Raw genomic sequence first — 41,986 nt, 5'->3', positions numbered from 1 at the left:
AATAATAAGAATTATCAAAAAGCAGCTGGAAAATATCAAAAAAAGCTTCCCAGGTCCGGCACCTAAGGGAAGCTTTTTCATTTTAAATTAGTTGTTAACAGCTTGCTTGCCGTTGTAGAAACCACAACTTGGGCAAACCATGTGTGACTTACGTAATTCGCCACAGTTAGGACATGCAGTTAAACCAGGAACAGTTAACTTGATGTGTCCACGACGGTTGCGCTTACGCGTCTTTGACGTTTTCCGTGCTGGAACAGCCATAATCTGGCACCTCCTTCAATCATAAATTATCCACTAGTGGTGATTAGCCGTTCGCTATTTACCTTCATCCTGATCAGGAAATAATGCTTTTAACTTAGCGAAGCGTGGATCAACTTGGTCAGCCTGCTGCTGAGCAACCCGCTCTTGCGTGGTCACCGACCAGTCGTTTCCTTGAGGAAATTCATCACCGGCCGCTTCAGCAGGGGTTAAAACTTTCAGTGGAATTTGTTCGATAATGTTTTCAGCTAACATTTCATGAAAGTCAATAATTTCATCTGGCTCAATGACGAAAACCATTTCATCGTCTTCGTAACGTCCCAGATGACTAGCATCATCCGTATAGTTTTCCGTAAATTCAAACTGTACTGGTAATTCCACTGGCGTGAGCGAGCGACTTGAGGCGTGGTTACCGTAGTGGTCACCGTTATCCCGAAGGTCACATCGCCATTATCTGATGACACATACGCATCAACTACCACCGGTGCTACTTGTAACACCTTGCCAGCAAAACGTTCGGTCATCATTGCATTCAGATCAAAAGTATCGTTAATATGAAGTGGTTCTTCATGGTAACGAACTAACTCGTTTAACAACCATTTCATTGTACTTACCTCCTATTGCAACATTAACAATTATACGCACTTCTTCCATGCTTGTCAATGTTATTTCCTTGACAGTCTCCGAATTGGGGCATGTTTTAAATCTTGCTCCACTGGGGTGAACATTTGATACAATTTACCAGCGCGATAATCGAGCTTTAACATCCCGGCTTTCAAATCTTGATCAACCTTCACAATTAATGGTAGCGTAACGGTTTTCTTGATTTGACTTAAATAAGCTTGCCCTTGGTCACTAAACCCAAGCACATGTAAGTATGGATTGGCGACGGCATTAGCAACTTCAGACTTGGTAATCCCTAACGTGACATATAAACACAAACGGGTTAAGTAGGCGTAAGTATAACGCTTCGTCTTAACTTGCTTAATAAAGTCCGCAAACGTTAAGGACCGCTCAGCAGCGGCTTGCATCCGATACTCAATTCCTTCCCCCATTTGATAATATTGGCTAATTGTTGCACCGGCGTTTGAATTAACTGATTGCGTAAGATTGGATATAACGTGTCCCAATCCGGCACGTTAATTAATTGGGCTAAGGCAGCTGCCGTTGCTTCCGGGACGGTATCATCGATAGCTTGCTTAGTTTGAACGGCTTGGCGAATCGCACTCGCACTCGCAATGGTTCCCGTAATCGTTTGTTGATGATAGTAATTGGCAATCCGTTGCATTGGTTGTAAATCAAACTGGTAGCCGGCTTCGTGACGTGCTTTATAATAGCTAAACGCTAAAATATCATTCGGATCAGTTAAGGAATATCCAGTTTGCGCTGCGAGTTGGGCATTAAACTGACTCGCATAGGTCGCATGATAATCATGAAACTCTTGGGGATCAAACTGAGCTTCGGCGGCCACCAACTGGTCAAAATCCCATTCCGGATGCTCAGCGCCAAAAACGATTTGTTCGACTTGTAACGCATCCAATAACTGCAACGCCCCGGCGGCGAAACGATGGGCCGGTTGGACGGCATGGAACACTGGTAATTCCACCACTAAATCCACCCCATTAGCTAAGGCAGCTTGCGCGCGGGTCCATTTATCAAGAATGGTCGGTTCTCCGCGTTGCGTGAAATTACCACTCATCACCGCCACCACCACGTCAGCCCCCGTTTGCCGTTTGGCCGTCGTTAAATGGTACAAATGCCCATTGTGAAACGGATTATATTCCGTCACTAACCCCACTGCATGCAACTTAGTCATGACGCAACCCCGGTTTTTGCGCCACCACAAACATCCGCGTTGTCGCATCCGTTAGTGGTTGGCGCCCAAAGTCACTACTATATTGTAAATTAACAAAGCCGATTTCTTTGAGCGCTGCTTGGACCATTGGGACTGGATACGACCGTTGGAAATGCATTTCACTAATTCGATCATACTTACCAGCCGCATCTTGAATAAAGAACGTTAAATCATGAATTACCCCATGTTCAACATCATCATCGGCAAAACTTTGCCAAATGAACGCTCGTTGGTAATCTTCATCTTGATAATTAAACATATAGCCCGGATAAACATCATCCATTTGGTGGGGCGTCATCATATCAAAAATTAACGTTCCCCCAGGAGTTAAATGCGTATACATTTGTTGCAAGGCTTGCTTAAATTCCGCAAAGTTATTTAAATAACATAACGAATCAGCAAAACAAGTTATTAGTGGATATTGCCCTAATAAACTAAGATCTAGCATATTGCCTTGCATTAACATTAAGTCTACTTGGGCTTGTTCGCGATGTTCAGCCGCCAATTCTAACATGTCTGCTGATAAATCAAGATCCGTCACTTCATAACCAGCTTGGGCCATTAAGATGCCAAACCGCCCCGCTCCACCAGCCACATCTAACATCGTAGTTGGCGTGGGGACTTGTTGTTGGACAAACTTCGCCCAATCTTGGTACAGATCATCATCAAATAACTCGTCATACAAACGCGCGAAGGTTTGATAAATCATTAGTCCTTAACCCATTCACTCACATCAACAAGTGGTGCATCGACCCAGAACTTTTCGAGGTTGTAGAATTCCCGTGTTTCTTCCCGGAAAATGTGAACGACCACATCGCCAAGGTCCACTAAAATCCATTGGCCTTCACGCTTACCTTCCACACTTCCAATTTCTAAGTTTAATTCGTGGGCCTTTTTAACAATTGCATCACAAATGGCTTGCGTTTGCCGGTTTGATCCCCCGGTTACTAACACAAAGTAATCAGCCATCGGACTGATTTGGCTCACTTCTAAAGCCACGATATCTTCACCGCGCCGGCCATCAGCTTCACTGACGACCATTGCTAAAATTTCTTTACTATTCATTAATTTCAAATTCCTTTCGCTTGCTTGGGACCCAGGCATTATAGGTAGCCAGAGTAGCTGGATAAACCGCCACCCCTTGGGTCACTAAGTAACTTAACGTGTGCCACGTTTGATAGGCGACGCGAGGGCTAATGATTGGGCCGTTAATTGGCGTGCGGTCGCTACTCCCGGAAAATCGCGTCCCGGTTCAATGTAATCCGCTTGATACAACACTTGTGATAATGGCGTCATCGTCACCCCACCGACCGTATGTTGCCGAATAGCGGTTAAAATTTCTTCGTCCGTTACCCCAAGCTCTTGTTGAATCAAAGTAGCGCCTAAGACCCCATGCCAAATTTCATTACCCGCCGTCGCTAACGCTGGGTCATAATCCCCCGTTGCTAATAAGGCTTGGAAATCTTGGTCGGGACGTTCCTTAGCGTAATCATGTGTTAACCCGGCAATGCTAGCTTGCTCTAAGTTAACCCCATTTGCTTGAGCTAACTCAACGGCAGTTTCTTCAACCCGTAGCACATGCGCAAACCGGGCTGGACTAAGCGCTGCTTGCACCTTCGCCACTAACGCGGGCCGGTTTTGCGGACCAAATTGGCCAGTATATTGAATGTCAGCTGGTTTAATCAAGATATAATTGATGCTCCTTGATATATTTTTCGACCACCGGTGGGACCAGATAATGGATTGAATCACCGCGTTGTAGCCGTGCCCGAATGTCTGATGAACTAATATCTAAGAGCGGTACATCAACCCAAATGACAGGATAATCAGTCGTATTTTGGGCCCCCGGCCGCCGAACAGCGACAAAGTTAACTAACTTCATTAATTCATCAATTTTGTACCATTTAGGCAAGTAATCAACCATGTCCCCACCAATGATAAAGTAATAGTCATTTTCGGGGTGTTGTTCTTTCAGATACTTAATCGTGTCATACGTATAACTTACCCCGCCACGCTCAATTTCCGTCAGTTCCAAACCTAGATATGGATTATCGGCCAACGCTAACTTGAGCATCGCAACCCGGTATTCCGCCGCCACTGCCGCTTTGTGATCGACATGCGGTGGTTTGGCATCGGGCATTAAATCCACCCGGTCGAGCCCCAGGGTATGACCAACTTGATCAGCCATGATCAAATGGGCCGTGTGAACTGGATTAAAGGTTCCCCCATATAAACCAATCCGTTGCCGTTTCGTCGCCACGATCGTTTGCGCTTGTGGTTGCGCCGTATATGTCATTGTTGGTTCTTCCAACATCGATCTAACCCCTAAATCTTTTCAACTTGGGTTGATAAATCCCGGTTTTCTGGTAAGTCCGAAACTTTAAATAAGACTAACACCCGACCAATCGTTTGCACGACTTGAATGGTTGATTGACTTTCGATAAATTCCTTAACTTCGCTCGTCGTTTCGTCAGCATTTTGTAAAATGCTAACCTTAATCAATTCCCGCTTATCTAAGGCTCCATCTAATTGCGCTAACCAAGCTGGCGTCAAGCGTTTTTCCCCACACTAAATAATGGTTGCAAATGATTTGCTTCTGCTCGTAAGAATCGTTTTTGTTTTCCTCGTAATTGCATCTGTTTCTCCTTAAATCATCGCTGGTCGCATTAAAACGGCCACCCCAGTTGGCGCCCATCCAGCCACAACACTGCCGGCTGGCACCGTCATCCAACCTAAGCCTTCAAAGACTAAGTCTGATTTTTCCTTAGCCGCAAATTCGAAGCGGTGTAATGGTGGGAAGTTTTTCGCATCTTCTCCACTTGGTGGCGTTAATAACGTTCCAAAGTGCTTCGCATAGAAATGATCAGCATTCGCTAACTTGGTCCGGTGCATTGGTAAATTGTTGTCAAAGTACCCCACCATCCCAACTTTCGGTCCTTTTAAGTAATCAAACCGGGCCACGCCACCTAAAAAGATGGTTTGTTGGTCTTGCAGTTGATACGTCCGTGGTTTAATTTCCTTTTGTGGCGCCACAATCTTTAAGTCCTTATCTGGTAAGACGTGCGCCATTTGTTCTGGATGAATAATCCCGGGGGTATCAACTAATTGATGCCCATCAGCTAATGGAATTTCAATTTGATCTAAAGTTGTTCCAGGGAACCGTGACGTTGTAATCAAGTCTTGGACCCCCGTCCGGAGTTTCAGAATTTGATTAATCAATGTTGACTTCCCAACGTTCGTCACCCCGACGACATAAACATCCCGATCACCACGCCGTTGATCAATTTCATCCAACAGTGCTTCCACTTGGTGATTCTTTTTAGCTGAAACCAACATGGTTGACACCGGCCGAATCCCAGCTTGGTTAACTTGTTGACGAAGCCAGTCTTGTAACTTGTTCCGGCGCAAAGAACTTGGCAAGACGTCTTCTTTATTTCCGACTAACATAATTGGATTATCCCCGACAAAGCGGTGTAATCCCGGAATAATGCTCCCGTTCACGTCAAAAATATCGACGACATAGACAATCAAAGCCTTGGTATCCCGGATATGACTTAATAACCGCCGGAAATCATCATCTGTTAATGAAACCGGGGCAATTTCATTGTAATGCCGTAAGCGGAAACAACGTTGACAATATAATTCGTTAGTTTCCAGCCCCTTTTTCACCGCTGAAGCTGGCGTATATCCCAGCCCTTGTTTGTCCTCGGATTGAATGATTGATCCACATCCAATACAACGTAATTCTTCGTTCATTTATTTTAGCTCCTTTTGCCACTTCATCGTTGGATCAGCACTAACCAAGCGCTTCATCACTTGGTTACCCATCCACCGGTTTGGCATCGTTACCCATTTATCACTTGGCAATAAGGGTTTAACCAAGATACTACGCACCCCCGCGCCATTGGCGGCCAAGACGTCCGTCATGAGTTGATCCCCGACCATCACGACTTGGTCAGGTTGATATTTAAATCGTTTTAACGTGCGCTTGAGGCCAATTGGCAATGGCTTTAACGCCCGCGATTCAAATGGTAAATCAAGTGGCGCTACTGCCTTGCTAACCCGCGCGGCATGGTTATTCGAAACGACAATTAATTCGATTCCAGCCTGCTTTAACTGCGCCATCCAATCCCGTAATTCCGGGGTACCATCTGGATTATCCCACGCAATTAGCGTATTATCGAGGTCACTAAAGACGGCCTTGATGCAGTGAGCTTTAAGTTGGCCTGGATCAATATCACTAAAGCGTTCAATCATCCAAGTTGGTTTAAATCGTTCTAACATTGAATACTCCTTCTTGTCTTAATCCTTACTATTATAACGATTGTGGTAATTTGGTTCAATTGATAATGAAAATAAAAAAAACGAAGCGACGAATCACTCGTCACTTCGTTTTTATTAGCCTACTTTAAAGCAGCCTTAGCTTGGTCAACAAGGGCCTTGAAGGCGTCCATGTCGTTAACAGCTAAGTCAGCAAGCATCTTCCGGTTAAGGTCGATGTTAGCTAACTTCAAGCCGTGCATTAATTGGCTGTAGCTCATGCCGTGCATCCGTGCACCGGCGTTGATCCGCGTGATCCATAATTGACGGAAGTTGCGCTTGTTAGCCTTCCGGTCACGGAATGCGTACAAGCCACCCTTCATCACTTGGTCCTTAGCCGTCTTAAATAAACGGTGCTTTGAACCAGTGTAACCCTTAGCTAACTTCATGATGCGCTTCCGACGAGCGCGCGTAACAGTACCACCTTTAACTCGCATTGTGGTGTCCTCCTATGTAATTTAATTTATTTTGTCTACAAACCTACTAAATTACTTAGCAGGAAGCATCTTCTTGAAACGACTAACGTTGCTCTTGTCCATCATGGAAAGGCCACGTAATTGACGACGTTGCTTCTTCGTCTTACCGTGGAAACGGTGGCTCGTGAATGAGTTACCACTCTTGAAACCGCCATTTGCAGTCCGCTTGAAACGCTTAGCAGCAGATTTCTTTGTCTTCATCTTTGGCATAACTATAATCCTACCTTCTTTATTTATTTTTTTGCTTTTTTTCAGCAAGTGGGGCGAGTGTTAAGAACATGCTCCGCCCTTCCATCTTTGGTCGTTGTTCGACCGTGGCGATGTCCTTGGTTTCTTCAGCCATCCGTTCGATCATGTCTCGACCAAGCTCTTTGTGCGTAATAGCCCGACCACGGAACCGTAATGAAATCCGAACCTTATCACCCTTTTCGATAAACTTACGAACGCGCCCTAACTTCACGTTAAAGTCATTCGTATCAATCGTTGGGCTTAACCGAATTTCCTTTACGGCCGTTGTCTTTTGGTTCTTACGAGCTTCCCGTTCCTTCTTTTGCAATTCGTAACGGTACTTCCCATAATCCATGATCCGTGCAACAGCCGGACGAGCCTTCGGTGCAACCAAGACTAAGTCAAGGTCAGCTGCTTGCGCTAATTGTAAAGCTTCCGCCTTCGTCTTAACTCCAAGCTGTTCCCCGTTTTGATCAATCAACCGAACTTCACGGGCCCGAATGCCGTCATTAACAATCATTTGTTGTTGTGCGATAACCATCCACCTCCATTCTTCAACGACGTTTTGGTATCAAAAAAGCGACGTATCTAACAAAAGACACCCCGCGATCATTCATTCACTCATTAGCGTTAATTAACTTAACGAAGTAAATGCTGATTTGCCAGGCCACTCTGATGACCGAGGCGAGAAGCGGGTGCTTCTGCTTTTTATCAACATGTAATACTATACTGGACTTTCCAGTCTTCGTCAAGGTAATTTATTAAATTAAATTTATTTCAGTAAATCAATTAACGAACCAACTAACGTATCAGTTGAAGCTGCCGAAATGTTGTTTAAGAACACCACATTTTGAATATGCTTTTCTCGAACTAAATCCGCTAACTTACCGTCATAATACCGGTAATCAACGACGTAAACGTGTTCAAAATTGTTCACTAAGAATGGCGTAAACGCATTACCAAAGGACTCCTTCACAACCACGATTGACGATCCATCGTGTAATTTGGGATTGTTAATTTCCTCAAATGGCTGGTCCCCGGCAATAAACGTCATATATTTATTGGCTTCATCGTATTGAGTAGCATCAGCAATAATCTTCGCTGATTGCGTTTGACCATCACGGTCGCGATACGTTAACTCATTCGTTGCCTTCGGTTGATAAGCCACGACCGTATCCGGATGTTTTTTTTCAGCGCTGGTGATTGATTACTATACGCATATGAAGTCCCTAAAAAGCCCGGGAATTTACGCACGCGATAATCACTCAATGGGCTTACTGGTTGCTTCATTTTCGCCATTAAAGCTTGGTAAGCATAGTAAGCTCCCTTCGCCGTCCAGTGGTGATCCGTTCGGAAGTAAAGATCTTCTTTGGAGTGATTGTCAATGGCTTTAAACGCATTCACCGTCGCCACTTGTTTACCCATTTTCCGGTAGGCAAAGTTAATCGCTTGTTGTTGATCACTCCCGCCTAATTCTTTTGTGGTTGCAGCATCTAAGTAAATCCCACTACTTGTCGGTACAATAACGTCATAAACATGCACCTCAGGACCTACTTGCTTAGCAAAATCGGTAATTGCATGGGCATAATCTGTTAAGACCCCCGGGACAAACCCATACATTGAGTAGGCCCGGTCACCAGTAATAAACAAGTTGTTCATCTTTTCATCGACCCCATGCAATTTCGCCGCCCGATTAATCTTGGCTGCATGTTGCGGAGCAGCCGTTTGATTAACTTGCCCCACTACTTGCGTTTGATGTAAGCCATACGCTTGCTTTAACGTCGCGTTTAAACTCATTAATTCTTCACGCCCCGGAAATGTATCGGCATACCAGGTCGTAATCTGATCTAAATTTTTACCATTAATTAAATTCGTCACTGTCAACGTTGGGAACTTAGCTAAGGTCCGTTTTTCAATCGCTGACTTAGTTGGTCGCCAAGGCATAATTAAGGCAATGATGGCCATGGCGATGAAAAGCGTACTAAATAAGATCGTTTTAAGTTTCGCAAAGCCGTGATGATTTGACATTCGATGATCCTCCTTACTTTAGAATTGGAAGTACAAGAACGGATTATAACTGTTCCCGACCAACATCAACGTAGCAATCGCAACTAAAACAATCGGCGCAATCACATCAATTAGATTAGCTACCGTTGCCACCACTGGCACTCGATTCGCCCAATTCATCCATGCCCGATAACCATTTTTCCACCATGGCAAGCAAGCTAAGATAGCAACAAGCATGATATAGAGATTATTCATCAACACCATTTGGGTATGCACATCAGTCCATGCATTACCATTTAAAGTAAATAACCCCTTGGCAGCCACCGCCAGCGTATAAAAATCCGTAAAGCGGAATAATAACCAGCCAAAGTAAACAACCACTAACAAGTAGAGATGTTTAAAAATCCGTGGGAAGTGATTAAAGAACCCTTTCAAGACCCATTTTTCAAGTACGAGAAAGACGAAAAAGTAGAGTCCCCATAAAATGTAGTTCCAATGCGCACCATGCCAAAAACCAGTTGCCGCCCAAACTACAAACATGTTAAAGATTTGGCGTAGTGCCCCTTTCCGATTCCCGCCTAGCGGAATATAAACATAGTCGCGGAAGAAGGAACTTAAGGAAATATGCCACCGGCGCCAAAATTCGGTAATTGATTGGGAAATATATGGATAATTAAAGTTTTCCTTGAAGTGGAACCCAACCATCCAGCCCATTCCAATCGCCATATCTGAATAAGCAGAAAAATCTAAATAGATTTGGACCATATACATTAACAACCCTAACGCTAACGCACTGGCCGGCAAATGTTGTAAAGCACTCGCTTTCATCGGTAATAATTGATCCGCTAACGAAGCCACCGAATTAGCTAAGACAGCTTTTTTTAAACAGCCCGACTGCAAACCGACTAATTCCACGACTGATTTCATTCCAGCGAGTTGGCCGATGCATAATTTCGTTGGCGACATCTTGATAACGAACAATCGGTCCCGCAATACATTGGAAAAACAAGGCCGCATATAACAGCACCATCCAATAGCTATGTTGGGCTGGCGCGTCATGACGATAAACATCCACCGTATACGTAATCAACTGAAAGGTGTAAAACGAAATTCCAATTGGTAAGGCCACTGATAAAATTTGGTGCGGCCAACCAGTTAACTGATGACTGATTGTGGTCAAAAAGCCTGCATATTTAAAGTAACCGAGCAGTCCTAATTGCAACAACGTCGTCACCCACAGTGTCAACGTCCGCAATTTAGGATGCGATTCTACCGCACCGATAATCCGTGCTCCTAACCAGCTAATTAACGTCATTAATAATAATAAAATTAAATAACGTGGTCCACCCCATGCATAAAAAATTAACGATGCGAGTAATAATACAATATTCTTCGCCCGTAGACTTGGCATTAACCAATAACAAATCATCGTCAATGGCAAGAAGGCGTACATAAATAACAAACTTGAAAATACCATGCTAACTCCTTCAAATTATAATCATAACAAATATATATTTTACCGACTTTTCAAGTGGTAAACAATCACTAATTCAAGATTAAACAAAAAACGCCCAGGAAAATCCTGAGCATTTTCGAATTTAAACTAATTTGCTCTAATCTGCCCTCGCAAATTAAAGCACTCTTTAAATAGTTGAATGTTATTTATGCCGTAAATTTTGACCTTCCAACGTCACCAACTTAGATAAAGTTGTAATCCGTTGCATCAGCCGCTTCGCCTTCATCGGTTCAACGACCCCTTTATTATCTTCAGCCAAATGTTGTTCTAAAGCTTCCCAATCTAAATTTGAACTGAAAAACGTTGGTAAATTATTGTGTAATCGATATTCCAAAATGACGCCAAGAATTTCATCCCGGCCCCAAGCAGTGACTGTTTCCGCACCAATATCATCAATCATTAAGACTGGGGCCTCACTAACATGTTGCCGTTTAGCTGCTAACGTCCCATCTTGAATTGATTCCCGCATTTTAACTAAGAAAGATGGATAATGTAGCATTACCGTGGAGATTCCTTGTGCAGCTAATTCATTCGCAATCGCACCGAGCAAATATGTCTTCCCCACCCCAAAATTACCATATAGGTATAAACCGGGCTCATTTTGGGTCGGATTATGTTGGGCCAAGTATTGTAGTGCCGCCAACTGGGCTGCTTGCCGTGATGGCGTTGCAAATTTGCCACTCGTATAAAATTGATCAATCGAAGCTTGTTCAATTACTTTCGGCATTTCAATCCGTTCCACGCGATTGGCAATTTCAGTTGCTTTTTGTTGCGCAATTAATTCTGCACTTGGGGTATACGTAACATCAATTTGGCCCGCATTCAAAACTAACCGTGGTTCATAGCCAGGTGCTAAGGTACTTTGTCCCCGCGCTTGTAAATCTTTTTCATGATAATATTCAAACAATTTGGAATAATCACGTTGAATCCGCTCCGGCGTTAATTCACCTTCATGCGCACTTAAAAATGCTTGCACTCCCGCATCTTGAAAGACTTTTTGGACGGTAGCTTGGAATTGAGGGGATTGATGCCGCGCTTGAACTTGGTTCATCAAGGATTGTTGTATTGGGGTCATGAATCTGCTCCTTCCTGTGAATCAGTTTGGTGTTGAAAATCAGCTTGTTTCTCGCGCAATTGGGCTAGTAAAGCATCCCGTTCACTAGCATCAACTACTGGTTGCGTACTTGGCGTTGGGGCAGCCGGGGCTTGATATTGCTTATCTTTGGCCCAGGCCGGCAATTTTTCTTTAACCCGGCGCGGCGTCCGGCGTGATGGGCGGTGTTGGCGTTGTTGATATTCACGTAAAGCAATTAATGCTTCGCCTGGGGTCTGCACCCCGGCCCGACGCCAACTATTGGCAATGGCATCCGCAAAATTAGCACTTAATGTTGCATTGCCTCGTTCGACCAAGATGTAATTGATTAAAATATTAACCGCGGCCAAACTCAACCCACTCGCTTGGACTAACCGCTCTAAAGTTTGCCGTTCTTGATTGCTAACGTAGCCACTATTCGTTGCTTGCTTAACGGCTCGTAAGTAATCATATGGTTTGACCGTGGCGACTTGTTGTAAGAGGCGCCGTTCATTATCACTCCAGTTGCCTGCTTCGATTTCAGGCGTCGTCGTCAGCGGAGCTTCATCACGATTGGCCGACTTACTTGCCACTTCACGGTTAGCAATATGTTGCCGGACTAACACTTTAAACCGCGTGGGATCAAAGGTTTGTTCGACCACATCGGTCGCTTTAATCATCAATTCCCCCAGTGTCAGTTCATCCAACCCATACACCGCCGCTTCGGTCGCCAGGAGTTCCCGGTACTCACTCACTACTTGGTTCGATAATCCCTGAGTAGCCACTTGTTGCCCTAATAATTGCCAATCTAAAGTTGGTAATTGCTTTTCAACTTGTTGTTGGGGGAGTGGATTAGCTTCACGGGCCGCTTTAACCACTGGGTCCACGCTTGTAAAGGCTGCCTGCCCTAAATGATAAACATCTAAAAACTAGCGGTCACTTCAATGGCCTGACTCGGCACTAAATACCGTTGATGTGCCATTTGACTAAGAACTTTGAAGCGCGCTTCCCCAACCATTTGCAGTAACAAAACGCTTAACAAATCATCCGCTAAAAATTCGGTTGGCGTCATCGTTGGTTGTAATTCATAGATTAACACCGTCCCCATTGCGTCAACCTGCTCAAAAGTCCGCAACAAGCCAACTGCTTCTAATTCGCGCCGGGCCGTTAATAAATCCGGAAGCCCTAAATTTAATTGGGTCATTAACGTCAAGTGCGGTTGTCGATTAGAAATCGTTGGTTGCGCAACGGATTGTTGTTCTAATGCATAAAAGAGCCCCACGGCTGCAGGGCTCATCAATGGTTGATAATAATTAATTAACGTGGCGCGGTCAAACTTGGCAAAGGTCGGATTAACCGACACGACAAAACCAGTTTTCGGTTGTAACGTCATCGTGGTGCTCATTATTTTTTTCTCCATTGAATCAATTGCCTTTTGAAAGGCTTCGACATCCGCAAATTCCCGGTAAACACTTGCAAAGCGGATATAAGCAATTTTATCAACTTGCTTTAATTCATCCATCACAAACTCACCAATTGCCTGGGTCGTAACTTCAGTTTCACCAAGCCGCCGGACCTTACTTTCAACCCGAGTAACAATTTCCGTCAACTCTTGCATCCCAACTGGTCGCTTTTCAACCGAGCGAACCAAGCCATTTAATAATTTTTGGCGGTCAAATGATTCGCGACTACCATTTTTCTTCACTACTAATAACGGGGTTTCTTCATAACGTTCAAACGTCGTGAACCGGAAACCGCAAAATGGACATTCTCGCCGGCGTCGAATACTTAACCGATCATCCGTTGGGCGACTATCAACCACCCGCGAACCCTCTTTTTGACATTGTGGACAGATCAAACTCCGTTCCTCCCTCGCATAAACTTATACATATATTATAACATACTCATGCCATCGCCTCAGTAACCTGCCTCATTAGCTCCGTCACCTGCTTTTGCAACGCTACTTGATCTCCTTGGTTATTAATCACCACCGTGGCTGCTTGGCACTTCTGACTTAATGGTAACTGCGCGTTAATTCGCGCTTGCGCTTCCTCGCGTTGCAAATGATTTCGCGCCATTAACCGCTGTAATTGCGTTGTTTCATCCGTCGCTACGACCCAAACTTGATCACATTTTTTTGTCCCAGCCACTTTCGTACAGCAGGGGCACATCTAAGACGACCACTGGCGTTTGCAGGCGCTGGAATTGAGATAATTGTTGGTCAACAGCTTGTTCAATCAACGGATGTAAGATGGTATTAAGCCGTTGCCGTTGTTCGGCAGCTTGAAAGATAATTTGGCTCAACTTAGCCCGATCTAATGTTCCACCCGCGGTGATAATTTGGGTCCCAAAGGCCTGTTGTAATTTAGCCAACCCCACAGTTCCTGGTTCCACTACTTCACGAGCAACTTGATCGGCATCAATCACTGGCCACCCCGCTTGGTGGAGTAATTTAGCAACCGTTGACTTGCCGGTCGCAATGCCCCCCGTTAGACCAATCACTAAGGTCATCGTTAGTCCTCCAGCGTTTGACAATGAGGACAGAACGTCGTCCCCCGTTGGGCCACTTTAATTTTTACCATTTCGGTCCCACAGCGTGGACATGGTTCACCAGCATGCCCATACGCTTGCAGTTCATTTTGAAATTCTCCAGCGGCCCCAAACGCATTTTTAAACGTATGGACCGTGGTCCCATGATGTTTCGTAGCCCGGGCGATTTCAGCAATAATGTTATCGCGCAATGCCGCCGCTTGGGTGGCCGTTAAGCGATTAGCTGGCGTTTCTGGGTGAATTTTGGTCATCCATAAGACTTCATCACAATAAATGTTTCCCAGTCCCGCCACGTGATTTTGGGCTAATAAAAATGGTTTAATTTTACTCCGACTGCGCTTTAATTCATCCACCCAGTAATCAAGCTTAAAATCCGTTTCCGTTGGTTCGGGACCGATTGTTGCCAAGCCACCCACGCTCATTTCCGTGCCGGTCTTAACTAACGTCATCCGCCCAAACTTCCGGGTATCCCGATAACAAAGTTCCGTTTGATCTGTAAATTTAAAAATTACATGGGTATGCTTATCAACCGCTTGATCAACTGGTTGATTATAATAACTTCCTTCCATCCGCAAATGGGAAATCATCGTTAAGGCATTCGTGAAGCGGAATAATAAATATTTCCCGCGCCGGTCAATCGTGGTAATCGTTTGACCAATCAGCGCTTGTTTAAATTCATCGACGTCATTCGTAATCGTCGTGGCATAGCGTACTTCAATATCATTAATTTGCCGGCCGGCCGCGATTTTCATTAATCCTTGCCGGACCGTTTCAACTTCTGGTAATTCTGGCATATCTAATCCTCAATTGGTTTTAAGTCGTACCACGTTGGTCCAACTTTACTTTCTACTTTTAATGGTACATCTAATTGCATCGCTGAATCCATCACCTCAGCCACCACCCGGCGTAATTCAGGCACTTCACTAGCGGGGGCTTCAAAGACCAATTCGTCATGAATTTGCAAGAGCATCCGCGCCTGTAAGCCATGCGCTTGTAGGGCTTGCCCCATCTTAATCATGGCAATCTTAATAAGGTCGGCGGCGCTCCCTTGAATTGGCGTATTCATCGCCGTCCGTTCCGCAAATGAGCGCAAATTAAAATTCTTGGCATGAATGTCTGGTAAGTACCGGCGCCGATGCGTCAGTGTTTCAACATACCCTTGTTCCCGCGCTATTTTCACAATGTCTTTGGTGTAATGGTAGACACCTGGAAATTCATCAAAGTAATTTTGAATAAATTCCTTGGCCTGCTTTGGCGTGACGTTAATATTTTGCGCCAACCCGTAATCACTAATCCCGTACACAATCCCAAAGTTAACGGCTTTGGCTTGGCGCCGCATATTAGGGGTGACTTCTTCACCGGGCAATAAATGGAAAATCCGGCGAGCGGTACTAGCATGAATATCTTCGCCACTCTTAAAGTCAGATTGCATATTTTGATCGCCACTAACATGGGCTAAGATTCGTAATTCAACTTGCGAATAATCGGATGAAAAAAATCACCCAATCCGGTTCACTTGGCACAAAGGCTTGCCGAATCTTGCGTCCTTCTTCAAACCGGGTCGGAATATTTTGCAAGTTTGGTTCAACAGATGACAGACGACCCGTTTGCGTTAAGGTTTGTAAGTAACGCGTATGAATCTTATGGTCATCACGAATCACTTTTAACAGGCCAGCGACATACGTTGATTGAATCTTAGCCACTTGCCGATATTGCAAAATCTTATCAACAATTGGCGCTTCTGGACGTAATTTTTCTAAAACCCCAACCGCTGTGGAGTAACCGGTCTTTGTTTTCTTAATAACGGGTAATTTTAACTTTTCAAATAAAATTACCCCCAGTTGCTTGGGCGAATTAATATTAAATTCTTCCCCGGCGTCTTCATAAATTGCCGTTTCCAACTCCGCTAAACGCGTCGTTAATTCGGCTTGCATCGTTGTTAACGTAGTTGCTTCAATGCGAATTCCCGTCATTTCCATTTCGGCTAACACCCGCGACAGCGGCCGTTCAATGTCTGTATAAAGGGCTACTTGATCGTTAGCTTGTAATTCATCAAATAATGGTTGCCGTAACGCATGAATAGCGGCCGCTTTATTAGCTAAATGCGTCATCCACGTAGCTGGCGTTTCCGGAATTGCTAACTTAGCCCCTTTACCATAAATGATTTCATCGCTGACTACCCCTTGATAATCATGAGCTTGAGCAACCAACGCCAAGTCATCACTATTTTCATTAGTATCAAGTAAGTAGCTAGCTAATAATAAATCAAAGGCAATTGGGGTAATTGTCACCCCGAGCCGGTTTAAGGCTACGATTTGGGCTTTCGCATTAAAGACATCCTTTTTAACATCCGGATTGGCTAACAAAGTCTTTAAGGCCGGGGTTTGTAATAAACTTACATCCGCGCTGACATACCAGTGATCTGGTTGGCCAATCACAAAGCCGACCAAGTCCGCTTCATGATAATTAGCTTGTAATAATTCTAAATGAAAGACAATGCTGCCTGTCATGTTAGCGACGTCCGCTAAATTAGCGGCCGTTAATTCGGTGTAAGCGGTTGTCGGGGTTTCAGCCGTGATGGTCGTGGGATTCAGTTGTTTTAAAAACGATTGAAAATCTAATTCCCGATAGAGTTCAACTAACGCCCCTTCGTCTGCCCCGGTGTAAGCCAAGTCAGCTAACCCAATCGTTATTGGAGCATCACGTTTAATCGTCGCTAATGTTTGGCATTGACGTGCAATCTTCTCTTCATTTTGGAGGTTTTCCTTCCGCTTGGATGGCTTCATTTGGTCAATTTGTTCATACATGGCATCAAGCGAACCATATTCACGAATCAAATTCACCGCCGTCTTTTCACCAATCTTAGTTACGCCGGGGTAATTATCGGAACTATCACCCATTAAAGCCTTCACATCAATATATTGGGTTGGTGTCACTCCAAGCTTTTCTAGCATGTAAGCCGGCGTATATTCTTCAGTATTGGTTACCCCGCGTTTGGTCACCGCCACCGTTGTTTGCTCCGTCACTAATTGGGTTAAATCCCGGTCCCCCGTGACAATCGTAGTCGTGTAACCGGCAGCATCCGCTTGACTGGCAATCGTCCCAATAATGTCATCGGCTTCGTAGTTCGGTAATTCATACGTTTGAATCCCACTGGCCGCTAATAATTGGCGGACGTATGGAAATTGTTCACTTAATTCACTTGGGGTTTTATCCCGTCCTCCTTTGTAATCATCATACATCGCCGTCCGGAACGTCTTTTTACCAGCATCAAAGGCAACTAATGCCGCATCCGGCTTGTACGTTTTGAGCACGGAATCTAACATTAATTTAAATCCATACACGGCTGCCGTGTGTAAGCCGTCATGATTCACAAACCGATCCATTTGTTGGTGCATGGCAAAAAAAATGCCCGAAACATAATGCTATTTCCATCAATTAATAATAATCGTTTGCTCATTGATTTCTCTCCGTTTTGTTGTAGTTAGTCTGATTATAACAAATTTTAGGTCGTGAGCCGAGTATTAAAAGCGACGTTAGGCTAACTCGGAAATTGACGTTGACGTGGTACACGTCGGCGTCTATTTTCGGTTAGTCCTAGTCGCTTGCTCGGCGAACGAAGTTACGAGGTTGCCATCGAAGATAGTGTCCAGGTCGTGAGACACGCATTCGGGAAGCCATGCAAAAAGGGAGCGCCGATTGCTCGAACACTCCCTTTGATTTCATTAATCGCGATTACTCATTCCAAAAATTTGTAAAAACTGGATGAATAGGTTCACAAAATCTAAGTATAGTTGCAGGGCCCCTTGAATCGCTAATCCCATCATGGATAATTCATGACCGTAATTCAAGTAGATTGCCTTCATCTTTTGGGCATCCCACGCCGTTAAGATGACAAAGATAATCACGGCAATGTAACTAAAGACGTACGTAATTGCAGCACTCTTTAAAAACATATTTACAATCGTTGCAATGATTAACGCAATCAGCGCCGCCATCGCATGACTCCCAAAGCGGGATAAATCTCGTTTCGTCACCGTTCCGTATAGAGCCATCGTAATAAAGACCGCCGACGACGAAATAAACGCTGCGGTAATGTCAGTCGCCGTAAATGCACCAGCTAACAAGGCAAATTCAACCCCATAAATCATCGCTAACAGCATTAACAATAAGAATGAACCAGCCGGATTCCGCGTCGCACTAAAACTAATCCCCATCGAGAGCGCAATTGGTAATAATAAAATTACCCAAATCATGCCACTGTGTGCCGTAGCAAACATCATTAATGACTGATAAAAAGCGTGCATCGACACATATGCGGTTCCCGCTGAAACTAAAACCGCAAGTGCCATCATCGAATACATCCGCGTCAAAAAGGCATTTAAGCCCGCCCCGACATTAACCTCACGACGCGTTGGTTGTTGCATAAAGTTATCCAATCCTTATGCCTCCTTTATGATTTTCTTATATTTTTCTTTATAAAAAAAATGGTAGCAAACGCCACCATTTTTCGCAATTATTTCATCTTATTTTAACGTCGCAACAAATTGATCTTCGTACTTTTCGATATCACCAGCCCCCATAAAAATAATTACGGGCTTGTCAATCGCATTTAATTGAGCTAATGAATCACCATCAATACTCTTTGCCCCAGGAACTAAATCAATCAAGTCTTGACTACTAATGTTACCGGCTTGTTCACGAATCGAACCAAAAATCGGCGTCACAAAAGTCAAATCAGCTTCCGTAAGGCTTCACCAAAACCAGCTAGGTACGCTTGTAGCCGCGAATAAGTGTGGGGTTGGAAAACTACCACGATTTCACGGTCTGGATACTTTTGCCGGGCCGCATCAATCGTCGCATTAATTTCTGATGGATGGTGCGCATAATCATCAATCACCACTACGTCCCCATAGACACTTTCGCTAAACCGCCGCTTAACCCCACTAAAGGTTGCTAATTCACTGGCTACGGCCGTCATATCTTGGTGTTCTAAGTAAGCAATCGCAATTACCGCCAGGCTATTCAAGACACTGTGTTCACCATACAAATGAATTATGAAGTGCCCTAAGAATTCATCATGATAGTACGCATCGAATTCAGAGCCCGTCGTGGTCCGTTGAATATTTTGCGCTTGGAAATCATCATTAGCTTGCGTCCCGTAATAATAAACTGGTACGGCTAATTCCATTGAGCGCAAGGAAGCATCTTCACCCCAAGCAACGACCCCTTTCTTGACTTGTTGCCCATAGGTCGTAAAGGACGCCACTACATCATCAAGATCCTTGAAGAAATCTGGATGATCAAATTCGACATTGGTCATCACCGCATAATCCGGATGATAGGCTAAGAAGTGATCCCGATATTCATCGGCTTCAAAAATAAAGTTCTTTGCATCCGCCGTCCCTTTACCAACTCCATCGCCAATTAAGTAATTCGTTGGTTGAAGGCCAGCAAAGACGTGGGATAACAACCCCGTCGTTGATGTCTTCCCATGCGCACCGGCCACCCCAACACTCGTATAAGCTTGAACTTGTTGTTCGACCGTATCCGGGTAACTTTGGACCGTTAAGCCCATTTCGTGCGCCCGAACAATTTCTGGGCGATCATCACCAAAGGCGTTTCCTTGCACCACAATCATTCCGGATGCTAAATTAGCTGGATCAAATGGTAAAATTTCGATCCCTGCTGCTAATAATGGACCTTGGGTAAAGGTTTCTTTTTCAATATCTGACCCCAACACCGTGTGGCCTTGGTCATGTAATAACCGGGCTAAGGCGGCCATCCCAGTCCCCTTAATCCCAACAAAGTAATACGTACTCATAATTTGCCTCGATTAATCTATTAATTAAAATAAATGGTTCCCTTTTTCAAAGTCAAACGCATCCCCAGTGGCCCCGAAATCATCTGGTAAGATGACACACCCTGGCTTTTGTGGGGCATTAGCTAAGTTTAATTCCCGACCAGCACAAATCATCCCGGCACTTGGTACGCCACTAATTCGCCGGGCCAAATTACTTGTCCGCTCGGCATCATTGCCCCAGGTTTAGCAACAATTACTTTCACGTTATCCGTGATGTTAGGTGAACCACACACAATTTGGAGCGTTTCCCCATCCACTTGAACTTGGGTAATTTGTAAATGATCTGACTTAGGGTGAGCTTCCATTGATTCAACGTAACCAATCACAAACTTAGGGGTTTCATCGGCCACTAATTGGGCGTCAAACCCCGCACTAGCCAAGTGGTCATTTAACGTTGCCACTTGGGCAGCGGTTAAAACCACTTGTCCCGCCGCTTGGTCAGCTAATTCTGGTAATAATGCACTCGCATTAAAGAAGTTGTAACCTAACAATTGACCATTGTCAGCCAACGTCATTTGCGTTACATCATCCTTGGTGGTAACAACTTGTTCACCAGTGGTTGGGGCCACCATCGTCACTAAGACATCCCCCATCCCGGCTTTGTTATAACTTGCAATTAACATTTAAAAACCTCATTTTTATGATTTCAATCAATGATTAGTTTACCATAAATATAGCAAAAATTAGTGGTAACAACGGATTTGTTACCACTAATTGCTAATCTTTATTTTGGTAAGTTATTGATAAAAGTTTCAACTTCTTCCTTAGTCTTACGATCCTTGTTGACAAACCGACCAATTTCTTCACCATCACGGTAGGCCACAAAGCTTGGAATCCCCATGATCCCCATTTCAGCGCTAAATCGATATTTTCATCCCGATCAACTTGGATAAACTTAAAATCAGCATATTCCGCTTCAATTTCTGGCATTGCTGGCTTAATGAACCGGCAATCTGGGCACCAATCAGCCGTCCAAAAGAGAATTGTTTGACCATTAGCAACCGTTGTTTGTAATTCGGCCATCGTTGACTTTGGTAATTGTTCCATGATGAACCTCCATTGAATTTATTTGATAAATTTATTTTACTTGGTCAAGATCAAAATTACCACCAATTGGCTTAATTGCACGAATGTAGTATACTGTAAGCACTATCAATCATTTATGGAGGCTTGGCGATGGCAAAAGCATCATTATCTAAATTATCCCTTTATTTAGCCGTTAGCGCCGGTGCTTATTTCGTTGGTGAAGCAATCGCTAAACATGGCTTATCGGCCAACCAAGCCGTCAAATTAGTTTGTGATCAATTTAAACCCCGAGGACCGATTATTGGAACCTGGGTAATGGAACACGCCATGCGCTACCCTGATCACGACCGTCTAACCTATATTTATCACGGTGGTTTTCGCCAACAGGTTGGTTATGACTTATTAGAATATGAATTTATCGTGGACCGCAAAACCGGTGAAATCATCGAAGTGACCCAAATAGAAAACGACGCTGCTGATTAGTAGCGTCGTTTTTTTATCACTGCATTAAAAAATAACGCCGTAAGTCAATTAACTTACGACGCCACTCCTTTAATTAATTGTTTATTCTTTAACTTGATATTGGCGTTGATGATGCTTTAACCCCGCTAAAACAAAGCGCGATGGATCAGCATCCACATTAAACGTCACATCCGTGCTCTTAAGCCCAAGATGTTGCTTAAACATTGTTTCATAGGTGGCTAAATCAACTCGTTGCCGCTGGTCTAGCGCAATCCCACCTAAGCCAGCTTGGTAGGTTGATTCTAAAATTCCGGTCAAGAATTCTCCTTCAGCCCCCGAACCATAACTAAAGAGGCCAATTCGTTCACCCGGTTTTACATCACCATGATGTAATAATGACATTAACCCGAGATATAAGGAACCTGTATATAAATTCCCGACTTCACGGGGAACTAATTGGGCAGCCGTTAAATTAACCCGTAAGCGCGTAGCTAATTCATCATCACGCTCACTAATTTCCGACTCTAAGCCCTTTTTCCCCATTTTCGTAAATGGTAAATGGAACGCCAGCGCTGCAAAATCAGCTAATTCACGCCCGGTTTGTTCCAAGTAGCGATGGAACGTCGTTTGGAAAAAATCGATATAGACATTCGTTGAATACTTACCATCTACCATCGCTTCTGTTGCATAATTAGGCCGCCAGAAATCCATCACATCTTGAGTGTAATTAACGCTGACTGGCTCAATTGATAAGACTTTTGGATTAGCACTAATCACCATCGCTACCGCACCAGCTCCTTGCGTCACTTCACCACCAGTCTTTAAGCCATAGCGGGCAATATCACTAGCAATAACTAAGACTTGTTCAGCTGGATTTAACGCAACTAATCCGCGGGCAAACTGCAAGGAAGCTGTCGCTGAATAACAGGCTTCCTTAACTTCAACGACCCGGATAAAATCTGATAAACCTAATAACTGTTTAACATAAATCCCCGCCGCTTTTGATTGGTCAATTCCTGATTCAGTAGCGACAATTAACGTTGAAATATTGGCCGCCGTCAGGTTTAATTGACTTGCTGCTTGTGCGGCTAAGGTCACAATATCTTGCGTTGGTGGGACAACCGCTTGTTTACTTTGGCCAATCCCAATTAAATACTTATTTGGATCTTCATCCCGTGCTTGCGCCAAATCAACTAAGTCGAGATAATATGGCGTTGTCGCAAAGGCGATTTGATCAATTCCGATCTTCATCCATTCGTCCTCGTTTTCATCAATATCTGAAATATTATTATACCTTATTATAATGCTTAGAGCTAATTTACAAGCGCATTAGTTGACGAAAATATGAATTTAACGTAAGCTTACTTTAATAAGAAAGCGCATTCACAAAGGAGGACGATTAATTATGTCCAGTGTTAAACCAACCAAAATTACCCTTACCCCCGCGGCTAGCAACTGGTTTCAAACCGCGCTGGAATTGACGCCTGGAAATGGCATTCGTTTTTATGGCCGGGTCTATGGGGCCACCAATGCCCATACTGGTTTTTCAGCGGCCATGTCGCGGTGTGATTATCCCACCTTGCCGGTCGTCGATGAAGTAATCGACGGCATTCATTACTATATTCAAGAAAGTGATAATTGGTTCTTTAACGGGCTTGATTTACAAGTTGACTATGACGAGCAGCTCGATGGTCCAGTTTATCACTTTACTCCGAATGATGGATCCACCCTCGATGCCCGCGCGAGTGCCTCACATTAGTAAAAAAAAGTTGCCAATTTAGGCAACTTTTTATTTTCCCCTTTTCTTTTTAAAATAATGGGTATACAATAGCTCATACATTAGAAAATAATTAGAAATTGATTAAGGAGTGATAATTATGGCAAAATTTAACTATTCAAAACGTGTACCTGCCGATGGGACGGATGCAGTTGGTGCTATTCTTAAGGCAGCGGCGGATCCATCAATTATCTCATTTGCGGGTGGTTTGCCCGCTCCTGAATTATTCCCCGTCGAAGCAATGAAAAAGGCCACCGACGCAGCCTATGACGAACATGGCCGTGAAGTCATGCAATACGGGGCTGCCCGCGGGGTCAAGGAAATGCGTGAGCTTGTCTTACAAATTGTTAAGGATCACGAAAATGTGGTCGCCAATGATGAAAACGTCGTAGTAACAAACGGCTCTGAACAAGTACTCGAATTAGCAGCCAAGGCCCTCGTTAACGAAGTAGATACCGTCTTAGTTGAAGATCCAACCTACTTGTGTGCGGTCGACGCCTTTAAGTCATATGGAGCCAACTTAGTCGGGGTACCAACGGATGAAGATGGGTTGATTCCGAGTGAATTAGAAAAGACGCTCCAAGCCCATCCGGAAGCCAAGTTCTTGTACGTCATCCCAACGTTCCAAAATCCAACTGGGCGGACGATGCCCGCTGAACGCCGCCAACAAGTGGCTGAGTTAGCTGCTAAGTACAACTTATTAGTCTTTGAAGACAATCCTTACGGTGATATCCGCTTTGAAGGTGAACACGTTGACGCCATCAAGTCGTATGATAAATCTGGGAATGTTGTTTACATGGGGACCTTCTCCAAGATTCTCTCCCCTGGTTTCCGCTTAGGTTACTTAGTTGCCGACCCCGAATTTGTTCAAAAGTTTACCCTCTTGAAGCAAACCGCTGACCTGGGGACTAACAACTTAGTCCAATGGGCGACGGTCAAGTTCTATGAACAAAATAACGTTGATGAACATGTCAAGAAAATCAGTGATCTTTATGGTCAACGGAAAGCTTTAATGGAAGCCGGGATGAAGAAATACTTCCCAGCTGGTGTTACCTACACCCATCCAGAAGGTGGTATGTTCCTTTGGGTAACGGTCCCTGGAGTTGATGACACAACTGAATTATTCAAACAATGTTTGGAAGAAAAAGTGGCCTTTGTTCCTGGCGAACCTTTCTATGCCGGCCAACCAGAACCTGGTCACTTACGTTTGAACTACTCAAATATGGCGGAAGATCAAATCGATGAAGGTCTTAAGCGCCTCGGTAAAGCCCTCGCCAATGCCATCAAATAAATTTAATCGTTAGCTAAACCAAAATCCCGTCAACTCATAATAATGAGTTGACGGGATTTTTGACTAAATATTAATTAAACTAAGTATTTCTTAACCAATGAACTAATTACGGAGCTAGTAATTCCCAACGTAGCCAACAAGACCGCCATCAAGATAACAGATGCTCGATCATTTTGATGTTGTGACGGGATTTCATCATTGGGATTAGCACTCGGTGTTTGATCATTTGGCGCCATAATCGTATCTGAATAACTACTAATGGCATCCTTAATCATCGCAATCACACTCTTTTTAACTCCAACCGCTTGTGGAACCTCAGTCACCGATGGCTTACTCTTCATTTTATCAGCTAATCTTGATGAAGAATCAGTTTTTACAACTGCATTGGCAACCAAATGTTCCACATGTTGAGCAGGTTGTACTTGCGCAAAGGTTGCTACTTGCGCGCTTGGTACCAATAAGTCACCACCGACTTTGTCATTAGTTGGTTTTGCTACCGGTAAATCAATTACCGTAGGCGTAACTGGGGTTGATTGCGTTAACGGCTTTGGCGCTGCCTTACCAGGATTAATTGGTTCATCAACGACTGGAGCGGGAAGTGTCAATGTTGACTTCTCCGGTTGCGTCAGTGGTTCGCCAACTTCATGTTCTGGAATCGTTAACGTTGGCTTTTCTGGTTGCATCAGCGGTTCGCCAACTTCGTGTTGTGGTTCACTTGGTAGACTGTCTTCGGCACTACGATCAGTTATCGTCCGAGTCACCACTGAATAAATATTAAGGTAGGCTATCTTTCCCGTAGAACTTTCCTTAACCAAACGAACCGTATCTGTCTGCCCCACAAAAGTTAGGAGTGGCGTAAACGTAACAACCCCTTCATCATCAGTTGTATAAGTTCCTTGTTCTGGCAACGTAATTGTTTGTAACCCATTGGCTTCAAAATAAGCATTAACCCAAACATCTGAAAGTTCATTATCTACCGAATCCTCATTTGATAACGATTTATCTGTGGATGGTGATACACCAGCTTGAGGCGTTGTCTGATCATCATCCACTAATGGATCCTCTTTAGCGCCCCCAGCTAATGAATAATCATTATCTTGCGCATGCAAATCAGTTTGTTCTAAGTTATCTGCTTGATCTCGTTTGGTCGTTGACGTAATTGCGGCTGCTTGTGTCGTCCCATTTGACCAACTCATACTAAGTGGCTGGTTATCAATTGTATCAGCCTGCACAGTCCCCGGTGCAATTAGAAGTGACGCTACTACAGTCCCTGATAATAACAGTGATTTAGTAACCACGCTGACTTTTACCTTTCCTAATTTCTCACGCATACCAAAATTCCCCTATTTAATCGATAGTTAAGTATAACCACTATAATATATGGAAACGTTTTTGTCCAGTTATTAACACGATTTTTATTCACAATTTACATATTTTTATTCGTCTTAATTTCACATTTGTTTCATTTTTACCTTAACTTATCCCAAGCTAATCCTAGCAATTAAAAAGTTACCAACGGATTTTATCCATTGATAACTTTTTTCTATTAATTCAATATTTTAAACGCTGCCTTTAACCCCGCAAATAACATATCAGTTCCAATCACCGCTAAAATCAACCCCATCAAGCGGGTAATTACCGCCATCATATTGGATCCTAACTTCTTAACAATAACTTCCCCATACACAAACAGGAAATAGGTCAAAATTGCCAAGATGACAAACGCAATTGTAACCACAAGGGGATTGTACCTATTAGCTAAATTCATCGTCGTCGCAATCGTTCCCGGACCAGCTAAAATTGGCATGGCTAACGGGGTAATGGCAACCGACATTTCTTGGTCAATTGACGGTTTTGTTGGATCAACGTCATGTTGTAAACTCGATGTTTTTCCCTTTAACATGTCATAGCCAATAATCGCAATAATAATACCACCAATACTCCGCAAGGCTGCTAAATCAATGCCAAAGAGCTGAAAAATTATTTTCCCACCAAACGCAAAAACAATTACGATTAGCGTTGCAATTACTAAGGCCTTCTTCGCAATCGCGTGACTAATTTTTTTCATCATCGCTAGCTGTTAATGCAATAAAGACCGGTAAATTTCCAATTGGATTTAAGATTGCAAAAAAAGCCATCAACACAATTGGAATCGCCATTAAATTCTCCATTTCAAGGTGCCCCTTTCAAGTTTTTAATACCTTAATTTTACACCACCAGCCAGTTGCGTAACTAACTATCTCTTACTTTCCATTTGAATTTATCAACCCCAGTTATCATTTAGCAAATTAAAAAACTGCCAACTGTAAGCTCAATTGACAGTTTAATTTGAGTTATTGTAAGGCTGCCTTAACGGTTTCGTTAACGAGCTTACCGTCTGCTTTACCTTTAACTTGTGGCATCACCACGCCCATGACCTTTCCCATGTCTTTCATGCTTTCGGCCCCAGTTTGTTCAATTGCCTTGGTCACAATTGCCTTCACTTCTGCTTCGGATAATTGTTCCGGCAAGTACTTTTCAACCACTGATAATTCATGCTTAGCTTGTTCAATCAAATCTTCCCGACCAGCATTTTCGAATTCCGCCAAGGATTCCTTGCGTTGCTTGTATTCCCGCGATAAAACGGTCGCTTCTTCATCCGCCGTTAAATCATGACCTAAGTTGATTTGTTCATTCGTAACGGCCGCCTTTAACATCCGCACCACGCTTAACGTAGCCTTGTCCTTGGCCTTCATAGCCGTCTTCATATCATTGTTTAATTGATCTAATAAACTCATTTCTAAAATCCTCCAAAATTATATTAAAAAACCTCTTGCCCGGTGGACAAGAGGTAGCAGAATCTTAACGACGACGCTTGTTCTTCCGCTTCCGTGCTGCTTCAGCCTTTAACTTCCGCTTAACACTTGGCTTTTCGTAGAATTCACGCTTACGGTATTCTTGTAAAGTCCCGTTCCGTGACACAGTACGCTTAAACCGACGAAGAGCGTCATCTAATGATTCATTCTTCCGAACGATCGTCTTTGACATAACTAATTTCCCTCCCTCCGGTTTCAGATTCGTACTAAGAATCAATTTCAAAATACCATTTAATTATAGATAATTTTATGGTCAGCGTCAATCATATTTTTAATTTTGTGCCAGGAAATCTAATAACTTCCCCAAAACTATTGCGTTTGCCCTTGGCACTCCATGGTCAATTATTTGGGTTGGCGTTTGGCCTAACACTGACCCGGCAGCATATGATCCATCATTAATGACAATTTCTCGCAAATTATCCATTAACGGTTCCAAATGGAATTGCAAGGCAATCGCCCGCTGTTGATACATAAACCCTTGCTCAACAACATTTTCATTGGAAAACAACAACTCTGCCCCCGCTGATGGTGAATTGTTGCTGATGCCAGTGCAATACTTCAACTTGCTTTGGCATCCCAGGTAATGGCTGTTGTAATGTTACCGGCGCCCAACCAACTTCTTTGACGGGTGCATCTTTAACTTCACCACCAAGAACTTTAGCTAATTGTTGTCCCCCAAAACAAATTCCCAAGTATGGAATGTGTTGCTCTAAACAAGCTTTAATTAAGGCTCGTTCTTGTTTAATCCAGATTTCATCATCATTCGGACTTGCGGGGCTGCCTAATACCACTAACATATCAGTTTCGTCAGCCGTTGGAAATTGACCAAAGTCATTCGGATGATAGATAAAGACCTCATGATGATGTTGCTGAGCCCAGGTTAAAATTGCCCCGGGTCCTTCATCGCTTGCATGCTGCAAAATATTAACTCGCATCACACCGCCCCCTAACCTTGACTCAAGCGGTCCATCATCGTTGCATCAAAGGCTTGGGCCGTCAACATCTTAATTTCTTCGGCGTATGGGGCCACCTTCTTCTTAGGATCAGCCACCGTTGGTACATAGGGCGTTTCCATAATCTTCGGGCGGTCGGCTAATTGTGGGTGATGCGCAATATAGTTTAATGTTTCAAAGCCAATCGTCCCAAAACCAATATTAGCATGTCGGTCTTTGTGGGAGCCTTGGTCGTTTTTTTGAATCATTTAAATGCACCACTTGGAGCTTATCTAAACCGATCACATGATCAAATTCATTCAAGACCCCATCAAAGTCATCCTTAATATTGTAACCCGCATCGTTAGTATGACACGTATCAAAGGTGACGGATAACTTTTCATTCAACGTCACTTGATCCATAATTTGGGCAATTTGTTCAAAGCTAACTCCAACTTCGGTACCTTTGCCGGCCATAGTTTCAATCGCAATTTGTGCCGTTTGATCCGGCGTTAAAATTTCATTTAATCCCTTCGCAATTTGCGCAATGGCAACATCGGCGCCAGCCCCAACGTGCGCGCCGGGATGCAACGTAATTTGTGTCGCCCCGAGCGCTTGGGCCCGTTCAATTTCTTGGGCTAAGAATTCAACCCCAAAGGTAAAGTTGGCTGGCTTAATGGTATTCCCTAAATTCACAATGTAAGGGGCATGAACCACTAAATTAGTTAGTCCATGATCTTGCATATAGGCTTGGCCAGCTGGAATATTTAACTCGCTAATTGGTTTCCGTCGCGTATTTTGAGGGGCGCCAGTATAGACCATCATCGTGTTGGCCCCATAACTAACCGCCTCTTGCGCTGATCCTAACAACATCTTGGGGGCTTTAAACCCCACGTGTGAACCTAGTAACATCAATCCAACCTCCTTAAGCGGTCATTATTCTTCGTCGTTATCCGCCTTAGTAACAGCTAAGTTTAATTCTTCTAATTGTTCCGCATCTACGGCGCCCGGAGCTCCAGTTAATGGTTCCACCGCCTTCGAATTCTTAGGGAATGGAATCACGTCCCGGATACTATCGGCTTGGGCTAATAACATTACCCACCGGTCAAGCCCAAAGGCCATCCCACCTTCTGGAGGCATCCCGTTTTCTAAGGCTTGGAGTAAGAAACCGAACCGTTCTTGGGCCATTTCCTTCGTGTAGCCAAGGGCCTTTAAGACCTTTTCTTGGACCTTTGGATCGTGAATCCGAATTGATCCACCCCCAATTTCATTCCCATTTAAGATAATATCGTAACTTTGGGCATGGGCCTTGTGAGGGTCTTCACCGGGTTCTAAGTACTTCAAGTCGGATTCGTTAAGCATCGTGAATGGATGGTGCGCCGCAATCCACTTATCAAATCCTTCATCGTATTCAAACATTGGCCAATCAACCACCCATAAGTAGTTCCATTGGTTGGACGGAATTAAGTCTAATTCCTTGGCGATTGCTTCCCGTAAGTAACCTAACGCATCACACACAACATTGAACGTGTCCGCCACAAACAGAATTAAGTCACCTTCCTTGGCCCCTAATTGTTCATTCATTGCTGGCGCTAGGTCATCAATAAACTTAGCAATCGGACCATTGTAACCTTCATCCGTCACCTTAACCCAAGCTAAGCCCTTAGCATGGTAACGCTTGATGTAATCTTCTTTCTTACTGATGTCTTTGCGAGAATACTTGTCTGCTCCACCCGGCACAACAATTGCCCGGACATAGTTTCCGGCCGCCACTGTAGTACTAAAGACCTTAAAGCCACTGTCCTTAACTAATTCAGATACATCTTGAATTTCCATGCCAAACCGCGTGTCCGGTTTGTCAGAACCATATTTGTCCATCGCTTCTTGCCACTTCATCCGTGGGAATGGCGTTGGCACATCAACATCTAAGACTTCCTTCATCACCCGCTTGATTAAGCCTTCTGCCACCGTTTGAATTTCTTCAGGCGTAGCAAAGCTCATTTCCGTGTCAATTTGGGTAAATTCTGGTTGCCGGTCACCACGTAAGTCTTCATCTCGGAAACACCGCGCAATTTGATAGTACTTATCAATGCCCGCGCCCATTAATAATTGCTTAAATAATTGTGGTGATTGTGGTAAAGCATAGAAATGTCCTGGGTAAACCCGTGATGGCACGATGTAGTCCCGGGCCCCTTCTGGCGTTGACAACGTCAAGTTCGGCGTTTCCACATCCATAAAGTCATTGTTGTCATAGTAATTGTGAACTACGGCCGTCACTTTACTCCGTAACTTCATGTTCTTCATCATTTCAGGACGACGTAAATCAACATAACGATACTTCATCCGCAATTCTTCGGCTGCATCAACCCCATCAACGACTTCAAATGGTGGCGTTTGGGATTTAGCTAACACGTTAATCGTGTCAACAACTATTTCTAACTTCCCCGTTGGTAAATCGGGATTAATTTGATCCCGTTCGCGAACCGTCCCGGATACTTCAATAATGTATTCATTCCGCACCGTTTCCGCAATTGCAAAGGAATCAGCATTTTCTTGTTCGTTAAAAACTAATTGCACAATCCCTTCGCGGTCCCGTAAATCAATAAATAATAAGCCCCCGAGGTTACGGCGCTTAGCCACCCATCCTTTTAAAACAACCGTTTGGCCAAGTTGGCTTTCGTTGGTTAAACCAGCATAATTTGTCCGTTGCATCAATTTCCTCCTTCTAATAAAAAAAGCGTCCTTGAACTTAATCAAGGGCGCAATCGCACGGTACCACCTTAAAAATTCGCTCCCAATATCGTTGGGTCGAACACGGGACAAACAACTTTGTCCATTGTCTCCAAAGTGGTCACTGCTAACTTCCAAGGTAGGCTTGCACCAATCCCTACTCGCTAATACGTGGCTGTTAACATCAGGCTTTTTCATCAACAAAAGATAATTTAATTTTCATCGATAACCATACCTAATTTGGTAGGTTTTGTCAATGTTAGTATGCGACGCCGTTAAAAACTTCCGTGGGGTAAGCCTTGCCTCCCGTGCGAGGGAAGGAACTTCCATCGGAGGAGGCTGGCTTAGCCATAGGAAGTTTAGGCGGAGCATCACTACAAGTGTGAATAGAACACTTAGCACTAGGAAACTTAGGGCGAGCATAATTGCAGTTGTGAATAGAACATTTAGCCATAGGAAGTTTAGGCGAAGCATGATTACTAGTGCGAATAGAACAATTAGCCATCCCAGCATTGCAATGAACTTTATAACTAGCTACAATAAGGAACAAATGTATCTCTTTTAGAAGGAAGGTGACGCCCTTGAAAGCAACTGATCAACTTAGCCAAACTGTTGCTAATCTTTTGGCCGGAATTTTAGCCATTACAGCTCTAGCGTTAACGGCAATTTTAATCATAATTTCCCAACCACCAACTAGTCACCTCAATCCGAACCAGCTTGTCCTTAAAAATGGGCCTGGCATGCAATATAAGTCGGTCAACCTAACTAAGACCGTCGCCGCTAATGCCGGTGCCAAAAAAACATGGCTGGCAAGCATTCAAACTTAACTCAGGGAAAACTGTTTGGGTCAACGAATGGAACCTTGCCCATCCGCAAACTAAAAAAACACGCCCTAACTGGAACCACGATTGTGTTAGATCCTGGTCATGGTGGTAATGATAGTGGTGCCCTATATCGGAAGAATTTAACGAAAAAAACAATACGAAGAAAAGACGTACACCTTAAAGTTTGCCCAACAATTGGCCACGAAATTGCGTGCTCAAGGGGCCCACGTAATTATGACGCGGAATAATGATGTCTACAAATCATTAGGTGAACGAACTCGATTAAGTAATCGTGTACAAGCAGATGCTTTTGTAAGTTTTCACTTTGACTCCGCCCCACAAGATAACTTAGCTTCAGGTTTTACTACCTATTACTATCACAAAAATCAAGCTACCAAAAAGTTAGCCAAAACTGTGAGCGCTAATTTAACTGGCCTTCCATTAACTAACCGCGGGATTGATTTTGCTGACTATTATGTCTTACATCGCAATCATCGCCCCGCTATCTTATTAGAAATGGGCTATATTAATACCACGAAAGACTTTCGCCAAATTCAAAATCCAACCTACCAACAAAAAGTGGTTGACGATGTTGAACGCGGGTTAATTCAATACTTTAAAGATTAAATAAAAATCCCCTCCTAAGTTAGCATAACGCTAACCTAGGAGGGGATTTTTATCTTAAACTAATTCATATTCAGTAATTTTTCGACCTGAACCTTGTTCAAAAAAATAGCTTAAAATTCCGGCTTCAACTTTAGCATAGCTACTATTTTTAACCTGTAATTTAATATTTCCATTATTATAACTAAGTTTAAACAATTGCTTATTAAATGCCGTAGGTGCCAATAAACAACCTTTAATTCCTTCTAAATACCACGCTGGAAATTTATTTGACTGATAATCACTTACTTGCACAACTCGTTTTAATTTATGTGCTTTACCATCAGTCTTCCCATAGCCAAACACCAATATTCCAACTGTTTCTTCACCTAACTTTTCACGATTAATGCTACCGGCAACAAACCAAGTATTTAATCCCAACTGTTGGATAAACAACATCAATTTGGCTGCTACATACCCAACATGATAGTTATCACCTTTAAAAACTATCACATTTTTCACGTTATCTGACATTAATTTGGCCATCAAGCCATGTAAAGCGTTCTTCCCGTCATCCCTTATCTCAGTATTAATTTGATAATCCATACTCAATTTATTTAATTGAGTACTAATTTTTTCTTTTATATTTGCCGAAATTAACCGATTTTGATACTTTCGGACCGTATGTCGTTGTTGCATTAAATCATCTATTTCCATCTTATTCCTCCACATAAATCTAACAATTACTAATCCCGTTGGTATAAATTTCAATCATTTTTCGAACATAAACTGCTAATTGTTGTTCTTTATTAGCCACCTCTAAATTATCTGAAATTAACGCTAAACCACTAATATATGACCATAAATTAATTACGTGCATTTCAGAATTACCTTTAGCATTAATTTCGACTAAATAGCGTTTTACCGTTTTTTTAAATAACGAAAAACTATTCTTGCTATCCATTACCACAGTCATACTTTGTCCATCACTGATAACTTTATTAACAAACTCACTATTAAATAGAAATTCAAAGTAATGCTTATACTCATATGAAAAATGAATAAATTTTATTCCCATCTCAACTAGATCATCAACTGGGGTTCGATTATCGTCACAGTAAAGATAATCATGAAAAATTGCCGAAACTCTAGTAAGCAATGCCATCATCAACGCATCCTTGTTCTTAAAATGACGATAAATTGATGGAGAACTTACTCCACAAGCAGCCGCAATCTTTTTAATTTCAACTTTTTGATAACCATCCGTCTCGATAATTTTTAAACCAACCTCAAGAGCATCATGTTTTAAATTCCCATGATGAAAACCATCTGCCATCTTCTATCCTCACATTCATTTTAATGTTAATCTGATTAACTTCCGCTGATATTATACACCGTTATTAAAATGTTAATCAACTACTAATCTAAAAAAACTCCTAAGCTAGCGCGATGCTGACCTAGGAGATAATTATTCAGCTTAATGATAACTAAATTCAACTTAGTATAATCAAGCTAGGACAACGTTGTCCGCATGACCTTGATTCAGTCCAAATACCACCCCACAACTAATGAATTTACGCACGCCTAATAAAAAAGTGCAAACCATGATTAACATGGTTTGCACTTTTCATTTGCAGTTATAGAATAGTTGCTTTAATCCAGCAATTTTGATTACCATGACTTATTATTTAGTGGCTGTAATCACGGTGGTGCCCATCCAAGGGCCACCCCACCAACCATTGTAACCAGCATTGGTTAATTTAATATCGTGATACCCCAATGCTTGCAACTGTTTTTGGTATTCTTGACTGAAAATAATATCGATAATCAATATCCGGCCGCCCGGTTTTAATACCCGCGTCGCTTCAGCTAACGCCTGTTTCCGAGCTGACGTTTTTAGATTATGAATCGACAAACTAGCCGTCACTAAATCAAACATATCCGCATCAAACGGCAACTTCGTCATATCAGCCGTTTGCACCTTAGCAACTTCTGATACCCCCGCTTGCAAAATATTGGTTTCTGTTGCTGATTGATGATTATTCGACTGATCCTTTTGACTCCAAATATCAATTCCAATTACTTGCCCCGGAACCTGTAAGTATTTTGCCACATTCAGTAACATCAAGCCATGACCAGTTCCTAAATCTAATACTCGTTGATCACTAGCAAGGTGACTATCAGCCACCGCTTGCTTAACAATTTTATATTTTCCATACCAAGTTGTATGAAAATAAGTCCACGCCGAACCGATTGCAATTATCATAAACAAACCCGCTAATAGGTTATGGGGTTGGGTACTATATTGCCAAATCGCAAATAATGAAATCGCGATTAATCCCAGCAATGTTCCTGGAGAATCAATTCCTTTTTTTCAATCTTGCTTCCTCTATTTCTCATAAATAATCGTCACTGGACCATCATTGACCAATTCAACTTGCATATCGGCCCCAAATTCACCCGTTTCAACATGAATGCCCGTCGCTGCTAACCGACGATTGAATTCATCGTATAATGGCGCCGCAATTTCCGGTTTCGCCGCTCCGGTGAAGCTCGGTCGATTCCCTTTTTTCGTATCAGCATACAACGTAAATTGCGAAATGGAGAGAATTTCACCGTTAATATCTGCTAAACTGGCATTCATTTTACCGGCTGCATCACTGAACACTCGTAAATTCGTAATTTTACGCACCAAATAATCCAGTTGTTCCTCACCATCATCCGGCGCAATCCCAACTAATAACAAGAACCCTTGCCTAATCTTACTAACAACTTGCTCATCAATTGACACTTGGGCCTTAGCCACCCGTTGCACTACTACTCGCATCTAATAACTCCTTACTTAATGGATCACACGACGGACACTATCAACATTCGTCAAACCAGATAAGGCCTTCATAATAATGTTTAATTGACCAATACTCCGAACCCCAACGGTCGCATTAATTGTCGCAATATTATTGCTATTAATCTTCCCATTAATCGATGTCAGGTACCGCGTATGACTATTAATCGACCGCAGAACTTCATTCACTAAGCCCGAGCGATTGTCACCTCGAACTTCAATATCCGTATCGTAAATTTGGGTATCTCCCTGTGGATTTTCCCAGTAAACCGTTACAATCCGTTGGCCCGTTTGTTCAGCATGCTTAATATTCGGACAGTCAATCCGGTGCACAGAAACGCCCCGGCCCATCGTAATGTAGCCCAAAATTTCATCCCCTGGAATTGGTTTACAACAATGACTCAACCGCGTTAGAAGATTATCGACTCCTTCAACAATAATGCCGTCGCCGCTGCTCTTTGGCAATTGTTGATGTTCATTTGCAAGCGTCTCGTGATTTTCCAAAATCGCTTGGGCCTGTGCTTCGGCTTCCCGTTGCTTTTCTTCGCGCCGCACGGTTTCCGTTAAGCGATTGCGGACACTCATCGCTGAAATATCACCAAAGCCAACAGCCGCAAACATTTCTTCCGCATTATTGTAATGCAGCTTAGTTGCTACTTGTTGAGCTAATTCATCGGTTACCAACGCAGCTGGTTCGTATCCGGCTTCGCGAATTTGTTGATCAACTAACCGCCGTCCCGTTTCAATATTTTGTTCCCGGTCATGCATCCGGAAATATTGCCGAATCTTATTTTTGGCTCGCCGGGTAGACACTAAATCTAACCAGTCATGACTCGGATGGGAGTTATTCGATGTAATAATATCAACAATATCCCCATTCTTAATATCGTAATCCAATGGGACAATCCGGCCGTTCACTTTGGCCCCGGTCGTCTTATTTCCAACTTCCGTGTGAATTAAGTACGCCATATCTAATGGCCCCGCCCCAACTGGCATTTCAATGACATCCCCTTTGGGCGTAAAAGCGTACACCTTATCAGCAAAGACATCACTTTGAATTCCAGACATAAAATCATCCGTGTCTTGGGTTTCATTCCGCAATTCCAGAATTTCCTTCACAACATTCAGTTTTTGGCTATCCTTGGTTTGTTGCACCCCGTTTGTCTTGCCTTCTTTATAAGCCCAGTGCGCTGCCACCCCAAATTCAGCCACTTCATGCATTTCGTGCGTCCGAATTTGAATTTCTAACGGTTGTCCGTCAGGGCCAATCACTGTCGTGTGCAAGGATTGGTAGCCGTTCGTTTTTGGCATCGCAATATAATCCTTAAACCGCCCCGGCATTGGTTTCCAATTCGTATGAATCGCTCCTAAGACGGCATAACAATCCGGAATCGTATCAACGACCACCCGAATCGCTAACAAGTCATAAATTTCACTAAATTGCTTATGCTTGTTAACCATCTTACGGTAAATGGAATAAATATGTTTTGGTCGCCCATAAATTTCAACATTCCCCGTTAATTCTAATTCAGCGACCGCCTGTTTAACGTCTTGAATTGCTTTATCAATGTAATCCAGCCGTTGATCACGCCGCGAATTCATTAATTTAACGATGGTAAAGTATTGGTCGGGATCAATGTAACGTAACGACAGATCTTCCAATTCCCATTTCATCGTTGAAATCCCCAGCCGATCCGCAATCGGAGCATAAATTTGCAACGTTTCGCGTGAAATCCGGGCTTGCTTTTCTGGGCGTAAGAAATCAAGCGTCCGCATATTGTGTAACCGGTCCGCTAATTTAACAATCATCACCCGAATGTCTTGACTCATCGCTAATAACAACTTCCGGTGTGTTTCCGCCATTTGTTCGCGATCAGACTTATAGTGAATCTTACTAATTTTGGTATCACCGTCAATGATCATCGCAATCGTAGACCCAAAAATCGTTTCAATATCACTCAGCGTCGCTCCAGTATCTTCGACAATGTCATGCATATAACCAGCACAAACCGTTTCTGGATCCATATGTAAGTTAGCTAAAATCCCAGCAACTTGAATCGGATGAATAATATATAATTCACCCGATTTGCGCCGTTGATCCTTATGACAAATCATCGCGAACCGGTAAGCTTTTTCCACTAGGGCCACGTGTTCTTCATTCATGTAACTTGCACAAATATCACGCACATCTTCATGCGTTAAATTAGGAATTTTCGACATCTTCGTCACCTCAATTCTAAGGCCGCTTACTTGCGGACGGTTTCGTCATCGACCAAACTAAGTAACTTTCAGCTAAGTAAATCACAGGGAGTAAATATGAATAATGCGGACCATAAACTAGTAACGCCACTAACATCCAACTTGGCCAAATCCACAATTGTTTGGCGGTTTGCTGACGTAAATGCCACCCTAACCACATACTTACAATGCTATTAATCATAATTAAAAACAAACCGGACCGCACGGTAACATGAATAAACGGCAATAGGTATAACACCATCGTGCCAAAATAGCCGTATAATGTGGCAATAATCATGGTTAAGCGGTCAAATTGTTGAAATTTTGTCCAAACCTTCATTTCTACTACTCCCTTTTCGCCCAAAGCGCGCTTAATTATTAGTTAAATTTTAACATAATTCTAATTGCATTAACTTGAAAAGTAGCTTAGTTAAACTGCTAATGTTCTAATCACACTAGTAGTGATGCTCGCACTAAGTTTCCTCAGGCTAAGTGTTCTATTCATACTAGTAATCATGCTCCGCCTAAACTTCCTATGGCTAAGCCATCCTCCCTCCGATGGAAGTTCCTTCCCTCGCACGGGAGGCAAGGCTTACCCCACGGAAGTTTTTAACGGCGTCGCATACTAATGCAATCATGCTCGCAGGGTCGCTCTGACGCGATTCTAAGCACTAATCGCTTTGGAGTTTTACTCCCTGCGCGCTTAGCGACTTAGCTCGCGGAGCTCCCACTGCTTACATACTAATTTAATTCCAGCCAAACTGACACCGCACTCATGAAATATAATGGCGCGGTTTCAGTTCGTAAAATCCGCGGTCCTAAGCCCGCAGGCACGACTTCTTGCGCCGTCAACTGATTAATCTCCGTTTCTGATAATCCACCTTCAGGCCCAAAAATCGCTAAAATGGTTTCCCCGGGTTGCGTTGCTTGTAATTCCCGGACCAAGGCACTCGTCTCTCCTTGCTTCGCTGATTCTTCCCACGCTACTAACCGGTGTTGCGCTGGAAATTGAGCTAACACGTCCGTTAGTTTTTTAACATAATGAACACTAGGTTGCACTTGACGATGCGATTGTTCGGCTGCCCCGTTCGCAATCTTTTGTAACCGAGCTAACTTCTTCGTCACTTTTTCGGCGGTCCAGCGACTTACGGATCGTTCGGCCGCAAAGAAAACAATTTGATGGACGCCTAACTCGGTTGCCTTTTGCACAATTAACTCCGGCTTTTCCTTGGTCTTCGGGAGGCCACAAACTAAGATCACATTCACCGGTAGTTCACTATCACTATCCAAGGCCTCGTTTAAGGTTACTTGCGCTGGTTCAACCGTCGTAATCGTTGCCACATAAGCTTGTTGATTGTCTAAGACCACTTCAATCTGACTCCCCACTTGAGCGCGCATGACATCAATCAAGTGATGACTTACATCCGCCGGTAATTCAACCGTGTCCCCAATTTGGGCCGTCGTTGCTAAAAAGTATCGTTGCATAATTTAATCCTCATCATTGGTTGGCTTGTGGGCGATAATGCCATACCAATCTCCCATCCGCATAGTTTGATCAACTTTAAACCCATGATCTAACAAAGTTTGGCTAATTAAGGCGAACTTATCGGCAATAATACCAGATAATAAGAACTTACCACCAGGCTTTAAGTTCATGAAGGCTTGCGGAATTAATGGGACTAAAACTTCCGCTAAGATATTGGCAACTACTAAGTCAACCTGCGTGTCCATCCCATCTAGCAAACTGTTAACCCCTAATTTAACGTCTTTAGCAATTGGGTTTAAGTCAATGTTAGTTTGGGATGAATCAACTGCAACTTGATCAATATCATAAGCTTCAACTACACCGGCGCCTAAATGCTTCGCCGCAATACTTAAAATCCCGGAACCAGTTCCTACGTCAATCATGTGTTCGCCACCCCGTAACGCAATGGCCAACGCTTGGAGCATTAACTTCGTCGTTGGATGTGTTCCCGTCCCAAAGGCCATCCCTGGATCCATGTAAATAACTTTTTCTTGGTCATTGACTGGCGTGTACTCTTCCCACCGGGGCACAATTGTTAATTCATGCGTCACCCGCACTGGATGGTAGTATTTTTGCCATTCCGTCGCCCAATCGGCTTCATCGACTTGGTTAACCGTAATTTCACCACTACCTGGATTAAGCCCAAATTCACTTAATCCTTGAATCCGAGGCGTTAATTCTAATTGAATTTCCGTTACATTCACATTCGGCGGGAAGTATCCCGTCACTTGAGCACCACTCGTCAAGTGTGGCACTGTTGCCAAATCCAAAATTTTTCCTTCCCGGGCTAACGCTTCATCATCGATATCAATAAAATCAGTCGCATCTTCGACTTGAATCCCGCTCGCCCCGGCTTCCATTAATAAATTACTAACTGCTTCAATCGCTTCCGTGGTCGTAGCCACTTGTAACGCACTCCAACTCATAATTTTCTCCTTTATCTATGAAAAAAAACGACCCCCAACAGAAGTCGTTTCTAACCAAACTGGCTAATCCTCATTTACAGATCAGCGTTAATATCGTGATTTTGATCTAAGTGTTGTTGTAAATATGCAATCAACTCATCTTCGTTCACGAAAATCCGGGGATGATGTTGCCGGTGAAGCCGGACGTCAATCTCATTGATCTTTAAGCGTCCTGTCCACGTGTGGTTATACCGCACAATGGCCCGATTGTTCAATTCCCGCTTCCCAAACCGGAAGATGTAGACATGTTCCGGGGCAATCATCGGCCGGATATATTCTTTTTTATAATTAATCCCGTTATCACGCATGAATTGTTTCGTACGATTTAACATTACTTGTTCCTCCCCCAGTCAGTCTTTTAATAATGATTAATTTTAGCATAAATCCTGGTAATAACAAAGCATGGTGACAATGAAATTTGATGAAATCTTAAGTTTTACGTCAATTAGCCAATGCTATAATTAAATTACAAATTAATTTTATTTAGGAGGATGACAAATTGATCACCATTTTATTAATTATTGCCATCATTCTAGGTTGGAAGGTTTTTAAATTCTCTCTTCGCCTACTTGGTTGGTGTTTATTATTAATACTCGGATGGTGGTTATTTAAATCCGCTATCATTATCGGTCTTTTCATTGTTGGCGGTTTCATAATCGCTCTTTCATCTTGGTCAAATTAACGGTATAATAATTACTGTAAATTTTTCACAAAGTGAATAGGAAAAGAGGATTTATTATGCCACTCAAACGACAAAAAGTTGTTTTAATCGGGGACGGAGCCGTTGGTTCTGCTTATGCCTTTGCGATGATTCATCAAGGGCTCGCCGAAGAATTTGCCATTATTAACCACACGCACGAAAAAGCAGTTGGGGATGTAATGGACCTTGAAGATGCCACGGCTTACACGCACAACAAGCGGATTTACGCTGCCGACTACGACACTTGTAAAGATGCTGACCTGGTTGTAATCACGGCCGGGGCTGCCCAAAAGCCAGGTGAAACACGGTTACAATTAGTTAGCAAGAACTTGAAGATTACTAAGAATATCGTTGACCAAGTTATGGCTTCTGGTTTCGATGGAATCTTCTTAGTTGCTTCTAACCCAGTTGACGTTTTAACGTACGCCGTACAAAAGTTCTCTGGATTACCACAAAAGCGGGTAATTGGTTCTGGGACTTCTTTAGACTCTGCCCGGTTACAAGTGGCGCTTTCGAAGCTCTTTGATGTTCACCCTAACAACGTCATTGCTTACATGCTTGGTGAACACGGGGACACGGAATTTGCTTCCTTTGATAACGCCACGATTGGTGGGGTGCCATTGTTAGCCTTAGCTGAATTAAAGGACATTTCCATGGACACTTTACTCCAAGTTGAAGATGACGTTCGTCACAAGGCGTACGAAATCATCAACCGGAAAGGGGCTACCTACTACGGGGTTGCTACTTCCCTTGTTCAAATCACGCGGGCTATCTTACGGATGATGATGAAATCTTACCAGTTAGTGCCCCAATGAATGGTGAATACGGATTAAACGATATTTACATCGGGACCACGGCTGTTATCAACCGGACTGGGATTTGCGAAGTCTTCGAATTACCATTGAATGATCGTGAAAAAGACGCCATGGCTCATTCAGCTGCTGTCTTACAAAAGATCGCTTACGATGGCATGGAAGAACTTGAAAACAACTAATCAATTTTAACCAACTAAAAAAAATCGCCGTTGACCTTGGTCAGCGACGATTTTTGATTTAATTCACTTAATTA

At 43.2% G+C, this 41,986-nt stretch carries 41 protein-coding genes and 13 pseudogenes; 7 read left to right on the top strand and 47 right to left on the bottom strand.

Going from position 1 to position 41,986, the window contains the following annotated elements; translation table 11 throughout:
- Positions 1–87: 87 nt before the first annotated feature.
- The 29 genes and pseudogenes from rpmF to JCM14505_RS06475 all read right to left on the bottom strand — a co-directional run bounded on the left by rpmF (position 88) and on the right by JCM14505_RS06475 (position 21,192).
- Positions 88–261: a 50S ribosomal protein L32 gene (gene rpmF / locus JCM14505_RS06600; RefSeq protein ID WP_054653545.1), complete on the bottom strand. Its 174-nt coding sequence runs from the start codon at positions 259–261 to the stop codon at positions 88–90.
- Positions 262–315: 54 nt separating this feature from the next.
- Positions 316–863, bottom strand: a pseudogene (locus JCM14505_RS06595) (DUF177 domain-containing protein).
- 60 nt (positions 864–923) lie between these two features.
- Positions 924–2,074, bottom strand: a pseudogene (locus JCM14505_RS06590) (nucleotidyltransferase).
- The gene (locus tag JCM14505_RS06585) at positions 2,067–2,822 is read right to left on the bottom strand and encodes a class I SAM-dependent methyltransferase (RefSeq protein ID WP_054653544.1); all 756 of its coding nucleotides are present in this window, start codon (positions 2,820–2,822) and stop codon (positions 2,067–2,069) included. Before JCM14505_RS06585 ends, JCM14505_RS06590 begins: the two are co-directional and overlap by 8 nt.
- The gene (gene rsfS / locus JCM14505_RS06580) at positions 2,822–3,178 is read right to left on the bottom strand and encodes a ribosome silencing factor (RefSeq protein WP_054653543.1); all 357 of its coding nucleotides are present in this window, start codon (positions 3,176–3,178) and stop codon (positions 2,822–2,824) included. Before rsfS ends, JCM14505_RS06585 begins: the two co-directional genes overlap by 1 nt.
- Positions 3,171–3,796, bottom strand: a pseudogene (gene yqeK, locus JCM14505_RS06575) (bis(5'-nucleosyl)-tetraphosphatase (symmetrical) YqeK). The gene rsfS and the pseudogene yqeK overlap by 8 nt, the downstream one beginning before the upstream one ends.
- On the bottom strand, positions 3,792–4,427 hold the full coding sequence (locus JCM14505_RS06570; protein WP_054653542.1) for a nicotinate-nucleotide adenylyltransferase: 636 nt from the start codon (positions 4,425–4,427) through the stop codon (positions 3,792–3,794). Before JCM14505_RS06570 ends, yqeK begins: the two are co-directional and overlap by 5 nt.
- Positions 4,428–4,438: 11 nt before the next feature.
- Positions 4,439–4,749: pseudogene (yhbY, locus tag JCM14505_RS06565) on the bottom strand (ribosome assembly RNA-binding protein YhbY).
- A gap of 10 nt (positions 4,750–4,759) precedes the next feature.
- Positions 4,760–5,869 carry a ribosome biogenesis GTPase YqeH gene (gene yqeH / locus JCM14505_RS06560; protein ID WP_054653541.1) on the bottom strand — a complete coding sequence of 370 codons (1,110 nt, stop codon included), beginning with the start codon at positions 5,867–5,869 and terminating at the stop codon, positions 4,760–4,762.
- The gene (locus JCM14505_RS06555) at positions 5,870–6,397 is read right to left on the bottom strand and encodes a YqeG family HAD IIIA-type phosphatase (RefSeq protein WP_054653540.1); all 528 of its coding nucleotides are present in this window, start codon (positions 6,395–6,397) and stop codon (positions 5,870–5,872) included.
- A gap of 119 nt (positions 6,398–6,516) precedes the next feature.
- On the bottom strand, positions 6,517–6,870 hold the full coding sequence (gene rplT / locus JCM14505_RS06550; RefSeq protein WP_054653539.1) for a 50S ribosomal protein L20: 354 nt from the start codon (positions 6,868–6,870) through the stop codon (positions 6,517–6,519).
- 51 nt (positions 6,871–6,921) lie between these two features.
- Positions 6,922–7,119: a 50S ribosomal protein L35 gene (gene rpmI, locus JCM14505_RS06545; protein ID WP_054653547.1), complete on the bottom strand. Its 198-nt coding sequence runs from the start codon at positions 7,117–7,119 to the stop codon at positions 6,922–6,924.
- 19 nt (positions 7,120–7,138) lie between these two features.
- Positions 7,139–7,678 (bottom strand): translation initiation factor IF-3, encoded by a 540-nt coding sequence (gene infC, locus JCM14505_RS06540; RefSeq protein WP_054653538.1) that lies wholly within the window; start codon positions 7,676–7,678, stop codon positions 7,139–7,141.
- 231 nt (positions 7,679–7,909) lie between these two features.
- Positions 7,910–8,305 (bottom strand): DHHW family protein, encoded by a 396-nt coding sequence (locus JCM14505_RS10105; RefSeq protein WP_054653537.1) that lies wholly within the window; start codon positions 8,303–8,305, stop codon positions 7,910–7,912.
- Positions 8,272–9,165, bottom strand: coding sequence for a DHHW family protein (locus JCM14505_RS10100; RefSeq protein ID WP_054653536.1), 894 nt, complete (start codon positions 9,163–9,165; stop codon positions 8,272–8,274). The genes JCM14505_RS10105 and JCM14505_RS10100 overlap by 34 nt, the downstream gene beginning before the upstream one ends.
- An 18-nt stretch (positions 9,166–9,183) precedes the next feature.
- Complete coding sequence (locus JCM14505_RS09705; RefSeq protein ID WP_225352295.1) at positions 9,184–10,059, bottom strand: MBOAT family O-acyltransferase; 876 nt, start codon at positions 10,057–10,059, stop codon at positions 9,184–9,186.
- A complete protein-coding gene (locus JCM14505_RS09700) occupies positions 10,007–10,621 on the bottom strand; it encodes an MBOAT family O-acyltransferase (protein ID WP_225352294.1) in 615 nt (204 codons plus the stop codon). The genes JCM14505_RS09705 and JCM14505_RS09700 overlap by 53 nt, the downstream gene beginning before the upstream one ends.
- A 181-nt stretch (positions 10,622–10,802) precedes the next feature.
- The gene (gene dnaI / locus JCM14505_RS06520; protein ID WP_054653535.1) at positions 10,803–11,735 is read right to left on the bottom strand and encodes a primosomal protein DnaI; all 933 of its coding nucleotides are present in this window, start codon (positions 11,733–11,735) and stop codon (positions 10,803–10,805) included.
- On the bottom strand, positions 11,732–12,619 hold the full coding sequence (locus JCM14505_RS06515) for a DnaD domain protein (RefSeq protein ID WP_054653534.1): 888 nt from the start codon (positions 12,617–12,619) through the stop codon (positions 11,732–11,734). Before JCM14505_RS06515 ends, dnaI begins: the two co-directional genes overlap by 4 nt.
- 35 nt (positions 12,620–12,654) lie before the next feature.
- Positions 12,655–13,125 carry a hypothetical protein gene (locus tag JCM14505_RS10595; RefSeq protein ID WP_500778352.1) on the bottom strand — a complete coding sequence of 157 codons (471 nt, stop codon included), beginning with the start codon at positions 13,123–13,125 and terminating at the stop codon, positions 12,655–12,657.
- A 15-nt stretch (positions 13,126–13,140) separates the two neighbouring features.
- Positions 13,141–13,590: pseudogene (gene nrdR / locus JCM14505_RS09695) on the bottom strand (transcriptional regulator NrdR); the annotation flags it as partial.
- Positions 13,591–13,636: 46 nt separating this feature from the next.
- Entirely contained in the window at positions 13,637–13,882 is a 246-nt protein-coding gene (locus tag JCM14505_RS10095; RefSeq protein WP_263848967.1) for a dephospho-CoA kinase, read from the bottom strand.
- Positions 13,860–14,243, bottom strand: coding sequence for a dephospho-CoA kinase (gene coaE / locus JCM14505_RS10090; RefSeq protein ID WP_263848966.1), 384 nt, complete (start codon positions 14,241–14,243; stop codon positions 13,860–13,862). Before coaE ends, JCM14505_RS10095 begins: the two co-directional genes overlap by 23 nt.
- Before the next feature lie 2 nt (positions 14,244–14,245).
- Positions 14,246–15,076, bottom strand: coding sequence for a bifunctional DNA-formamidopyrimidine glycosylase/DNA-(apurinic or apyrimidinic site) lyase (gene mutM / locus JCM14505_RS06500; protein ID WP_054653533.1), 831 nt, complete (start codon positions 15,074–15,076; stop codon positions 14,246–14,248).
- A 2-nt stretch (positions 15,077–15,078) separates the two neighbouring features.
- Positions 15,079–17,742 (bottom strand): annotated as a pseudogene (polA, locus tag JCM14505_RS06495) (DNA polymerase I).
- 265 nt (positions 17,743–18,007) lie between these two features.
- Complete coding sequence (locus JCM14505_RS06490; protein ID WP_054653532.1) at positions 18,008–18,721, bottom strand: Bax inhibitor-1/YccA family protein; 714 nt, start codon at positions 18,719–18,721, stop codon at positions 18,008–18,010.
- Between the two features lie 87 nt (positions 18,722–18,808).
- Positions 18,809–20,106: pseudogene (gene murC, locus JCM14505_RS06485) on the bottom strand (UDP-N-acetylmuramate--L-alanine ligase).
- Positions 20,107–20,130: 24 nt separating this feature from the next.
- Positions 20,131–20,768, bottom strand: a pseudogene (gene ytpR, locus JCM14505_RS06480) (YtpR family tRNA-binding protein).
- Between the two features lie 101 nt (positions 20,769–20,869).
- Positions 20,870–21,192 (bottom strand): annotated as a pseudogene (locus tag JCM14505_RS06475) (thioredoxin family protein).
- A gap of 129 nt (positions 21,193–21,321) precedes the next feature.
- Between JCM14505_RS06475 and JCM14505_RS06470 the strand changes: the two are divergent.
- On the top strand, positions 21,322–21,654 hold the full coding sequence (locus JCM14505_RS06470; RefSeq protein ID WP_054653531.1) for a hypothetical protein: 333 nt from the start codon (positions 21,322–21,324) through the stop codon (positions 21,652–21,654).
- Positions 21,655–21,735: 81 nt separating this feature from the next.
- Here the strand turns inward: JCM14505_RS06470 and JCM14505_RS06465 are convergent, their stop codons facing one another.
- Positions 21,736–22,884, bottom strand: coding sequence for a hydroxymethylglutaryl-CoA synthase (locus JCM14505_RS06465; protein WP_054653530.1), 1,149 nt, complete (start codon positions 22,882–22,884; stop codon positions 21,736–21,738).
- A gap of 154 nt (positions 22,885–23,038) precedes the next feature.
- Here JCM14505_RS06465 and JCM14505_RS06460 point away from each other — a divergent pair, with 154 nt between their 5' ends.
- The gene (locus JCM14505_RS06460) at positions 23,039–23,392 is read left to right on the top strand and encodes a HesB/YadR/YfhF family protein (RefSeq protein ID WP_054653529.1); all 354 of its coding nucleotides are present in this window, start codon (positions 23,039–23,041) and stop codon (positions 23,390–23,392) included.
- A gap of 118 nt (positions 23,393–23,510) precedes the next feature.
- Complete coding sequence (locus JCM14505_RS06455) at positions 23,511–24,701, top strand: aminotransferase-like domain-containing protein (RefSeq protein ID WP_054653528.1); 1,191 nt, start codon at positions 23,511–23,513, stop codon at positions 24,699–24,701.
- Between the two features lie 74 nt (positions 24,702–24,775).
- On the opposite strand, the gene JCM14505_RS06450 is transcribed toward JCM14505_RS06455, so the two are convergent.
- The 8 genes and pseudogenes from JCM14505_RS06450 to aspS all read right to left on the bottom strand — a co-directional run bounded on the left by JCM14505_RS06450 (position 24,776) and on the right by aspS (position 31,200).
- A complete protein-coding gene (locus JCM14505_RS06450; RefSeq protein WP_054653527.1) occupies positions 24,776–26,032 on the bottom strand; it encodes a hypothetical protein in 1,257 nt (418 codons plus the stop codon).
- Positions 26,033–26,247: 215 nt separating this feature from the next.
- Positions 26,248–26,772, bottom strand: a complete 525-nt coding sequence (locus JCM14505_RS06445; protein WP_263848965.1) for a MarC family protein — start codon at positions 26,770–26,772, stop codon at positions 26,248–26,250.
- Complete coding sequence (locus JCM14505_RS10085; RefSeq protein WP_263848964.1) at positions 26,756–26,872, bottom strand: MarC family protein; 117 nt, start codon at positions 26,870–26,872, stop codon at positions 26,756–26,758. Before JCM14505_RS10085 ends, JCM14505_RS06445 begins: the two co-directional genes overlap by 17 nt.
- A gap of 162 nt (positions 26,873–27,034) precedes the next feature.
- Positions 27,035–27,478 carry a GatB/YqeY domain-containing protein gene (locus JCM14505_RS06440; RefSeq protein ID WP_054653526.1) on the bottom strand — a complete coding sequence of 148 codons (444 nt, stop codon included), beginning with the start codon at positions 27,476–27,478 and terminating at the stop codon, positions 27,035–27,037.
- 64 nt (positions 27,479–27,542) lie between these two features.
- Positions 27,543–27,728 carry a 30S ribosomal protein S21 gene (rpsU, locus tag JCM14505_RS06435; RefSeq protein ID WP_054653525.1) on the bottom strand — a complete coding sequence of 62 codons (186 nt, stop codon included), beginning with the start codon at positions 27,726–27,728 and terminating at the stop codon, positions 27,543–27,545.
- 99 nt (positions 27,729–27,827) lie between these two features.
- Positions 27,828–28,491: pseudogene (locus JCM14505_RS06430) on the bottom strand (type 1 glutamine amidotransferase).
- An 11-nt stretch (positions 28,492–28,502) separates the two neighbouring features.
- Positions 28,503–29,400, bottom strand: a pseudogene (locus tag JCM14505_RS06425) (deoxyribonuclease IV).
- 24 nt (positions 29,401–29,424) lie between these two features.
- Positions 29,425–31,200 (bottom strand): aspartate--tRNA ligase, encoded by a 1,776-nt coding sequence (aspS, locus tag JCM14505_RS06420; protein WP_054653524.1) that lies wholly within the window; start codon positions 31,198–31,200, stop codon positions 29,425–29,427.
- A 599-nt stretch (positions 31,201–31,799) separates the two neighbouring features.
- Between aspS and JCM14505_RS06415 the strand changes: the two genes are divergently transcribed.
- Positions 31,800–32,045, top strand: a complete 246-nt coding sequence (locus tag JCM14505_RS06415; protein WP_054653523.1) for a hypothetical protein — start codon at positions 31,800–31,802, stop codon at positions 32,043–32,045.
- 159 nt (positions 32,046–32,204) lie between these two features.
- A pseudogene (locus JCM14505_RS06410) lies at positions 32,205–32,669 on the top strand (N-acetylmuramoyl-L-alanine amidase family protein); the annotation flags it as partial.
- 54 nt (positions 32,670–32,723) lie between these two features.
- On the opposite strand, the gene JCM14505_RS06405 reads toward JCM14505_RS06410, so the two are convergent.
- The 9 genes from JCM14505_RS06405 to JCM14505_RS06365 form a co-directional block, all read right to left on the bottom strand.
- Positions 32,724–33,362 (bottom strand): nitroreductase family protein, encoded by a 639-nt coding sequence (locus JCM14505_RS06405; protein ID WP_054653521.1) that lies wholly within the window; start codon positions 33,360–33,362, stop codon positions 32,724–32,726.
- Positions 33,363–33,381: 19 nt separating this feature from the next.
- Positions 33,382–33,981, bottom strand: a complete 600-nt coding sequence (locus JCM14505_RS06400) for a TetR/AcrR family transcriptional regulator (RefSeq protein ID WP_054653520.1) — start codon at positions 33,979–33,981, stop codon at positions 33,382–33,384.
- A 348-nt stretch (positions 33,982–34,329) separates the two neighbouring features.
- Positions 34,330–34,992 (bottom strand): class I SAM-dependent methyltransferase, encoded by a 663-nt coding sequence (locus JCM14505_RS06395; RefSeq protein ID WP_054653519.1) that lies wholly within the window; start codon positions 34,990–34,992, stop codon positions 34,330–34,332.
- 42 nt (positions 34,993–35,034) lie between these two features.
- The gene (gene dtd, locus JCM14505_RS06390) at positions 35,035–35,472 is read right to left on the bottom strand and encodes a D-aminoacyl-tRNA deacylase (RefSeq protein WP_054653518.1); all 438 of its coding nucleotides are present in this window, start codon (positions 35,470–35,472) and stop codon (positions 35,035–35,037) included.
- A gap of 15 nt (positions 35,473–35,487) precedes the next feature.
- Positions 35,488–37,710 carry a RelA/SpoT family protein gene (locus JCM14505_RS06385; protein WP_054653517.1) on the bottom strand — a complete coding sequence of 741 codons (2,223 nt, stop codon included), beginning with the start codon at positions 37,708–37,710 and terminating at the stop codon, positions 35,488–35,490.
- A 16-nt stretch (positions 37,711–37,726) separates the two neighbouring features.
- Positions 37,727–38,068 (bottom strand): hypothetical protein, encoded by a 342-nt coding sequence (locus JCM14505_RS06380; protein WP_054653516.1) that lies wholly within the window; start codon positions 38,066–38,068, stop codon positions 37,727–37,729.
- 401 nt (positions 38,069–38,469) lie between these two features.
- On the bottom strand, positions 38,470–39,213 hold the full coding sequence (locus JCM14505_RS06375; RefSeq protein WP_054653515.1) for a 16S rRNA (uracil(1498)-N(3))-methyltransferase: 744 nt from the start codon (positions 39,211–39,213) through the stop codon (positions 38,470–38,472).
- 3 nt (positions 39,214–39,216) lie between these two features.
- Entirely contained in the window at positions 39,217–40,179 is a 963-nt protein-coding gene (gene prmA / locus JCM14505_RS06370) for a 50S ribosomal protein L11 methyltransferase (protein ID WP_054653514.1), read from the bottom strand.
- 74 nt (positions 40,180–40,253) lie between these two features.
- Positions 40,254–40,526, bottom strand: a complete 273-nt coding sequence (locus tag JCM14505_RS06365) for a hypothetical protein (RefSeq protein WP_054653546.1) — start codon at positions 40,524–40,526, stop codon at positions 40,254–40,256.
- 191 nt (positions 40,527–40,717) lie between these two features.
- Between JCM14505_RS06365 and JCM14505_RS06360 the strand changes: the two genes are divergently transcribed.
- Both JCM14505_RS06360 and JCM14505_RS06355 read left to right on the top strand, forming a co-directional pair.
- Complete coding sequence (locus tag JCM14505_RS06360; protein WP_054653513.1) at positions 40,718–40,900, top strand: hypothetical protein; 183 nt, start codon at positions 40,718–40,720, stop codon at positions 40,898–40,900.
- Between the two features lie 56 nt (positions 40,901–40,956).
- Positions 40,957–41,912: pseudogene (locus JCM14505_RS06355) on the top strand (L-lactate dehydrogenase).
- The last annotated feature ends 74 nt before the right edge of the window (positions 41,913–41,986 follow it).

The organism is Limosilactobacillus equigenerosi DSM 18793 = JCM 14505, from assembly GCF_001311375.1.
Classification (GTDB): domain Bacteria; phylum Bacillota; class Bacilli; order Lactobacillales; family Lactobacillaceae; genus Limosilactobacillus; species Limosilactobacillus equigenerosi.
The sequence above is the reverse complement of the archived record's forward strand: the minus strand, read 5'-3'. Positions and strand labels throughout refer to the sequence as shown.

Excerpts from the sequence above, each read along its gene's own strand:
- rpmF (WP_054653545.1), bottom strand. The coding sequence starts at position 261 with ATGGCTGTTCCAGCACGGAAAACGTCAAAGACGCGTAAGCGCAACCGT.
- JCM14505_RS06585 (WP_054653544.1), bottom strand. The coding sequence starts at position 2,822 with ATGATTTATCAAACCTTCGCGCGTTTGTATGACGAGTTATTTGATGAT.
- rsfS (WP_054653543.1), bottom strand. The coding sequence starts at position 3,178 with ATGAATAGTAAAGAAATTTTAGCAATGGTCGTCAGTGAAGCTGATGGC.
- JCM14505_RS06570 (WP_054653542.1), bottom strand. The coding sequence starts at position 4,427 with ATGTTGGAAGAACCAACAATGACATATACGGCGCAACCACAAGCGCAA.
- yqeH (WP_054653541.1), bottom strand. The coding sequence starts at position 5,869 with ATGAACGAAGAATTACGTTGTATTGGATGTGGATCAATCATTCAATCC.
- JCM14505_RS06555 (WP_054653540.1), bottom strand. The coding sequence starts at position 6,397 with ATGTTAGAACGATTTAAACCAACTTGGATGATTGAACGCTTTAGTGAT.
- rplT (WP_054653539.1), bottom strand. The coding sequence starts at position 6,870 with ATGCGAGTTAAAGGTGGTACTGTTACGCGCGCTCGTCGGAAGCGCATC.
- rpmI (WP_054653547.1), bottom strand. The coding sequence starts at position 7,119 with ATGCCAAAGATGAAGACAAAGAAATCTGCTGCTAAGCGTTTCAAGCGG.
- infC (WP_054653538.1), bottom strand. The coding sequence starts at position 7,678 with ATGGTTATCGCACAACAACAAATGATTGTTAATGACGGCATTCGGGCC.
- JCM14505_RS10100 (WP_054653536.1), bottom strand. The coding sequence starts at position 9,165 with ATGTCAAATCATCACGGCTTTGCGAAACTTAAAACGATCTTATTTAGT.
- JCM14505_RS09700 (WP_225352294.1), bottom strand. The coding sequence starts at position 10,621 with ATGGTATTTTCAAGTTTGTTATTTATGTACGCCTTCTTGCCATTGACG.
- dnaI (WP_054653535.1), bottom strand. The coding sequence starts at position 11,735 with ATGACCCCAATACAACAATCCTTGATGAACCAAGTTCAAGCGCGGCAT.
- JCM14505_RS10595 (WP_500778352.1), bottom strand. The coding sequence starts at position 13,125 with ATGACGTTACAACCGAAAACTGGTTTTGTCGTGTCGGTTAATCCGACC.
- coaE (WP_263848966.1), bottom strand. The coding sequence starts at position 14,243 with ATGACCTTAGTGATTGGTCTAACGGGGGGCATTGCGACCGGCAAGTCA.
- mutM (WP_054653533.1), bottom strand. The coding sequence starts at position 15,076 with ATGCCAGAATTACCAGAAGTTGAAACGGTCCGGCAAGGATTAATGAAA.
- JCM14505_RS06470 (WP_054653531.1), top strand. The coding sequence starts at position 21,322 with ATGGCAAAAGCATCATTATCTAAATTATCCCTTTATTTAGCCGTTAGC.
- JCM14505_RS06465 (WP_054653530.1), bottom strand. The coding sequence starts at position 22,884 with ATGAAGATCGGAATTGATCAAATCGCCTTTGCGACAACGCCATATTAT.
- JCM14505_RS06460 (WP_054653529.1), top strand. The coding sequence starts at position 23,039 with ATGTCCAGTGTTAAACCAACCAAAATTACCCTTACCCCCGCGGCTAGC.
- JCM14505_RS06455 (WP_054653528.1), top strand. The coding sequence starts at position 23,511 with ATGGCAAAATTTAACTATTCAAAACGTGTACCTGCCGATGGGACGGAT.
- JCM14505_RS06450 (WP_054653527.1), bottom strand. The coding sequence starts at position 26,032 with ATGCGTGAGAAATTAGGAAAGGTAAAAGTCAGCGTGGTTACTAAATCA.
- JCM14505_RS06445 (WP_263848965.1), bottom strand. The coding sequence starts at position 26,772 with ATGATGAAAAAAATTAGTCACGCGATTGCGAAGAAGGCCTTAGTAATT.
- JCM14505_RS10085 (WP_263848964.1), bottom strand. The coding sequence starts at position 26,872 with ATGGAGAATTTAATGGCGATTCCAATTGTGTTGATGGCTTTTTTTGCA.
- JCM14505_RS06440 (WP_054653526.1), bottom strand. The coding sequence starts at position 27,478 with ATGAGTTTATTAGATCAATTAAACAATGATATGAAGACGGCTATGAAG.
- rpsU (WP_054653525.1), bottom strand. The coding sequence starts at position 27,728 with ATGTCAAAGACGATCGTTCGGAAGAATGAATCATTAGATGACGCTCTT.
- aspS (WP_054653524.1), bottom strand. The coding sequence starts at position 31,200 with ATGCAACGGACAAATTATGCTGGTTTAACCAACGAAAGCCAACTTGGC.
- JCM14505_RS06405 (WP_054653521.1), bottom strand. The coding sequence starts at position 33,362 with ATGGAAATAGATGATTTAATGCAACAACGACATACGGTCCGAAAGTAT.
- JCM14505_RS06400 (WP_054653520.1), bottom strand. The coding sequence starts at position 33,981 with ATGGCAGATGGTTTTCATCATGGGAATTTAAAACATGATGCTCTTGAG.
- dtd (WP_054653518.1), bottom strand. The coding sequence starts at position 35,472 with ATGCGAGTAGTAGTGCAACGGGTGGCTAAGGCCCAAGTGTCAATTGAT.
- JCM14505_RS06385 (WP_054653517.1), bottom strand. The coding sequence starts at position 37,710 with ATGTCGAAAATTCCTAATTTAACGCATGAAGATGTGCGTGATATTTGT.
- JCM14505_RS06380 (WP_054653516.1), bottom strand. The coding sequence starts at position 38,068 with ATGAAGGTTTGGACAAAATTTCAACAATTTGACCGCTTAACCATGATT.
- JCM14505_RS06375 (WP_054653515.1), bottom strand. The coding sequence starts at position 39,213 with ATGCAACGATACTTTTTAGCAACGACGGCCCAAATTGGGGACACGGTT.
- prmA (WP_054653514.1), bottom strand. The coding sequence starts at position 40,179 with ATGAGTTGGAGTGCGTTACAAGTGGCTACGACCACGGAAGCGATTGAA.
- JCM14505_RS06365 (WP_054653546.1), bottom strand. The coding sequence starts at position 40,526 with ATGCGTGATAACGGGATTAATTATAAAAAAGAATATATCCGGCCGATG.